We start from the raw sequence: 56,739 nt of genomic DNA, 5'->3' as shown, positions 1-56,739 counted from the left end.
CCAACCGCGCCTGAGAGGCCCGAACAGTGTCCACCGAGCACCGCGATCCGTCCGTACGGGTGCGGTTCTGCCCCTCGCCCACCGGCAACCCGCACGTCGGGCTGATCCGGACCTGCCTGTTCAACTGGGCCTACGCCCGGCACCACGGCGGGACGTTCGTCTTCCGGATCGAAGACACCGACGCCGCTCGCGACTCGCAGGAGTCCTACCAGCAGCTGCTGGACTCGCTGCGCTGGCTCGGCCTGGACTGGGACGAGGGCCCGGAGGCCGGCGGCGACTACGGTCCGTACCGCCAGTCCGAACGTCGCTCGATCCACCTCGACGTGGTCGCGAAGCTGCAGGCCGCCGGCTACCTCTACGAGTCGTTCTCGTCCGGCGAGGAGATCGAGGCCCGGCACCGCGCGGCCGGCCGTGATCCGAAGCTCGGTTACGACAACTACGACCGCACGATGACCGACGCGTCGAAGGACGAGTTGCGGGCGGCCGGCCGCGTGCCGGTGCTGAGGTTCCGGATGCCCGACGACTCGATCGGCTGGACCGACCTGGTCCGCGGCGACGTCGTGTTCGCGCCCGGCACCGTGCCCGACTACGTCGTCGTGCGCGGCAACGGCGACCCGCTGTACCCGCTGGTCAACCCGGTCGACGACGCGATGATGCGGATCAGCCACGTGCTCCGGGGCGAAGACCTGCTGCCGAGCACGCCGCGCCAGATCGCGCTGCACCGCGCGCTGATCGACGTCGGAGTGGCCGAGCGGGTGCCCGAGTTCGGTCACCTGCCGTACGTCATGGGGGAGGGCAACAAGAAGCTCTCCAAGCGGGATCCGCAGGCGAACCTGCTGCACTACCGGGACGCCGGATACCTGCCCGAGGGCCTGCTCAACTACCTCGCGCTGCTCGGCTGGGCGATCGCCGAAGACCGCGACATCTTCACGCTGCGCGAGATGGCCGAGGCGTTCGACGTCCGGCGGGTCAGCCCGAACCCGGCCCGTTTCGACGCGAAGAAGTGCGAGGCGATCAACGCCGCGCACCTGCGGCTGCTCGCGCCCGACGACTTCGCCGACCGTCTGGTGCCGTACCTCGCCGGTGCCGGGCTGATCGCCCCGGAGCCGACCTCCGACGAGCGTGCGCTGCTCACCGCGGCTGCGCCGCTGGTGCAGGAGCGGATGCCGGTCCTCGGCCAGGCTCCCGGCATGCTCGGGTTCCTGTTCGTGAAAGACATCACTCCGGACGCCGACGTGCAGGCGAAGGTCCTCGGGGCCGACGCCGCCCCGGTTCTGGACGCCACGATCGAGGCCCTTTCCGGGTTGGGTTCGTGGGGCGCGGCAGACATCGAGGGTGCCCTGAAAGGCGCTCTGGTTGACGGTCTGGGGCTGAAGCCGAGGAAGGCGTTCGCGCCGGTCCGGGCCGCGATCACCGGCCGCACGGTGTCGCCGCCGCTGTACGAGTCGATGGAGTTGCTCGGACAGGAGCGGTCGCTCGCCCGCCTCCGTGCCGCGCGCGAACTCGTCGTCACCTGAGAGCCGGCCCGTCCCCGGGCAGCCGCCCGGGGACGGGCCGGGCCCGATTTGGGACCGGCCCACCCTCTCGGCTAGAGTTACCGACGTTGCGAGCGGATGACAGCCAAGCAGACGTGAGCAGCGCCATTGGGGTATGGGGTAATTGGCAGCCCGACGGTTTCTGGTTCCGTTAGTCTAGGTTCGAGTCCTGGTACCCCAGCTCAGCAGCGTCCGGTTCGTCCCGGACGTTGTCCTAGGGCCCCGTCGTCTAGCGGCCTAGGACGCCGCCCTCTCAAGGCGGTAGCGCCGGTTCGAATCCGGTCGGGGCTACGTAGTGCGAAAGGGCAGGTCAGCGCCGGTTAGCCGGTAGCAGGCCTGCCCTTTGTCATTCCGTCTTGTGGAGCTGGGGTTCGTCGGGACCGTCGGGGTGCTGTGCGCGGGTGGGGCTGCCCGGTGAGGTGGTCGCCGGCCAGGTGCGAACGGTTGAGGTCCCGGCGTGCTCGGCCGTGCTCTCATCGAGGATGCGGTCCCGGCGTGCTCGGCCGTGCTCTCGCCGAGGATGCGGTCGCGCGGCTGAGGCTCCGAGCGCCGCGTGCGGGTCGTCGCGGCGCGGTCGCACTCTCGCCGCGGATGCGGTCGTGGTGGCGGTGATCCGGGCGCGGATCTTCGTCGTGCCCGTGGCGCCGCAGCGCGGTCGAGCGGCGGCGCGGCCAGCACCTATCGGCCTGGGACTCGATTGTCTGCTCGGCTCCGCGCTGCGCGGTCGCGGCACTGTCACCAACTGGGGGAGGGCGCCCGTCAGCAGCCTGCCACCACCCGTTGGCGCGCGTTGGGTGCTCCACGATCGCCTCGTCGGCGATGACCCATCGGGGTGATGGCGATCGCCCCCAGCCCCTCGCCGACCATCCGCGTTCCGCCCCGCGCGTTCCGCCGTGCAGGCCCGGTGCGCGCGGCCCGCCGTGCGGAGACCGGCGTGCGCGGGCAGTCCGGGGTGCGCGAGTTCGGCCTGCGCCAGTACAGCGACCTTGGCGGGCTGACCGTCCTCTGCTGGCTGAGCGTCCTCAGGCGGCACGGCGTTCTCGGGCCTGAGCGTCCTCGGGTGGCACCCTCGCGGGGCGAGCCGCCGTTCGCGGGGCTCCTCCGGCGGAACCGATCGATCCGCCGGCGCCTCCAATCGGCATGCGTCGATCGTCGGAGTTCCGGTTCGAGTTGGTGATCTACGCGCTCGTGCTGCTCTCGCTCCTCGGCTGCTGCGGCTGGTGCGGCTGGAACGCGACCCGACCCCCGCCGATCGTGGAATACGCCCCCCGACGGTGAAACCCCTGCGTGTCGATTCGTGACACGCCGTGCCGATAAAGGTTGGTTCGCCCCAGGTGGAGATTCCTGACCCTCGGGGCCCTCGAACATCACCCGTGTCCGATTCATCCTGTTAAATGGGCATGACAGGACCATGTGCAGGTTTGAGCAAGGCCGTCCGGCCGGCCCGATTGTGGACAGGTAGGTGTTGATATGAAGCCCAGGTTCCGACGTCTCGCATACGCAGGCGCTGCGACCGTGGGAGCGGGGGTCGTCGTTTTCGTACTGGCGGGAGGGCCTACCGCGAACGCGGACCAGTGCTCCGCCGCTGATACGGCCTCCGGTGCCAAGCCGCTCGCCGCCGAGTGCGCGGTGTCGGCGGGTAAGGCCGAGAACGCTGCGCTCGTGGGACGGCCGGGCGCCCCGCTGGCGGCCACGCCGAACGAGGCGAGCCCGCCGGCCGAGGAGTCCGGGGCCAACCCGGTGCAGCCGGGTTCGTCGACCGGCCCCGAGGTGCCGTCGACGCCGGGCGAGGAGTCCGGGGCGAACCCGGTGCAGCCGCAGGCGTCCACGCCTCCGGAGGTACCCGAGACCACACCGCCGGAGGAGACCGGAACGCAGCCGGTGACGCCGGAGAGCCCGTCGCCGACGCCGGGTGAGGAGTCCGGGTCGCAGCCGGCCGTGCCCGCGAGCACGCCGCCCGCCGGCCCCACCGGTGGCGAGAACCAGCCGCAGCTCCCGGTCACCGGCCGCAAGGACGGTGCGGCCCTGGGTGCGCTCGGCGGCGCCACCGTGCTGGCCGGCACCGGCCTGGTCGTCGCCGCCCGCCGGCGTCGCCGCACGAACTGACGCCCGCGCACACGAAGGCCCCGGGCTCGCCCGGGGCCTTCGTCGTGGGGGCAAAAGCTCCCACCGGCGTGCAGCTAGAGGCCGGAGAGGCGCTGCCCGGCTCGGATCACTTGCACGGCGTGGCGTTCGCCCGGGCGGCGCCCCAGGCGTTCTATCGGGCCCGAGATCGAGATCGCAGCGATCACGCGCCCCTGGCGGTCGCGTACCGGGGCTGAGACCGACGCGACGCCGGGCTCGCGTTCGGCGACGCTCGACGCCCAGCCGCGGCGCCGGACCTCGGCCAGCGTCCGCCCGGAAAACCGGCAGCGGGGCAGCAACGGAAGCACCGACTCCGGCGGCTCCCAGGCGAGGAGCACCTGCGCACCGGACCCGGCGGTGATCGGCAGCCCGGTGCCCACCGGCACCGTGTCGCGCAGTCCGCTGGACCGTTCCGCCGCCGCGACGCAGATCCGCTCGTCGGCCCGGCGCAGATAGAGTTGCGCACTCTCGCCGGTCGCGTCGCGCAACTGGGCCAGCACCGGCGCCGCCGCCGTCAGCAGCGCGTCGGGCGCCGCGTTCGCGAGTTCGGCCAGCCGCGGCCCGGGACGCCAGCGCCCGGCCTCGTCGCGGACGAGCAGCCGATGCGCCTCGAGTGCCTGGGCGAGCCGGTGTGCGGTAGCGCGGGGCAGGCCGGACCGCTCGACGAGCTCGGCCAGGCTGGCGCCGTCGACCGTGGCCTCGAGGATTGCCACGGCCTTGTCGAGTACCCCGACACCGCTGATAGTCTGTCCCACAAGACGAAACTACCATCCCACATCGCAGGAAGTCATGAGGTTGGGAGCCTGACATGGGCCGAACGCTTGCGGAGAAAGTCTGGGACGCACACGTAGTGCGTTCACAGCCGGGCGAACCGGATCTGCTCTACATCGACCTGCACCTCGTCCACGAGGTGACCAGCCCGCAGGCGTTCGAGGGTCTTCGCCTCGCCGGCCGGCCGGTCCGCCGTCCGGACCTCACGATCGCGACCGAGGACCACAACGTCCCGACGGTCGACATCGACAAGCCGATCGCCGACCCGGTCAGCCGCACCCAGGTCGAGACGCTGCGGAAGAACTGCGCCGAGTTCGGCGTCCGCCTGCACCCGATGGGCGACGCCGACCAGGGCATCGTGCACGTCATCGGCCCGCAGCTGGGCCTCACCCAGCCGGGCATGACCGTGGTCTGCGGCGACAGCCACACCTCGACGCACGGCGCGTTCGGTGCACTGGCGTTCGGCATCGGCACCAGCGAGGTCGAGCACGTGCTGGCGACCCAGACGCTGCCGCTGAAGCCGTTCAAGACGATGGCGATCAACGTCCGGGGCAGCCTCCGAGAGGGCGTCACGCCGAAAGACATCATCCTGGCGGTGATCGCCCAGATCGGCACCGGCGGCGGTCAGGGCTACGTCCTGGAGTACCGGGGCGAAGCCATCCGGGAGCTCTCCATGGAGGGCCGGATGACGATCTGCAACATGTCGATCGAGGCCGGCGCCCGCGCGGGCATGATCGCGCCCGACGAGACCACGTTCGCGTACCTGAAGGGCCGTCCGCATGCCCCGCAGGGCGCGGACTGGGACACCGCGGTCGAGTACTGGAAGTCGCTGCCCACCGAAGACGGTGCCACGTTCGACGTCGAGGTCGACATCGACGCGAGCGCGCTCACCCCGTTCGTCACCTGGGGCACGAACCCGGCTCAGGGACTCCCGCTGGGCGAGAGCGTTCCCGACCCGGCCGCGTTCACCGATCCGCAGGCCCGTACCGCGGCCGAGCGGGCGCTGGAGTACATGGGGCTGACGGCGGGTACTCCGCTGCGCGAGATCACGGTCGACACCGTCTTTCTCGGTTCCTGCACGAACGGCCGGATCGAAGACCTGCGGGCCGCGGCGGCGGTGCTCGACGGGCGGCGCGTCGCCAACGGCGTCCGGATGCTCGTCGTTCCGGGCTCGATGCAGGTCAAGCAGCAGGCCGAGGCCGAAGGCCTGGACAAGGTCTTCAGCGAGGCCGGCGCGGAGTGGCGGCAGGCGGGTTGCTCGATGTGCCTGGGCATGAACCCCGACACGCTCGCCCCCGGTGAGCGCTCCGCCTCGACCTCCAACCGCAACTTCGAGGGACGCCAGGGCAAGGGCGGCCGGACGCACCTGGTGTCGCCGCTGGTGGCCGCCGCGACCGCGATCACCGGGCATCTGAGCGCCCCGGCCGACCTGCCGCCCGCCGCCACGGCCACCGCCCCGAGGAGCTGAGCCCGATGGAGAAATTCACCTCGCACACCGGCACCGCGGTCCCGCTGCGCCGGTCCAACGTCGACACGGATCAGATCATCCCGGCCGTCTATCTGAAGCGGGTCACCCGCACCGGATTCGAGGACGGATTGTTCTCGGCGTGGCGGGCCGACCCCGAGTTCGTGCTCAATCAGCCCCAATACGCGGACGCGACCGTGCTGGTGGCGGGCCCGGAGTTCGGTACCGGATCATCGCGCGAACACGCGGTCTGGGCGTTGATGGACTACGGCTTCAAGGTCGTGATCTCGCCCCGGTTCGCGGATATCTTCCGCGGGAACTCGCTCAAAGCGGGGCTGTTGACGGTCGTTCTCCCGGAAGACGCCGTCGAGTGGCTCTGGAAGGCGATCGAGGCCGATCCGCGCACTCCGGTCACCGTCGATCTGCACGCCAAGCAGGTGCGAGTCGGTGACCGCGTGGAGGAATTCGAGTTCGACGACTACAGCCGTTGGCGGTTGCTCGAAGGACTCGACGACATCGGCCTCACCCTGCGGCACGCAGCCGCTGTCGACGCCTTCGAAGAGAAGCGTCCGGGCTGGTTGCCGCGCACGCTGACGTCGGCGAAGTAAGGCTTTCCGACACACTGAAGCGACCGGAATCCGTTGCTCGCAACGGATTCCGGTCGCTTCTTTTTTCGGCGGCGCAGAGGCCTTCTCACGCTCAAATCGGGCCTTCAACGCCCGAAACCGTTACGACACAAGGAAATTCGTTCCCCAATGGTCATTGTGTGTTCTCGAAAGCGGGCCTAACGTTCGCGCCGAGGCGTCCGGCCTGCGCGCATTCGTCCTAGGATGCGCACTTCGAGGGGGAACTAGTGAACAAGACCGAACTGATCGAGACGCTCGTACAGCGCCTCGGCGACCGTCGATCCGCGACCGCGGCCCTCGACGGCGTGATCGAAGAGATCCAGCGGGCCGTGGCCCGGGGGGACCGAGTGGCGATCACCGGCTTCGGCACTTTCGAGAAGCGGGTGCGGAACGCGCGGACCGCGCGCAACCCCCGCACTGGTGAGACCGTGAAGGTCAAGAAGACTTTCACCCCGGCGTTCAAGGCCGGGCAGGGCTTCAAGGACATCGTGACCGGCACCAAGAAGATGGCGAAGGCACCGTCCGCGCCGATCGCCGTCTCGGCGTCGACCTCGGCTCCGGTCGCCGCCGCGACGCGCAGCACCGGCACGACCGCCCGCGCGACCGCGACCCGCAGCACCGCCGCCCGCAACGGCGCGGCCCGTCCGGCGTCGACCCGCACGACGGCCACCCGCTCGGTCAACGGCACGCCGACCCGCGCGACCAAGGCCACCGCGACCGCCGGCAAGGCGGCTCCGGCCAAGACCACCCGGGCTACCGCGGCGAAGTCGGCCGGGACGGCCGCGGCGAAGACGACCGCCTCCAAGGCTCCGGCCCGCCCGACGGCGACGCGTGGCACGACCGCCCGCACGACGACGGCTCGCAGCACGGCCGCCAAGGCCACCCCCACGCGCGGCGCGGCGGCCAAGGCGACCGCGGCCAAGTCAACCGCGGCCAAGGCGACCGCGACGAAGGCGACGGCCAAGTCGACCGCCGCCAAGTCGACCGCGACGAAGGCCACCGCGACGAAGGCGACCGCCACGAAGGCGACCGCGGCGAAGGCGACGGCAAGCAAGACGGCTGCCGCCAAGGCCACGAAGGCCATGCCGGCCAAGAACACGGCCACCAAGGCGACCACCGCGAAGGCGACCGCCACCAAGGCCGCGAAGTCGACGACCAAGGCCGCTCCGGCCAAGGCGTCCAAGGCCAGCGCCGCCGCGGCGCCCGCGAAGACGGCGACCGCCAAGGCCGCTGCTCCGAAGGCGTCCGCCAAGAAGGCGAAGCCGGCCGGCAAGAAGAAGAAGTAATTCGCGGTATTCGACCGGGACGCCCGGCCGCAGGACCATGAGACGTCGCGGGGAAGCGACGTCTCCGGTCGTGCGAGCGGGACCGACGACGAACCGGGGTCCACGGGCCCCGGTTCGTCGTCTAGACGGGGGTCTCCGGGCGGATGCTGGCCAGGTAATCGGCCTGGATCAGGCGCTCACCGGCGAAGTGCAGGGCCCAGACGCTGCCTTTGCGGCTGCGGAGAGCACCGGCGCGACGGGCGGCCGGATTCGTGTCGACGGCGGCGTCGTCGGCTTCCGCCAGTTCGGCCACCACGCCCGGGATCAGGCCGCCCTGGCTGCACACGACGGTCACGCCGCCTTCGCGGGCGAGTTCGCGGATCCGCCCGACGACCAGCGCCGAGTCGTCCCAGAACGTCTCCTCGTCGAAGACCGGGTCGGTGACGACGTCACGCCCGAGCACGGCGGCGAGCGGCTCGACGGTCTGCCGGCACCGGACCTTGTCGGCCGAGTGCACGCGCTCGGGCCGGAACCACGGCAGCAGCTCACCCAGCCACACCGCCTGCGCCTGGCCGCTCGGCTCCAGCGGCCGGTCGGCGTCGTCGCCGGTCCAGGTCCGCTTGTCGCCGGCCTTCGCATGCCGCACCAGCAGCACGGACGCGGTGATCACGGGCAGTGCGGCGAACGCGCGCACCACGCCGGCGTCGTGCTCGTGCGTGACGCGGCCGGTCGCCTCCTCGGGAGTCATCCAGGCCAGGCCGTCGACCTCCTCGTTACGGGCGAACTCACCACCCGCGGCCCGCATGGCCCAGTAGTCGACGATCTTCGGCACCAGACCGGAATCGGCCCGGTGCTGCCCGCGCGGAGTCACCAGGTACGTCGTCGAGGGCAGCCGCGGGCCGACGACCGGCTGCAGGCCGGTCTCCTCGATCACCTCGCGGCAGGCGGCGGCCAGCACGTGCTCGTTGCCGTCGAGCTTTCCCTTCGGCAGCGACCAGTCGTCGTACCGGGGCCGGTGCACGACCACGATCTCGCGCCCCTCGGGAGTTTCCCGCCAGACGAGTCCGCCCGCGGCGCGGACGAGCTCGGAGCCGGCGGAAGAACTCATCAACGCAGCCAGGACGTCAGTTTCGGCCGATCGGTCTGCTCCCAGACCGGTGGGAAGAGAACGCGCGACTCCCGCACCGCGGCCCGCTCCCGCTCGATCAACCGCCCGCAGGTGAGCACCACGTCGGCGTCGTCCGGGTGGGCCAGCGCGATGTCTCGCCACTCGTCGGCGGCGATCGCGGCGTCCTGGTGCTCGCCCAGCACCTCCTGGACCTCGGCGCACGCCTTGGCCAGCCGGGTCGCGGGCGCGCCGACCGCCGGCGCCACGGCCTCGGAGGCGTACCGGGCCCGCTTGGCCCGGATGCGCGCGTCGTGCCAGGTCTCGTCGGGGTCGTCGATCGTCAGCTTGCCCGCCTTGGAGGCGAGCTTGTCCCACACCACCTCGACCATCGACGGCAGCACCCACACCGCTCGCTGGTCGGCGAGCTCCACGGTCTCCGGCGTGCGCACGGTGTCGATCAACAGGTCAAGCAGGGCCGGATAGCGGTCCGAACTCAAAGCGGCGTCCAGATTCTCCAGCGCCCGACGCTGCCGGCTCTCGAGGATCGCGTCGATCCGTTCGATGGCCGCGGCGTCCACGGGTGCCAGTGGGTCGGTGTCAGCGGTCGACCGTAGCCGGGCGCGCAACACTTCGGCGTCCCGGGGGCCGCCCAGGGCCGCGGCCAGCCACTTCAGTTCGGCGTCGAGCGGCGCCGCCCAGTCCGGGTTCACCAGCGGCCGGAACGTCCGGAGGTCACTGCGCATCCGCCGGCACGCGACGCGAGCCTGGTGCACCGCGTCCTTCTCGTTGCGGCGCACGCGGACGTCGTAGTCGAGCAGCCGGCGGGCGGACCGCCGCATCACGAACGCGATCGCGTCGGCGGCGGTCGAGCGGTCGGTCAGCTCACCGGCGACCGGGAGGTCGGGCGGTGCGGTGGCCCGGGTGCCCAGCGCCCGTACCAGCTTCGGCGTGGTCGCCCCGCCGGCGGCACCGGCCGCGGTCAGCACCTCGGCCGCGATGGCCAGCACGGAGTCGGCGGCTTTACGTTCGGACTTCCGCTCGACCTCCAGCTCACGGAACGTCGTCCGGACGCCGGAGGAGTCGGCGAGCAGGCCGCGGCCATCGGACACGTCGACGGTGTCGTCGACGAGTTCGGCCAGCGTGCCCTTCTTGTCGGTGATCAGGTACCGGTCGCGATCGGTGCGCAGCGTGGCCACCGCGACCAGCGGCTCGGTGCGGATCCAGGCGGTGACCAGGCCGGTCAGCGCGAGCGGCGGGGTCTCGGCAGGTCCGTCGACCGCGATCTCCTCGCGCACGGTCGCACCGGCCGCCGTCGCTCCCTTGGGCAGCTTGAGATGCCACGGCGGCCCGCCTTCGCCGGTGCGGTGCCGGAGCGTGATTCCGAGTCGCGCCAGGCGGAGGTCGGCGGTGTCGTAGTACACGGCGGTCAGGATCTGGCGGCCCTGGGGCTCCACCCGGTGTCCGGTGCCGAAGGCCGCCGTCAGGTCCGGAAGGACGAAACGACCGTGGACTCCGAACTTCAGCTCTTCTTCGCGCAAGGAGAGTCCGTCCTTCAGTCCTAGTTCGGTTGAGTCGGCACCGTGGCTGAGCGCGCCCGTGCTCCGGGCGTGCGGCTAGCCGATGATGCGGGTCAGCAGTGTCTCTTGAACGTCACGGAGGGGGCGGTCGGGTGTGCCCTGGCGCCGCGTCCACGCGCCGTCGGGGCCGAGCTCGAAGCCCGCGGCCGAGGCGGCCAGCGAGGTGTCGAGCGACGCCCGGAGCGTGCGGCGGGCCTGGTCGTCGGAGACCCGCACCATCGCCTCGACGCGCCGGTCGAGGTTGCGGTGCATCATGTCGGCCGAGCCGATCCAGAACTCCTCGGACTCCGTGCCCGGGGCCCCGTTGCCGAACCGGATGACCCGCGAGTGCTCGAGGAACCGCCCGAGGATCGACCGGACCCGGATGTTCTCGCTCAGGCCCGGCACCCCCGGACGCAGCGCGCAGATGCCCCGGATGACCAGGTCGACCCGGACTCCGGCCCGCGACGCCCGGTACAGGGCATCGATGATGCCCTCGTCGACGATCGAGTTCGCCTTCAGCTGCACCAGGCCGGGCCGGCCGGCCGCCACGTGCTCGATCTCCCGATCGAGGCGCTCGACGATGCCCCGGCGGACGCCGTACGGCGCGACCATCAGCGTCCGGTAGTCGGTCTGCCGCGAGTAGCCGGTGAGGACGTTGAACAGGTCGGTGAGGTCACGGCCGACCTCCGGGTCGGCGGTGAACAGACCGAGGTCTTCGTACAGGCGGGCGGTCTTCGGGTTGTAGTTGCCGGTACCGATGTGCGCGTACCGGCGGATGCGCCCGTTCTCGTTGCGGACCACCAGCGACGTCTTGCAGTGCGTCTTCAGCCCGACCAGGCCGTAGACGACGTGGCAGCCGGCCCGCTCCAGCGCCTTGGCCCAGGAGATGTTGGCCTGCTCGTCGAACCGGGCCTTGATCTCGACCAGGACGACGACCTGCTTGCCCGCGCTGGCCGCGTCGATCAGCGCGTCGACGATGGGGGAGTCGCCGGACGTCCGGTAGAGCGTCTGCTTGATCGCCAGCACGTTCGGGTCGGCGGCGGCCTGCTCGATGAAGCGCTGCACGCTGGTCGCGAACGAGTGGTACGGGTGGTGCACCAGGACGTCGCCCTCGCGCAGCGTCGCGAACACGCTGCGCGGCGTCTCGCCCTCGGCGAAGCGCGGGTGGGTGGCGGGGACGAACGGCTCGTACTTGAGATCCGGCCGGTCGACACCGGCCAGCGCGAACAGGCCGGACAGGTCGAGCAGGCCGGGTACCCGCAGCACGTCCTGCTCGGCGACGTCGAGCTCGCGGACGAGTAGCTCGAGCACGTGCTCGCTGACGTTCGCGGCGACCTCGAGCCGCACGACCGGGCCGAACCGGCGCCGGGCCAGCTCGCGCTCCAGCGCCTGGAGCAGGTCTTCGTCCCGGTCTTCCTCCACCTCGAGGTCGGCGTTGCGGGTGACGCGGAACAGGTGGTGCTCGACGACCTGCATGCCCGGGAACAGCTGCGAGAGGTGGACCGCGATCAGATCCTCGACCGGGAGGAACCCGCCCTGCACCGCGACGAACCGGGGGACGTTGTCGGGCACCTTCACCCGGGCGAAGCGCTCGGAGGTCTGGCCGCCCTCGGGGTCGCGGACGACCACGGCGAGGTTCAGCGAGAGCCCGCTGATGTACGGGAACGGGTGGGCCGGGTCGACCGCCAGCGGCGTGAGCACCGGGAAGATCAGCTCGCGGAAGAATCGGTGCAGGCGGTGCTGCTCGTCGTCGGACAGGTCGGACCAGTGCAGGATCTTGACCCCGGTCGCCTCCAGCGCGGGCTGCACCTCGTCGGAGAAGCAGCGGGCGTGCCGCTCGACGAGCTCGGCACCGCGCTGGGCGATGAGCGCGAGCTGGTCGCCGGCGGAGAGGCCGTCGATCGAGCGGACCGAGAGTCCGGTGGACTGGCGGCGCTTCAGGCCGGCCACCCGGACCATGTAGAACTCGTCGAGGTTCGAGGCGAAGATCGCGAGGAACTTCGCCCGCTCGAGGAGCGGAACCGTCGAATCCTCGGCCAGCGCCAGCACCCGGGCGTTGAAGTCGAGCCAGGACAGCTCGCGGTTCAGGAACCGGCCCTCGGGCAGCGGCTGGTCGGCGTGGCCGATGTCGCGGTCTTCCTCGGCGAGCAGCTCGATCTCCTCGGTGAGGGCCCGGGCCGAGGGCACCGGGAACATTTCGGCGGGGACGTCCCACTTCTGGGCGGGATCGCTGTCGGCCACCGACTCGACCCCGGACGCGCTCGCGTCGCCCGCTACCGCGGCAGCGGTGGAGACGTTCGCCGCGCTGACCGTCGTCGGCCCTCCGGCCAGCACCGGCTCGTCGGCCGTGCTGCCGTTCGCGGAGGAGTCGGCCGTGCTGCCGTTGGCAGCGGAGTCGGCGGAGTCGGCGGCGCTGCCGTTCGGGGAAGAGGGGTTCCCGCGGCGGATGAAGCGGCCGTTGGCGTCTCGCTGCCGGGTCGTCTCAGAGCTGTCGGTCGGAGCGCTCACGGTCCCATCCTTCCCGCTGTGGGGTGCTTCCTGCCCAGAATTCCCAATTCGTCTCAGCTGGGGAACGTCACGATCGTTACGGCGACGACGTCACCGGTAGCGTTCCGTTCCAGCCTGACCCGCTGGCCCGGCCGAAGCAGTCGAAGGCCTCCGGCGTCGAACGCCGCCGCGTCGAATCCGACGTCGCTGCCGTCGTCGAGCAGGACGCTTCCGTCCCGGCTGTCCGGGGCGAAGTGGCGCACGGTGCCCTGGAGACTCGTCACGGTGTTCACTCTAAATGTGGATCGGTGCAGTCCGCGCCGGGGATGGTGCCTTCTGTCCGACTGATGAGACCCCGATTTCCAGCACCGCCGCGGTCCGCGAGCCCAGGCCGAGGGTCCGAACCGCGCTGAGGTCGGCCGCGGTGTCCACGTCCTGCCGCAGCGACGGCCACCCGGGGTATCCGGGCGCCGTCGTCAGATCGACGGCCCCGTCCCGTGCGTGTACCAGCGCCGACCCCGGCCCGTAGGCGGGCTCGAGCGCGTGACCCCGGGGAGCGGCCAGCAGAGTCGTTCCGGTTCCGGCGGCGTCCGGGACGAACGACCGGACGCCCAGCTGCTCGGCCGCGCGCAGGGCGGCGTCCAGATCTGAGCTTTTCAGGGCGGGAAGGTCAGCACCGACGGACGCGATCCCGGCGCGCCCGCGGCCGTCGGTCGCGGCCAGCAGGCCCGCCACCGAGGCGCCCTGCCGCAGCGCGGAGTTGAGCCCGGCGGTGCCGCCGCCCGGCGACGGCGGGTCCGGGACGCAGACCGCGCCGAGCTCGCCGAGCGCGGAGGCCACCACCGGATCCTCGGTCACCACGACGACACGGTCGACGCGGGCCGAGCCGAGCAGAGCGGCGACCGTGTCGAGCGCCATCGCGAGCGCCATCGCCGCGTGCCAGTCACCGTCGCCGTCGCCGGGCAGGCCGAGCTCACCATCCAGCGCGCCGAAGGGATCGGGGCCGCTGAGGTAGTACGCGGACAGCGCGGCGGCGGCCGGGAGCGTCGCGCGCAACCGGCTCTTCGCCAGACCCAACGGCTTGACCGGCGTCACGATCGACCATCCCGTCACGCCTCCATCCTCACACCAACCCGGAATAACGCCTTCCTGCGGCGTAGGGTGAGAATTCCTGCAGGGTGCGGCAGAAGGCGAGGAGGCGGCACTGCGGTGCGCCGGGGATTTTGGCTGCGATTCGCGGAGGTCGTCCTTCGACCCCTGTTGATCGTCTTCACCAAACGGACCTGGCGCGGCTACGAGAACGTCCCGGTGACCGGACCGGCGATCTTCGTGGCGAACCACACCTCGCTGGCCGACCCGCTGGTCATCGCCCACTTCCTCTACGACCGCCCGCGCGAGATGCGGGTGCTGGTGAAGTCGAGCCTGTTCACGATTCCGCTGGTCGGGACCGTGTTGCGCTCGTCCGGCCAGATTCCCGTGTACCGCAGCACCCGCAACGCCGGCGAAGCGCTCGAGACCGCCGCCGCTCGCATCCGAGCCGGGGAAGCCCCGCTGATCTACCCGGAGGGCACCGTCACCCGCGATCCTGATCTCTGGCCGATGCAGGGCAAGACCGGCGCGGCCCGGTTGTTCCTCGACACCGGGGCTCCGGTGATCCCGATCGCGCAGTGGGGTGCGCACGCACTGCACGATTACCGGACCGGAAAGGTCCGGCTCCGGCCGCGCACCCCGGTCACCGTCTCGGCGGGCCCGCCGGTCGATCTGTCCGCGTTCGTGGGGGCGCCGCCGACCGGCGCGGTACTGAAGGAGATCACCGACGTGATCATGCGGCGGTTGCGGGACGACCTGGCCGAGCTGCGCGGAGTACCGGCACCGACCGGGCCGCTGTACGTGCCCGAGGCCAACACGGGCTCGGCCCAGTGAGCACCGGAGCGGTGCGCGCCGCCGTACTCGGTGCCGGATCCTGGGGCACCGCCTTCGCCAAGGTGCTGGCCGACGCCGGGTGCGAGGTGACGCTCTGGGCCCGGCGCGCGGAGCTGGCCGACGGACTCAACGCGCGGCGGGAGAACGGCGACTACCTGCCGGGCGTCCGGCTGCCCGACCGGCTCACCGCCACCGCCGACCACGAGGAGGCGCTGGCCGGTGCCGACCTGGTCGTGCTCGCGGTGCCCTCGCAGACGATGCGGGCGAACCTGGAGCACTGGTCCGGCGCGCTGGGTGACGACGCCCTGCTGGTCAGCCTCGCGAAGGGCGTCGAGCTCGGCACCCACAAGCGGATGACCGAGGTGATCATGGAGGTCACCGGCGTACCCGCGGGCCGGGTCGCGGTGGTGTCCGGGCCGAACCTGGCCAAGGAGATCGCGTCCGAGCAGCCCGCCGCCACCGTCGTCGCGTGCGGCGACGCGCCCCGGGCCGAGTTGCTGCAGCGGGCGTCGACGACCTGGTACCTGCGCCCGTACACGAACACCGACGTCGTCGGCGTCGAGCTCGGCGGCGCGGTGAAGAACGTCATCGCGCTGGCCTGCGGCATGGCCGAGGGGATGGGGTTCGGCGACAACACGAAGGCGTCGCTGATCACTCGCGGCCTGGCCGAGACCGCGCGGCTCGGCGTCGCGCTGGGGGCCGACCCGTTGACGTTCGCCGGGCTCGCCGGGCTCGGTGACCTGGTCGCGACCTGCACCTCCCCGCTGTCGCGCAACCGGACGCTCGGCGAGCGGCTCGGGCGCGGCGAGACGCTGGAGCAGGCGTCCACGCACAACCGGCAGACCGCCGAGGGCGTGAAGTCCTGCCTGTCGATCCTCGAACTGGCCGGTGGGGTCGGCGTCGAGATGCCGATCACCGAACAGGTCGTGCAGGTGTGCCACAAGGGCATCGCTCCCGCGGTCGCGATGAAGTACCTGATGGGCCGCGAGCCGAAGCCGGAGCGCCGATCGTGAGCCTGGGCGACGGCACGACCGCGTCGCACGCGGGGGAGCGGGAGGCGGTCCTCGGCGAGCCGCACCGGCCCGGGCCGGTGCTCTCGTCGGTGTTCCACCTCGGACCCGAACCCGGGGCCGACAGCTACGGGCGCAACGACAACCCCACGTACCGCGATCTGGAGCGCGCGCTCGGTGAGCTGGAGGGTGGCGGGGTCTACGTCACCGCGTTCGCCACCGGGATGGCCGCGATCTCGGCGATCCTGTTCGGACTGCTGAAGTCGGGCGACACGGTCGTCGTCCCGTCGGACGGGTACTACGCCACCCGGCCGCTGGCCGCGTCCCGGCTGGAGGCGTTCGGGGTGCACGTGCGGCAGGCTCCGACGCCCGGCCCGTACGACCTCACCGGCGCCGCCCTGGTGCTGCTGGAAACCCCCAGCAACCCCGGCATGGAGGTCTGTGACCTGCGTGAGGTCGCCGCGGCCGCCCACGCGGCCGGCGCGCTCGTCGCGGTCGACAACACCACCGCGACGCCGCTCGGCCAGCGTCCGCTCGACCTCGGCGCCGACCTGGTCGTGGCCAGCGACACCAAGGCGCTCTCCGGCCACGGAGACATCCTGATGGGGCACGTCAGCACCCGTGACGAGGCGCTCGCGACGCGGGTCCGCCAGTGGCGCACCTGGACCGGCGCGATCCCCGGCCCGTTCGAGGCCTGGCTGGCGCTGCGTTCGCTCGCGACGCTCGACGTGCGGCTGTCCCGGCAGGCCGAGAACGCGCTCGCGGTGGCGCGGATCCTGACCCACCGCGCGGAAGTGACGAGCGTCCGGTACCCGGGGCTGCCCGACGACCCGGCCTATCCGATCGCGTCCCGGCAGATGCGCCGGTTCGGCGGTGTGCTCTCCGCGGTACTGCCCGATGGGGCGTTCGTCGAGCGGATGCTGGCCGCGTCCCGGCTGGCGTCGGCGGTGACGAGTTTCGGGGACGTCCGGACCGGCATCGACCGCCGGGCCCAGTGGGGTGGCGACGTCGTTCCGGAGGGATTCGTCCGGATCTCTTGTGGAATCGAAGACACCGACGACCTGGTGGCCGACCTCACCGCCGCTCTCGACCGCGCCGTTGTCGGGTAATACGGCTGGCTTCCTACCGGTAGGGTCTGCCGGGTGACGAGCAAGCTCCGCGTCGCCGTGGTCTTCGGCGGACGCAGTACCGAGCACGCCATCTCCTGCATCAGCGGTGGTGCCGTGCTGGCCGGCCTCGACCGGGACCAGTTCGACGTGATCCCGGTCGGCATCACCCCGGAAGGCCGCTGGGTGCTGGCGCCCGACGATCCCGCCGCGCTGCGTGCCTCCGGCCGCGAGCTGCCGGGGGTCAAGGACGGCACCGAGGTGATCCTGCCCGGCGACCCGACCCGCGGCGGCCTGATCGTCGCGGAACCGGCGCGCGGTGGCGAGATGCTGGCCGGCGTCGACGTGGTGTTCCCGGTGCTGCACGGCCCCTACGGCGAAGACGGCACGATCCAGGGCCTGCTCGAGATGGCCGGCCTGCCCTACGTCGGGTCCGGGGTCTTCGCCAGTGCGGCCGCGATGGACAAGGAGTTCACGAAGAAGCTGCTCGCCGCCGAGGGGCTGGCGGTCGGCGACTACGTGGTGCTCCACGACGGCGGCACGCTGTCCGATGCGCAGAAAGACCACCTCGGGCTGCCGGTGTTCGTGAAGCCGGCCCGCGGCGGGTCCAGCATCGGCATCACCCGCGTCACCGACTGGTCGCAACTCGGCGCCGCGCTCGTGATGGCCCGGGCCGTCGACCCGAAGGTGCTGGTCGAGGCCGCGGTGGTCGGCCGCGAGGTGGAGTGCGGCGTGCTCGAGGGCGAGCACGGTGGCCCGCCGGAGGCGAGCCTCCCGGCCGAGATCCGGATCGTGAGCCCCGACCACGACTGGTACGACTTCGAGGCCAAGTACCTCGACGACGCCTGCGAGTTCGACATCCCGGCCGGTCTGCCGCCGGAGGTCACGGTCGCGCTGCGCGAGGCCGCCGGCCGGGCGTTTTCGGCCCTCGGCTGTGCCGGTCTGGCTCGGGTCGACTTCTTCGTGACGCCCGACGGCGGGCTGGTCGTCAACGAGGTCAACACGATGCCGGGCTTCACCCCGATCTCGATGTTTCCCCGGATGTGGGCCGAGACCGGGCTGCCGTTCGACCAGCTGGTCGGGCGCCTGGTGCGGACCGCGGTCGCCCGCGGCTCCGGTCTGCGCTGACTACTTCGCCGCGGGTACTGATTCCGTGATCGGAGCGCTGAGCGGGCCGACCAGCGACTGGGGCTGCCCGACGTTGTACGGGGCGGGCAGCCGGACGTCGATCGCCACGCTGAGATCGAGCGCGCGCAGGAACGTCACCTTGTTGCCCTCGGTGACGAGCCAGGACACGCCGTTGATCGCGAGCACCTGGCCGGCACTGCCTACCGTCGTCGCGGGCTCGCCGACGCCGCAGCGCAGCACGATCGCCGGGTCGCCCCAGGCCGCCGCGCGCTCGGACGCCGTTTTCGGGCTCACCGGGCGGCTGGCGTGGTTGCCCAGCGTGGTCGGCAGGTTCGCGAGCAGCGCGCGGCAGACGGTCTCGGTCCGGGGCGTAGCCGTCGGCGGCTCCGACCCGGCGCGCAGATCGACCGTGACCGGCCCGGTCGCCGTGGGCTCGTCGGCGAATCCGCCGGACCACCAGAACCAGCCCAGACCGGTCAGCACGGCCAGTGGCAGCGCGATGAGCGTCGCCGTGATCGCGGCGCGGGAACGCTCGGACGTTGCGGTGGCCATGCTCAAAGATGCACGACCGAGCAGGTCAGCGTGCGCGTGATACCGGCGACGCTCTGCACTTTGCTGACGACCAGCGAACCGAGCTCGTCGACGGTCTCGGCCTGCGTCAGCACGATCACGTCGTACGGACCGGTCACCGCGTCCACCTGGACGACGCCGGGCAGGTCGCTGACCGTAGCGGCAACATCCCGGGCCTTGCCGACCTCGGTCTGGATGAGGATGTATGCCTGGACCACGGACACGCTCCCTGTAAGGCCTCTGGACACCGTCCGTACCGGAACGACGGATGGTAGGACGGGTGCACGCTACCGCAGCCCGCGGCAGCTCACGGCGGGGGCAGGGGAGGAGTGAGCGGCGTGACCGTGTCGGACATCGGGGAGGCCGGCCTCCTGGAACGGGTGTTTCCCCGGCTGCCGGAGGGCCGGGTGACGCTGGTCGGTCCCGGCGACGACGCGGCGCTGGTCGCGGTCCGCGGCGGACGGGTCGTGGCGACCACCGACGTCCTGGTCGAGGGCCGGCATTTCCGGCAGGACTGGTCCGGTCCCCGCGACATCGGGCGTAAGGCGGCGGCGCAGAACCTCGCCGACGTCGCGGCGATGGGCGGGATCGGTACCGCGCTGCTCGTCGGCCTGGTCCTGCCCGGCGAGACGTCCACCGACTGGGTGGACGCGTTCTACGACGGGCTGCGCGAGGAGTGCGACCTGGTCGGCGCCGGGGTCGTCGGCGGGGATCTGGCGCGGTCGGACCACGGCATCACGATCGCGGTGACCGCGCTCGGCTCGATGCGCGGCCGTGAGCCGGTCACCCGGGGCGGGGCGAAGCCCGGGGACGTCGTCGCGATCGCCGGCCGGGTCGGCTGGTCGGCGGCCGGGCTCGCGGTGCTCTCGCGGGGCTTCCGCACCCCGAGGGCGCTCGTCGACGCGCACCGGTTCCCCCAGGTGCCCTACGCGGCCGGCCCGGCCGCCGCCGATCTCGGCGCCACCGCGATGTGCGACGTCAGCGACGGGCTCGTCGCCGACCTGCGGGCGATCGCGGTCGCCAGCGGGGTCTCGATCGAGATCACCACCGACGTGCTCGAGGTGACGCCGCAGATGCGTGACGCGGCGACCGCGCTCGGTATCGACCCGGTGCGCTGGCTACTGGATGGGGGCGAGGATCACGCGTTGATCGCGTCGTTCCCGTCCGGAATCGAATTGCCCGAGTCGTGGCTCACGATCGGCCGGGTCGTGCGCGGCCGTGGAGTTTATGTCGACGGCCAACCCAGCTCTGACCAGGGCTTCGACCATTTCCGCTGAGTCCCGACCACCCCTGGCGTGACCTTCGTCTCAAGCGACCGCTATGGTCGCCGATGGGTCATCTGGGCGTTTTAGTCACGGGGTGGCGGCCATGGCGTGCGTCGAATTCGGCGTTTCGTCCGGTCGTCCCTGGGCTAACCCGCCCGAGGGGCGGACCGTGGCGATGGACGAGGGGCTGGGTGGACTGTGACGGCGACCGAGACCTCCTTGTCCGCTCCAGCCCTTGTTCTCGACGGCCGTTACGAGATCGAAGATCGCCTCGGTGGCGGCGGTGCCTCGGAGGTCTTCAGAGCCCGTGACCTGAGACTGGGGCGCTGCGTCGCGGTGAAGCAGTTCCGCCATCGCGCCGGCGCCCACTCCGACCGGCGGTGCGGTGACGAAGCCCGCCTGCTGGCCACGCTGAGTCATCCCGGACTGGTCGCGCTGTACGACGCCGGGTGGCACGACGACCGCGAATATCTGGTGCTCCAGCTCGTCGAGGGCCGGACCCTGAGCCGCCGGATCGCGGCCGGCGCACTTCCGGCGCGGGACGTCGTCCGCGTAGGTGGTGTTCTGGCGGACGTTCTGCACCACGTGCACGCACGCGGGATCGTGCATCGGGACGTGAAACCGTCGAACGTCCTGTGCGGGGACGACGGAGGGGTGTTCCTGGCCGACTTCGGGATCTCCCATCCCACCGGAGCGGAAGAGAGCGACGGGTCGGGCGTCGTGGTGGGTACCGCGCCGTACCTGGCGCCGGAGCAGATTCAGGGCGGCCCGGTCGGGCCGCCCTGCGACGTTTACGCGCTCGGACTGGTGCTGCTGGAGTGCCTCACCGGCAAGCGCGAGTACCCCGGCGGTCAGCTGGAGGCCGCGATGGCGCGGCTGCACCGCGAGCCGGTGGTTCCCGACCACACGCCCGTGCCGCTGGGACGGTTGATCCGCGCGATGACCGCGCTCGACCCCGCCGCGCGGCCGACCGCGCTGCAGTGCCGCAAGCAGCTCGCCGTCCACGACATGCCCGTGGCACCCGCCGTTCCGGCGGCGCCGGCCACGGCCGACGACCGCCGCGACAGCGCCGACCTGCCCACGGCCGAGGTCGTGCTGGCCGCGGACAACGCTGTGGTGGACGCTCGGGAAGAAGCGCCTTCCGGTGCGCCGGAATCGGCCGAGGCGCCGGTGGAAGTGCCGGTGGATCAGCCGGCAGACGTGCCGGTGGAGGCGCCGGTGGAGCCGGCTGCGCGTCGGCGGAGCAGCGGAGCGCATCGGCGGAGGCGGGGGGCGAGCATCGGTTCCGCGCTCTGGTCGCCGCGGCGGGCCGGTGCGTCCGAGGCCCGGGCGAGCTAGAAATTCGCGCTCGAGTGGCAGCACCCGATCCGTGTGGCACCGTGGAAACGTGACCTCCGCCGCCATTTCCGTCAGCCTCCGGCCGGCGAGCTACGACTCGCCCGAGGCGTCGCTACTGATCGCGTCCGTGCAGCAGGAGTACCTGACCCGGTACGGCGGCCACGACGAGACACCGGTCGACCCACTGGAGTTCGCGCCGCCGCGCGGGCGGTTCGTGATCGCCTGGCTCGACGACTCGCCGGTCGGCTGCGGCGGCTGGCGCGACCACCCGGGTCCGGACGGGATGCCGCGCGTCGCCGAGATCAAGCGCATGTTCGTGAGCGCCGCCGCCCGGCGCCGGGGCATCGCCCGGCTGGTCCTGGCCGACCTGGAGCGCACCGCGGCCGAGGACGGCTACCAGCGGGTGATCCTGGAGACCGGCGACCAGCAGCCCGAGTCGGTGGCGCTGTACACCGCGGCCGGGTACGCGTCGACGGCGCCGTTCGGGCACTACGCGGCGCACGAGGGCTCGAGGTATTTCGCCAAGACGCTCTGAGCACAGCAAAACGCGGACGCTCTGAGCACAGCAAAAACGCGTAGCCGCTGGGGCTACGCGTTTTTGGGCTGTTCGGTTGTCAGAGGCGATCTCAGCCGCGAACGACCTTGCCGGCCTTGATGCAGGAGGTGCAGACCTGCTTGCGCACGGTCGTGCCGCCACCCGCCGGGACCCGGACGGTCTGGATGTTCGGGTTCCACCGGCGGTGGGTGCGCCGGTGGGAGTGGGAGACCGACATGCCGAAGCCCGGCCCCTTGCCACAGACGTCGCACACGCTCGCCACGGAAACTCTCCTGCAGTAGTTGGTCTGTTCAGCCCACGCAGAATCGGGGCACTGAGACAGCCTACCTAGTCCACCCAGCGGCGCCAAACCGGGCGTCGTGCGCGACCATACGTGCTGACGGAGGGGGTGGCGTGCTCGAGAGTCTCGACCCCGGGGCGATTCGGCGCTGGTGCACGGGAACGCTGTCGGCTCTGCGCCGGAGCCAGCGCGAGATCGACGCGCTGAACGTCTTCCCGGTCGCCGACTCGGACACCGGGACGAACCTGGTGCTGACGCTGCAGGCCGCGGCGGACGCCGTTCCGGCCGAGGGAAGCTCCCGCGAGGTTTGGACCGCGATGGCGCGGGGGGCTCTGCTCGGGGCGCGGGGCAACTCCGGGATGATCCTGTCCCAGCTGCTGGCGGGCGCGGCCGCGGTGCTGCCGGCCGACCGGCCGGTGCGTGGACGCGCGCTGGCGACGGCGCTGGCGGCGGCCGTCGACGCCGGGTACTCGGCGGTGGCGCAGCCGGTGGAGGGCACGGTGCTGTCGGTCGCGGGTGCGGCCGCCAGAGCCGCGGCCGAGGCCGACACCGACGCGCTGGCGACCGTGAGCGCGGCGGCGCTCGGCGCGGCCCGGCTGGCGCTGGAGAGCACGCCCGCGCAGCTCGCGGCGATGGGCCTGCCCGGGGTCGTGGACGCCGGGGGCCGCGGCCTGGTCGTGATGCTGGACGTGCTGGACACGGTCGTGCGGGGCGAGGCCGTGGACCTGACGTCGCCGGAGCCGGTGTCGTTGCCGGCGGTGGTCGCCGGTGTTCAGCGGGGCTGGGAGATCCAGTACCTGCTCGCGTCGCGCGAATCGGACGTCCCCGGTCTGAGCAAACGCCTCGGCGAGATCGGCGACTCGGTGGTGGTGGCGTCCGTCGACTCCTCGCTCTGGTCGGTGCACGTCCACGCCGACGACATCGGGGCCGCGCTGGAGGCGGGGCTCGAGCTGGGGCGTCCGTACCGGGTGGTGGTCTCGCCGCTGATGACGGTCCCGGGTGCGCCGTCGCCGTCCGCACGGGCGATCGTGGCGGTGGTGCCGGGCGCGGGCCTGGCCGCGGTGTTCGCGGCCGCGGGCGCGGTGCCGGTGGAGGTCGTGCCCGGGAGCGTGCCGACCGCCCGTCCCCTGCTCGACGCGATCGAGCGGATGGGCGCGGACGAGGTGGTCCTGCTGCCGAACTCGGGGGCGTACGCGGCGGTGGCGGAAGAGGCGTCGGTGGGCGCCGACGCCACGGTTTCGGTACTGCACACGCGCTCGGTCGTGCAGGGCATCGCCGCGCTGGCGGTGGCCGACCGGGCCCGGTCGTTCCGGGACGACGTCGTCGCGATGGCCGAGGCGGCGGCCGCGACCCGCTGGGCCGAGATCGTGGTCGCGGACGAGGCCGGGCTGACGATGGCGGGGGCGTGCCGGGTCGGTGACGTGCTCGGCCTGGTCGACGGCGACGTCGCGACGATCGGGGCGTCCGTGCCCGACGTGCTGGCCAACGTCCTCGACCGCCTGCTCAACGCCGGTGGGGAGCTGGTCACGGTGGTGCTCGGTGCGGCCGCGGCCCCGGGGCTGGAGGACGGGATGCGGGCCCATCTCCGGGCGCACTGGCCGTTCTGCGAGGTGCACGTACTCGACGGCGGCCAACCCCGGTCCGTCGTCGTGGTCGGCGTGGAATGAGGTTGCCGGGGTCAGGTTTGTCGGGGGCACCTGATAGGAGTGGACCCGCCGGAACTGTCGGGAGGAGACATCGGTGCAGCGCCCCACGCTCACGTCGCCGTTGCGTGACGCGGTCGGAGTCAAGACCGCGGACGCCTTGGCCAAAGGGCTCGACCTGGAGACGGTCGGCGACCTGCTGCACCACTACCCGCGGCGGTACGCCGAACGCGGCGAGGTGTCCGATCTGGGCGCGCTCGAGATCGGTGAGCACGTCACGGTCGCGGCGAAGATCGAGAAGATCACGGTCCGTCCGATGCGCCAGAAGCCCCGCAGCAAGATGCTCGAGGTCACGGTCACCGACGGGCGGCGCAGTCTGCAGCTCACGTTCTTCAACCAGGCCTGGCGCGAGCGCCAGCTCACGATCGGCCGCTGGGGGCTGTTCTCCGGCAAGGTCGGGCAGTTCCGCGACAAGCTGCAGCTCAACCAGCCCGACTACCAGCTGCTCGCCGAGCCGGGTGAGCTCACCGACGGCGAGGGCAGCAACGCGCTGGCCGAGTTCGCGAACGCGCTGATCCCGGTCTACCCGGCCGCGGCCAAGATGCCGACCTGGGTGATCGCCCGGGCGGTCCGGGCGACGCTCGACATTCTCGCCGACGTCGACGACCCGATGCCGGAGGGCATCCGCCGGCGCAAGAACCTGATCGGCCTGTCCGACGCGCTGCGCGCGATCCACCAGCCCGCCACGCGCGGTGAGCTGCACCAGGCCAAGCACCGCCTGAAGTGGGACGAGGCGTTCGGCCTGCAGGCGACGCTGGCCATGCGGCGGCTGGCCGCGGCCGCGCGTCCGGCGACGGCGCGGCCGTTGCGGTCAGGGGGGCTGCTCGAGGCGTTCGACGCGAACCTGCCGTTCGCGCTGACCGAGGGGCAGGAACGGATCGGCGACGAGATCGCCGACGAGATTTCCGGTGAGCATCCGATGCACCGGCTGCTCCAGGGCGAGGTCGGTTCGGGCAAGACGGTCGTCGCGGTGCGGGCGATGCTCCAGGTCGTCGACGCCGGTGGCCAGGCCGCGCTGCTGGCCCCCACCGAGGTGCTGGCGTCCCAGCACGCCCGCTCGATCCGGTCGTTGCTGGGGCCGATGGGCCAGGCCGGCGAGCTCGGTGCGGCCGAGGTCGCCACGAAGGTCACGCTGCTCACCGGCTCGCTGGGCGCCGCCGGCCGCCGGGCCGCGCTCGCCGAGGCCGCCGACGGCAGTGCGGGCATCGTCGTCGGCACCCACGCGCTGCTCTCCGAGGGCGTCGAGTTCGCCGATCTGGGCCTGGTCGTCGTCGACGAGCAGCACCGGTTCGGCGTCGAGCAGCGGGACGCGTTGCGGGCCAAGGGCGGCGAGGTGCCGCCGCACGTCCTGGTCATGACCGCGACGCCGATCCCGCGCACGGTCGCGATGACCGTGTTCGGCGACCTCGAAACGTCGGCGCTCACCCAGCTGCCGAGCGGCCGGTCGCCGATCGCCACGTCGGTGGTGCCGGTCGCCGAGAAGCCGGCCTGGCTCGCCCGGGCCTGGCAGCGGGTCAGCGAGGAGGTCGCGGCCGGGCACCAGGCCTACGTCGTCTGCCCGCGCATCGGCGAGTCGATCGTCGACGAGGAAGCCGAGGAAGACCTGGAGGACGAGCCACCACCCGAGGACGACGAGAAGGCCAAGCGTCCGCCGCTGGCCGTCCTCGACGTAGCCCCGAAGCTGGCCGAAGGCCCCCTGTCCGACCTCCGAATCGGCATCCTGCACGGCAAACTTCCGTCGGACGAGAAAGACGCGGTGATGGCCGACTTCGCCGCCCGCCGCCTCGACGTCCTGGTCGCCACCACGGTCATCGAGGTAGGCGTCGACGTCCCGAACTCCACCGCGATGGTGATCCTCGACGCCGACCGCTTCGGAGTGAGCCAGCTGCACCAGCTGCGCGGGCGCGTCGGCCGGGGTAGCGCGGCCGGCGTCTGCCTGCTGGTCACCGACGCCCCGGCCGGCACCAAGGCTCGAGAACGCCTGGACGCGGTGGCGAGCACCACCGACGGCTTCGAGCTCGCCCAGCTGGACCTGGAGCAGCGCCGAGAGGGCGACGTTTTGGGGGTGGCCCAGTCCGGCCGCCGGTCGCGCCTCAAGCTGCTCTCGCTGCTGCACGACCTCGACGTGATCACCGACGCCCGCACCGAAGCGACGACCCTGGTCGCGGAAGACCCGGAACTGCGGGCGTATCCGGGCTTGGCCGCAGCGGTGGACGCGCTGGTCGACCCGGACGCGGCTGACTACCTGGAGAAGACGTAAATCGGAGCTAGGCCCAGAAGCGGGTGCGGCGGCGAGCGATCCGCGTGTTCTCCTCCTGCGGCCAGAACTGTTCGAGGCTGACGCCGGCCGGGCCGGTCAACCCGAGTTCCTCGAGGTTGGGCACGTGGAATCCCAGCTCCGTCGCGCGGGCGTGGGCCGCAGGCAAGGTCATCGAGTTGCGCGCGGCTATCCGCACGAGTTCTACCAGGCCCAGGCTCAGACGGACGTCGTCGAGACCGTAGACGACGTCTTCGCCGTAGATCAGATCGGCATCCAACGGACTCACGTCGCGGTTCGCTCGAGCGAGGTCATCCCAGACGTCGTCCGCGACGAGCGGAACGACGAGACCGAGGTTCGCGGCCCGCACGGCGACCGTACGGGGTACGACGGCGAAGGCTTTGGCGGTGTCGAGAACCATCCGCAGGTCGATCGACACCACTGGCGGAGCGTCGTCCGAGTCTTCCCCGCCGCCTGCTCGCGTCGAGTGCTGCTGGTCGTAGAACGCGGCGAGTTCCTGGTCGATCAGTCGCTCGGCCGTGTCGGCGTGCCTGATCGACTCCCACCGGTCGGGATCGATCGGCGGTATCGGCACACCGAGGTAATCCGCTCGCTGTGTGAGGACGTCGAATTCGACACCACGATCCCTCAATAGCTCGACGGTTGCCGCCAGCGGCGACGGCTCGCCGACGTACGAATAGTGAGCCTCCGCGATCGCCAGGAGCGCCGAGTCGAGGAGACGTTGCGCCTCGTCTCGCGTATCGAGCGCCGCCCACTCCGAGGACTCGGCCTCGGTCAGCTCGACACCCAGCTGGCCTGCTCGGTGGACGATGGCGCTCGGGGGTACTGCCGAGGCGGCTGACAACGCGAGGACCGCACGGAGGACTTGCCGGCGCCGGGACGCGGCGCTCGGCGGTTCGTCCACTGGGCTTGACAGCCCCCTGACGGCGTCGATCACGTGCTCATCGAACGCGATCTGGTCGGGCGACCGGTCGTTGAGCGCACGCCTCTGATTCTGGAGGCCGGCCGGGAGCTGGAAGCCCAATTCATGGGCGCTTTCGATGATGTCGGTCAATCGCAGTTCGAACGCAGTGGCGCGATAGAGGAGGGAGGGAAGCGGCATGTCCGCCGGCTGAGGGCGTTCGCCGTCACCCAGGTTGATGGCGTCGATGACTCGAAGGTAGTGAGCGCGGAGCTCCTCGTCGGCGGAGCCGAGCAACCGCCAGACCTCTGGGGGAAGAGTAATCCCGAACGTGAGACCCAGCTTTTCGGCGGTTTTGAGGATCGTGCTGGTGTCCGAGCCGGTTTCACCGGCGAGCTCAAAAAGATCGGTCAAGGATAGGTGGTGGCTAATTCCGTACTCGTCGATCTGGTGATCGAAGATTTTCGCAGCGAGTGTGCTCGTGCGCCGTTCGACCGCATCGTCGAACGCCGCCCAGCCTTCCGGGGTGAGCTCCGGGCACTCGAGGCCTGACTCCTGGGCGCGATCCCGAACTGTGCTCGGCGGTACGAGGTAGTGGGCGGCGAGGCGGCGGATTTCGTGGAGAGTCACTTCCGAGAGGCCATGGATCGCGAGATCGAGCGGTGCGGAAATGGGGAGTAGGCCCGTCGGCTGCTGCTCGAGCCGCCACCCGGGATGGGAGAAGTAGGCGGCGAGCGCGACGATTTCCTCCTGCGTCGGACGATCGGTGAACACCTCGGCGATCATTGCGTCCAGGGTCTTCCACGCCGCTTCGGTCAGCGGCGGTACGCTCAATCCGAGCGACGTGGCGCGACGCGCGACGGTCCCGGTCTTCCGGTTCAGGTACATCGCGGCCGCGATGATCTTGAGTAGTGAGAGCTCGTCACCCGGCCCGGCCCATCCGAGATCCGCCTCCAGCGAGTGAAATTCGGTCTCCCGCCAGATCCGTTTCTTTATCTCGCGCTGATCGAAGAAATTGGTCAGCAGAACGACGTCCGACGGGAGGGCCGGCCCGAATTCGGTGTCCGCCGTGAACGCGTGAAGTCGCCAGGCGGCGAGACTGTCCGGTACGTCATCCGACCGATACGTGACTCCGAGGGTGTCCTTGGGCGACCACCTGCGGCCGCCCTCCCAGTTCTGCACGAGCAACCTGTCGATGGAGAAGCACCCGGCGGCCTTCGCGCTCACCAGAAGGTTCTCGACGCGCCATCCAGGCGGGTCGAGACGGGTCACGACAGCGGTGACGTAATCGGCGAGGCTCAGGTCCTCCTCGGCCAGGTCCGTGATCCAGTCGTGGTCAGGGAGGAACGGATCGCTCCGGACCAGCGACGGCACCGCCCGCACCAGGGCGGCACGGACCTCCGACTCCCGGTAGGCGCGGATCGTCCGGCGGTCGACCGACAACGTCGGGGCCAGTGCGCCGCGCAGGTTGACGACGGATCCGAAGCGCGACGTGCCGGCCCACAAGCCGTCGGCGAGAAGCCCACCCGCGACGGAGCACCACCAGATGTCCGGCGAACTGCTCTCGACCGCATGTGGGGTGCGTTCTCCACCTACTGACGCAGGGCTCGGTTGATCGGACAGCGGATCGGCCTGCCCCAGTGGCGCGGCCGGAGAGAGCTTTCCGGCTGCCCAGTGGTGCACCTCCGCTCCGTCGGTGGCCGAGGTCTCGAACTCGGCCACCCAGAGCAGGCGTCTGAGCAGGTCCACGCAGGAGCGGGCCGCGCGGCCGGCGTAGAGGTGCAGGGTGACGCTGGTCCCGGCCTCGGTGCCGGGTCCGAGTGGCTCGATGCGGAAGAGGCTTCCCGGGCCGGCGATCGTCACTCGGAGGCGTTCGCCCGGGCGGCCGTCCCGGCTCAGGCGGCAGGTCTCCACCGTGATCGCGTCCGCCAGCATGAAGTAGCTGAGCACGCCGATCCCGAACCGGCTGTTCGGGAAGAACTCGACCGGATTCTCCAGCCGGTTCCAGGCGTCCTGCTCCTCGAGGAACTCGGGAAGATCCGCGAAGCAGGTGCCGGCCTGGGCGAACGCGGCCGTGAGCTCCCGGATCCCCATGCCGATCCCGTTGTCTTGGCAGGTCAGGTATTCACGACCGCCGGCATCGATGCCCTGGGTGAACTCGATTCGGCCGGTCCAGTCGCCGATCTCCTGCTTGGTTCGCTCCAGGTAGGTCAACCTCGCCCGGCGGTACCGGCAGGCGTCGAGCGCGTTCTGGTACAGCTCGCGGATCGCCAGCGCCGGGTCGCCGTAAAGCTGCTGGCCCATCAGCAACTCCTGGACGCGGCTCTCGTCCAGATGAAAGCGCAGACCGGCCGAGTGATAGGCCGCCGGAGCACCATCCGCGCGGGGACCCACGCGGTCCGCCGTGACGTGCGGGGGGAGGTCCAGCAGCGGGCTGAGCGCCGAATCGCGACCGGCCTGGGCCTGGCACTCCTGCAGCAGGCCGTCCACGCGATCGACGTGCTCCCGCAGCGCGACCTCCGCGGCCGGGTGCGTACAACGCGCGGAGAGCACCCGATTCACCCCGCGCTGCTCCCAGACGGCACCACCGATCGTGGTCTGCACCTCCGGCAGCGAAACGCTGTCGGCGATCCCGATGTGGTTGACCAGCACCTCCGACAGCTGCGCCGGATCGATCGCCATGCCGAGCGCGATCGCGCCGAGATACCCGACGAGCCGCTCCCGGATCGGCTGGTCGTCGGCGGTGTTGGGGAGGATCGTCACCTCGCTCGCCAGCGCGGTGCGCCGGTCCGTCCGGGCGAGATAGCCCGGGTCGGACACCATCGCTCGCAGCACCTCGCGGAGGCGCCGCCCGGTGAACGTCTCCGCGGCGGTCGCGGAGTGGATCCGGGGGAGGAGCTCCTCGACGCGCGACTCGTCGAACGTCGGCACCCGCTCGGCCAGCCAGCGGCGCATGATCCACCAGCCGATCGCCGCCGCTGCGGGCTCGTCCGAATCGGCGATCTCGCGCGCGCGCCGGACCAGCCGCGGATGCCCGCGCCGGAAGCGTTCGAAGTCGGCCCGGTCGGCAGAGGGGTTCGTCGTGTCCTCGAAGTCGGTCGGCCCGAGGGCCGCGCCGAACGAAAGGGCCTGCGCCCAGAACGCCTGGTGGAAGAAGGGCAGCACGCTCAGCAGAGCCGCCTCGGCCGGGGAGAGTGTCAGTTTCTCCAGGACGCTCTTGAGCAGGAATCCCACCCGGTCCCGGGTGCGTCGGCCCAGCTGGGAATCCCACCACGGGTTGCCGGCGAGTTCCCGCTCGGCCAGGCCACCCAGGTGACGGGCGATGTCGGCGGTCGCCGCCCGCAGCGCGTCGACGGCGGGGCCGTCACCGGCCCGCTGCCAGGCGAGGTGCTCCTCGACGAGCGCGGCCCAGTTCCCGTGTCGGCCGGTGTCGGCGCCCCCGCTGATCGGCGGAAAGACGACGATGTCGTCGAGCGGCGCGTTGACCTCGACCCGGACGTGCTGCCGGGCCGCGCCGTGGCGGTCGGTGAGCTGGTCGAGCTCGGTGCCGACCAGGTCGACCAGCTCCTTCAGCGAGTGCGGCCGCGCCGAGTTCAGCACGTTCCGTAGCGCCCGGGAGAAGAAGCTGAACGGCACGCCGTTCTCGTCGGTGTCCCAGCGCGCGTACTCGCCGGCCTTGCAGCCGAACACGTAGGCGATCCGCCGGTCGCCGACGAGTTCTCGCCGGCCCTGCGACCAGCGCTGTAGTGCCTTGGACTGATCGAAGCCCTCGCGGCAGGCGTCCACCAGGACGATCACCGTGCCGGCCTTCGAGTCGTCGATGTCCTCGCGCCAGTCGATCGGGACGCAGGTCCGGGTGAACGTCCGCACGTTCGGCCGCGCGTCCGACGGCACGAAGTAGTCGACGCCGTCGATGTGCACCCCGTGGCCGCTCACGTAGATCAGGAGCGTGTCGCCGTGGGCCGCCTCGGCCAGGAAGCGCTCGACCTCGTTGATGGCGCCGGTCACTCCGATGGTCCCGAGCGCCTCGGTCGGCACCACCCGGTACTCGTTCTGCTCGAACGTCGTCGTGAGATCGGTGAGGTCGGTCAGCACGCACGGCAGCGACGGGATGGCCGGATCGGTGTACTCGCTCGCGCCCAGGAGTAAAGCCTTGAATCCCCCCACGCCGGATGCCGCCTTCCCGCGAATCGGTGGTCCCACATGGTAGGGGCGTCCTCACTGCGTGGTGGGATGGAACCGTGACTCGGATCGTGGCGGGAACGGCCGGTGGCCGCCGCATCGACGTGCCGCCCGGGAAGGGCACCCGCCCGACGTCCGATCGGGCTCGGGAAGCGTTGTTCAGCGCCGTCACCGCCGCCATCGGCCTCGAGGGCGCCAACGTGCTCGATCTCTACGCCGGGTCGGGGGCCGTCGGCTTCGAGGCCCTCTCCCGGGGGGCCGCGCACGCGCTGCTGGTCGACTCCGACCCGAAAGCGATCCGCACGCTCCGGGCGAACGCGGCGGCCCTGAAACTTGCGGGCGCGGAAATCAGGCCGATCCCCGTCGAGCGCCTGGCGGGTGAGCCCGCTCCGAATACGTACGACCTGATATTCGCCGATCCGCCCTATGTGCTGGGATCCGACGCTCTCGCGGGCGTCCTGACCGACCTCGATTCCTCTGGTTGGCTCGGTTCAGATGCCCTCGTCGTCGTGGAGCGCCGCACCCGCGACGAACCCTGGGTGTGGCCGAAACCACTGGTAGGAGTACGTGAGCGCCGGTACGGCGAGGGCACGCTTTGGTACGGTCGCCGTTCGTGAGACGAGCGGTGTGTCCTGGCTCTTTCGACCCTGTGACGAACGGTCATCTCGACATCATTGGTCGAGCTAGCCGCCTCTACGACGAGGTGGTGGCCGCGGTATTGATCAATCCGCGCAAAGCCGGCCTGTTCTCGGTGGACGAGCGGATCGACCTGCTGTCGGAGGTGACCGCGTCGTACGGCAACGTGCGCGTGGACACGTTCAGCGGGCTGTTGGTCGACTACTGCAAGGCCAACGACATTCCGGTCGTCGTGAAGGGCCTGCGTGCGGTCAGCGACTTCGACTACGAACTCCAGCAGGCGCAGATGAACCACGGGCTGGCGGGGGTCGAGACGCTGTTCATGGCGACGAACCCGCTGTTCTCGTTCCTGTCGTCGAGCCTGATCAAGGAGGTCGCCAAGTACGGCGGTGACGTCTCCGCCCACGTGCCGGAGGCAGTACGACGTCGGCTGGTGGAACGGTTGTCGACTCAGACGTAAGTCCTGCAAACGACTCCCAGGTCGCCCTACCGGGACCACAGGCGGCAGGATGTTGCTGCGGGTAACCGCAACCGCCACACAGACCGGAGCAGTGCTGTGGACCCTCTCGACCGGATCGATGAGATCAGCGCGTTCGTCGAGGCCGCGCGTTCGATGCCGATGTCGTCGAACGCGATCGTGAATCGCAACGAGCTGCTCGCCATGCTCGACGAGCTGCGCGCCGACCTCCCGACCGAGATCCGCCGGGCGCAGGCGCTGCTGGACGAGCGCGACAAGGTGATCGGGGCCGGCCAGCGCGAGGCCGACCGGATCATCGGCGAGGGCGAGGTCGAGCACCGGCGGCTGGTGTCGGTGGCGGAGGTCACGGTGTCGGCCGAGCACGAGGCCGCGCGGATCGTCGGCGAGGCCCGGTCGGAGGCGCAGCGGCTGCGTGACGAGGTCGAGGAGTACGTCGACACGACGCTGGCGAACTTCGAACAGATGCTCAACCGCACGCTGGCCACGGTCGAGCGCGGCCGCGACAAGATGCGGGCCCTGTCGGAGATCGGCGGCTTCGACGCCAGCTCCGAAGAGCGCCCCCTGCCATTCTGAACTGCGTTCTGGTAGTGACATGGAGCCCGCCCAGGACGGCGCTGCCTCTCGGGCGCGGCCGCGTCGAGTACTGGTAGTACTCAAGTGGTCGCGCCCGCGAGGCAGCGCCGTCCTGGGCGGGCCGCCCACAAAAGCAGTACGCTTGTTCGTTGGGTCTCAGCAGAGGCCCGATTCGATTTCGGCCGTTGCGCTCAGGTAGAGTTCGCCAACGGCCTTACCAGTGCCGAGAGATCATCATGCCCGAGAACAGGAAGACGCAGGAGCGCCTCGACCCCCGGAAACCCCTCGTGTTCGATACTCGCGAGGTCGGTCGCCGGCCAGGGTCGATGAAGCGCCTACGCCGCCCCGTCCCCGTGCCGGAAGGCCTCGCGCTGGATCTGGTCCGGGTCCCGGCAGGGACCACGCTCGAACTCGACGTGATGCTCGAGTCGGTGCTGGAAGGCGTACTCGTCTCCACCACCGTCACGGTGCCGCTCGAGGGCGAGTGCGGCCGCTGCCTCGATCCGTTCCAGGACTCCGTCGAAGTGGACATCCAGGAGCTGTACGCCTACCCGGACAGCGAAACGGACGACACGACCGACGAAGACGAGGTCAGCCGGTTGCAGGGAGATTTCCTCGACCTGGAGCCGGCGCTGCGGGACGCGGTGGTGCTCGCACTGCCGACCAACCCGCTGTGCCGCGACGACTGTCCCGGGTTGTGCCCCGACTGCGGGGTGCACTGGGACGATCTGCCGCCCGAGCACTCGCACGACGTGGCCGACCCGCGCTGGGCCGCGCTGCAGAACCTGCGGGAGCCGGACGTCAAAGGCACCCAGCCGAACTGAACGAACGACCGAGAAAGCAGGAGCACAGCCGTGGCCGTACCGAAGCGGAAGATGTCGCGCAGCAACACCCGCTCGCGCCGGGCCCAGTGGAAGACCACCGTGGTGAACACGCAGCCGTGTGACCGTTGCCGGTCGCCGAAGCTGCCGCACGCGGCGTGCTCGAACTGCGGCTACTACAACGGCCGCCAGGTCGTCGCGGTCTGAGCAGAGCAGTGACCAGCGCTGCCGCGGCGTCTTCGGACGTCGCGGCAGTAGGCGTTGAAGGCTGCTGATGATGGTGCGCCCGGTTCGCATCGCCGTGGATCTGCTCGGCGGCGACCGAGCACCCGACGCCGTGGTCGACGGCGCTCTGGCCGCTCTCGCGGCCGACCCCGACCTCCACCTGGCCCTGGCCGGTCCGTCACGCCTGCGTCCGCGGTGGGACGCGGTCGCCGATCGGGTGACCCTGCTCCCCACGGACGAGGGTGTCGGCATGTCCGACTCACCCGTCCGTGCGGTCCGCACCCGCCGTACGTCGGTCCGGCTCGCCGTCGAAGCGGTCCGGTCCGGGGCCGCGGACGCGGTGGTGAGCGTCGGTCCTACCGGCGCGGCCGTGGCCGCGGCGGTCACCGAACTCGGGAAGCTTCCCGGCTACCGCCGGCCCGCGCTGGCCGCCGTGCTGCCCGCGGTGGCCCATCCGGTCGTTCTGGTGGACGTCGGGGCGCACGCCGGCGCGTCCGACAGCGACCTCGTCCGTCATGGACGGTTGGGATCGGCGTTCGCCCGGGTGACACTCGGCCTCGGCGCTCCCCGGGTGGGCCTGCTCTCGGTGGGCACCGAGCCCGGGAAGGGCGACCCACTGCGCAAGAAGGCCGATCGCGCGCTCAGCGGTACCGACCTGCACTACATCGGCCTCGTGGAGGGGTACGACGTTCCGCTCGGTGGCCGGGCCGACGTGGTCGTCACCGATGGCTTCACCGGCAACGTGGTGCTCAAGACGCTGGAGGGTTCGCTGGTGCTCGCGGGAACGTCAGTCGCGAGGTCCCGGTACCCCCGGGCGGCCACGCTCCTCGGCGTCGCGGGCACCGTCGTGCTGGGCCACGGCGCCGCCGGACCGACCGATGTCGCAGACTGTGTCGCGCTGGCCGCGACCGCTGTCCGCGCCCACGACCACGCTCACCTGCGCGCGGCACTCGAGAAGCCGGCTCCCCGCGACGACTCGAGCGAGAACGCACCCATGGCGGCCGCTCTGGCGGCTCCCGGAGAGAAGGCACGGCAATGAGGGAGCGACCCCCTGCAGCGCTGCTGGAGGAAGCGATCGGCGTCACGCTGGGCGCCGAGTTGCTCGAGCGGGCGCTCACGCACCGGTCGTTCGCCTACGAGAACGGCGGGCTGCCGACCAACGAGCGCCTCGAGTTCCTCGGCGACGCGGTGCTCGGCCTCGTCATCACGTCGTCGTTGTATCTGAGCTACCCCGACCTGCCCGAGGGCCAGCTGGCCAAGCTCCGGGCGTCGGTGGTCAACATGCGTGCGCTGGCCGGCGTCGCGGCCAACCTCGGGCCGGGTGGCCTCGGTTCGCACCTGCTGCTCGGCAAGGGCGAGGAAGCGACCGGCGGCCGGAACAAGGCGAGCATCCTCGCCGATACGCTCGAGGCCCTGCTCGGCTCGGTCTACCTCGAGCACGGCCTGGAGATCGCGTCCAAGGTCATCCACCGCCTGTTCGACGACCTGATGCTGGACGTCGCCCAGCGCGGAGCCGGTCTCGACTGGAAGACCAGCCTGCAGGAGCTCACCGCGAGCAACGCGCTCGGCGTCCCGGAGTACCGGGTCACCGAGGCCGGCCCCGACCACGCCAAGACGTTCACCGCGACCGCGGTCGTCGGCGGCGAGGAACTCGGCACCGGCGAGGGCCGCAGCAAGAAGGAAGCCGAGCAGAAGGCCGCCGAGCTGGCCTGGCGCACGCTGCGCAACCGCATCGACGCGGGGGTGCCCGGTGCGGCGCCCGCGGCGAGCGCGGTCTTCCCGCAGATCGCCGATCCCGACGCCGAGGACACCAAACACACCGATGCCTGAACTTCCCGAAGTCGAGGTCGTCCGCCGCGGCCTCGACCGCTGGGTGCTCGGCCGCCCGATCGAGTCGGTCGAGGTCTACAACCCGCGGGCGATCCGTCGGCACACGGCCGGTCCGTTGCACTTCGCGGAAGTCCTCACCGGGCGGACGCTGCTCACCGCGCACCGCCGCGGAAAGTACCTCTGGCTGCCGACGGACGGCGGTGACGCGCTCGTCGGCCACCTCGGTATGAGCGGCCAGTTGCTCGTCCAGCCCGCGGACGCCCCGGACGAGACCCACCTGCGCGTCCGGCTCCGTTTCGCCGACCACGAACGCGAGCTTCGTTTCGTCGACCAGAGAACGTTCGGAGGACTGTCGGTCGAGCCGCTGCCCGACCCGGACGACGTGCCACCGAGCCTCGCGCACATCGCGCGCGATCCGCTCGACCCGGGTTTCGACCCGGCGGCGTTCGCGGCCGCGCTGCGGCGGAAGAAGACCGGCGTCAAGCGTGCGCTGCTGGACCAGACGCTGATCTCCGGCGTCGGGAACATCTATGCGGACGAGGCGCTCTGGCGGGCGAAGCTGCACTACGCGCGCCCGACCGAGACGTTGACCGGGCCGGCGATCACGACGCTGCTCGACGCCGTGCGCACGGTGATGACCGAGGCGCTGGACCAGGGCGGGACGTCGTTCGACGCGCTGTACGTCAACGTGAACGGCGAGAGCGGGTACTTCGACCGCTCGCTGGCCGCCTACGGTCAGGAGAACGAGCCCTGCCCCCGGTGCGGGACGCCGATCCGGCGCGACGCGTTCATGAACCGCTCGTCGTACTCCTGCCCGGTGTGCCAGCCGAAGCCGCGCCGCGCGCGTTGGTAAACGCAGTTTGTGTGTTTTTATCGGGTATGAGCACCATCCTGGTAGCGGACGACGACCGAGACATCCTCGACCTGGTGGCGTTCAAGCTGGGCTCGTCCGGGCACGAGATGATCACCGCTACCGACGGCGCCGCCGCGCTCACCGAGGCGCGCCGGGCGGTCCCCGACATCATCGTGCTGGACGTCGCCATGCCGGGTATGTCGGGCCTGGACGTGTGTCGTGAGCTGCGCGCCGACGCCGTGACCCAGGCGATCCCGGTCATCCTGCTCACCGCCCGGGGTCAGGAGTCCGACATCGAGGTCGGGTTCGACGTCGGTGCCGACGACTACATCGTCAAGCCGTTCAGCCCCCGAGAACTCCAGAGCCGAGTCACCGCACTACTCAGCCGACCCAAGGCCTGAGGCTGTCCCCGAGTTCTGAGCTGGAGCCCGCCCAGGGCGGGCCGCCCACTACGAGGCGCCGAACATTTGGGTCCAGTAGGCCGTTCCGGAGCCGTCCAGCGCGAGCCCGACCCCGATGGCCTTCGACTGGCAGTTGAGGATGTTGGCCTTGTGGCCCTCGCTGTTCATCCAGGCGTCCATCACGGCCTCAGCGGTCTTCTGCCCGAGCGCGATGTTCTCCCCGGTGGGCACCGAGTACCCGGCGGCTTTCGCGCGGTCCCAGGGCGACAGGTTCTCCGGCGTGTTGTGGGAGAAGTAGTCGCGGGCGATCATGTCCTCGCTGTGCTCCAGCGCCGCCGTGGTGAGCCGCGGATCGCTGTGCACCGGGTCGCACCCGGCCTCGGCGCGGGCGGTGTTCACCAGATCGACGACCGCGTCGGCCTCGGTGATCGCGCCCGGCTTGGCCAGCGCCTGGGGGGTCCCGTCGTCGCTCGGGTCGGTGTCCGCGTCGTCCGCGGACTCCTCGCCGCTGGGCGCGGCGGCCTCCGACGACGTGCTCGACGGTGCCGGTGCCGCAGGGCTGGCCCCTGGCGCCTTCACGGCCGGACGCTTGGCCCGGCTCGCGGTGTCGTTGCCGGACGATCCGGTGTCCGCGCTGGTCGCGGCGTCCACCGACTCGCGGGCCAGCGCATCGGACCGGATCGGTGCACCGCTCGCGGTCTCCAACGTGTCAGCTCCGGCGCGCCCGAGGTACACGGGAATCAGCGCCCCGATCGCGACGGCGGCGAGCACGACGAGGCCGATCACGCTCTTCGTGCTGAATCCGGCCCGCTCGCGGGTGCGTCCGCGCCCACCGGCGGCTCGCCACGGCGTCGGGCCAACTTTGTCGGCCTTCCGGTGGCGCGGTCGGTAACTGCTCCGTTGGTGCTCCATCGGCCGCGAGCCTAAGAACGGCACACGGCACCGCACCAGGCCCACGGAGCAACCACAAGCTCGGTTTAATGCGCGGTTAGAGTTGGCCCCCGTGACCACTCCCGCGAACCCGGGTCAGACGTCCGATCGTGGCGTACCGCGTCAACCCGAGAACGCATCGTCGACCGAACCGGTTCGACTGACCGCCTGGATTCGTGGACGAGTTCAGGGAGTGGGCTTCCGGTGGTGGACGCGCAGCCGCGCGCTGGAACTCGGCCTGGCCGGCTGGGCCCGGAACGCGTCCGACGGACGGGTCGAGGTCGTCGCCGAGGGCTCGCGGGCGGACTGCGACGCGCTGCTGGGGCTGCTGCGCGGTGGCGGGACCCCGGGCATGGTCGATCAGGTTATCGACCGATTTAGCACCGCGAAGGGAGGCCTGTCAGGATTCGCCGAGCGCTGAGCCTGACGTTTCCGGCACGAAACCTGGGGTATCTCTAAATGTGGCGGACTCCATCCCCACGCCCGGCGTGACCTATGGCGTGTGAGCCCGTAAGCTTCTTTGCGGACCATTTAAGTGGACTGCGTGATCACGGGTTAACCGCCGCCCGTCACGTACCGGCCCTGCGATGACCAGCCCGTTAGTCGGGGCCGGTCTCGCGCCGAGGGTCGGTGTTTCGCGCGTCCACGGGTCACCATAAACACGGCGTTCGAACGCCCATACGAGGAGACACCAATGGCTAAGGCCCTTTTCGGCCACATCGGCAATGTTGCCGACGGTCGACTTCGCGACGAGGTTGTGCGGCTGCGCGGGTCGGTACGGACGCTGGAGTTCGAGGTAGCTCGACTCCGCGCCGAGAACGACCGGCTCGCGGCCGAACTCTCCGACCGCGATTCGGAGCTGAGCCGGGTGGCTGAGCTGGAGCACCAGCCCGTCTGACCCGGCCACCTAGCTGGGAATTCACGGACGGCCGCCGCACCGGCCCGTCCCGACACGAACCCATCCGCGCGGGTAGTCGCTGGTGGGGAAGGTATGGTCACGGAAAACCTTCCCCCACCCGCGCCGCCGGAGAATCGTGCACCTCAAGAGCCTCACGCTGAGGGGCTTCAAGTCCTTCGCTTCGTCGACGACCCTGCGTTTCGAGCCGGGCATCACGTGCGTCGTCGGGCCGAACGGCTCGGGTAAGTCGAACGTCGTCGACGGCATCTCGTGGGTGCTCGGTGAGCAGGGTGCGAAGGCGCTGCGTGGCGGCAAGATGGAAGACGTCATCTTCGCCGGCACCGCGGGCCGCGCGCCGCTCGGCCGGGCCGAGGTCACGCTGACGATCGACAACCACGACGGTGCTCTGCCGATCGAGTACACCGAGGTCTCGATCACCCGGCGCCTGTTCCGGACCGGCGACTCCGAGTACGAGATCAACGGCGACGCGTGCCGCCTGCTCGACATCCAGGAGTTGCTCTCCGACTCCGGTATCGGCCGCGAGATGCACGTCATCGTCGGCCAGGGGCAGCTCGACAGCGTGCTGCAGTCGCGTCCGGAAGACCGCCGCGGGTTCATCGAGGAAGCCGCCGGCGTCCTGAAGCACCGCAAGCGCAAGGAAAAAGCGCTCCGGAAGCTCGACGCCATGCAGGCCAACCTCACCCGCCTCACGGACCTCACCGCTGAGCTGCGACGTCAGCTCAAACCGCTGGGCCGTCAGGCCGAGGTTGCCCGCCGCGCGGCCGGCGTGCAGTCGGCGCTCCGCGATTCCCGGCTCCGCCTGCTCGCCGACGACCTGGTGACGCTGCGCACGTCGCTCGAGCAGGACGTCGCCGACGAGGCCGCGGTCCGCGCCCGCCGCACCCAGGTCGACGCCGGTCTCGAGGCCGACCGGGCCCGCGAGGCCCAGCTCGACGCCGAGATGGCCGCCGCCGCACCGGTGCTGGCCCGCGCCCAAGACACCTGGTACCGGCTGTCGGCATTGCAGGAGCGTTTCCGCGGCCTGGCCCAGCTGGCCGACGAGCGGTTGCGCTACCTCTCGGCCGAGCCGGAGGAGAGCCGCCCGACCCGCGATCCCGACGCGCTGGAGCGCGAGGCCGCGGTCGTCCGCGAGCAGCACGAGGCGCTCACCGAGACCCTGGAGGCCGACCAGGACCGGTTGGCCGAGGCCAGCGAGGCCCGCACGGAGTACGAGCGCCGCGCCTACGACGCCGAGCGGGCTCACGTCGCCGCGATGAAGGCGGTCGCCGACCGGCGCGAGGGCCTCGCCCGTCTCACCGGCCAGGTCAACGCGCTGCGGACGCGCGCGACCGCCGCCGAAGACGAGATCTCCCGCCTGTCGGCCTCCCTCGGTGAGGCCCGCGGGCGCGCCGACGAGGCCCAGAGCGAGTTGGACGTCGCCCAGGAGGCCGCCGACGGGCTCGACGAGGGCGACACCGACCTGTTCGCCCGGCACGCCGCTGCCCGCGAGGAGCTGGAAGCGGCCGAGGCCAGGGTCCGCGAGCTCACCCAGTCCGAGCGCGTCGCCGAGCGCGAGGCGTCCGAATGGAAGGCCAGGCAGGAAGCGCTCGCGCTCGGTCTGGCGCGTAAGGACGGCGCCGGTGCGCTGCTCGCCGCAGGTGAGCACGTACCCGGGCTGCTCGGCAGCGTGGCCGGGCTGCTGAGCGTCGAAACCGGCTACGAGGCCGCGCTCGCCGCCGCGCTCGGCGCGCTCGCCGACGCGGTCGCGGTCGCCTCGGTCCACAGCGCCGCGGACGCGATCGAGTGGTTGCGCTCGGCCGACGCCGGACGGGCGACGCTGCTGGTCGCCTCCGGCCCGGACGACACCGACGGTCCCTGGCCGATGCTGCCGGACGGCTCCCGCTGGGCGGTCGACCTGGTCAAGGTCGCCGACGACCTGCGACCCACGCTCCGGCGGGTGCTCCACCAGGTCGCGTTCGTTCCTTCTCTGGACGTCGCCCGCGCGCTGATTTCCCGCGAACCGGCCGTCCGGGCGATCACGCCGGAGGGCGACGTCGTCGGTGCGGTCGAAGCGGCCGGAGGCGCCGCCAGGGCGCAGAGCGCGCTGGAGATCCAGGCCGCCGTCGACGACGCCCGGGACCACCGGGCCGAGGCCGAGCGCCGGGGCGAGCGGCTCCGCGCCCAGCTCGACGCCGCCCGGGCCGAGTCCGAGTCCCGCAAGGAGACCGTGCGGGTCGTGGCGGCCGCCCAGAAAGAGGCGGAGGGAGCCCGGCACCAGGCCGCGCGCCGGATCGCCGAGCTGGCGGCGGCGGCCCGGTCGGCCCGCGGCGAGGCCGACCGGCTGGCCCAGGGACGCCAGCGGGCCGAGGAGGCGCGAGACAAGGACCTGGAGGGTCTGGCCGCGCTGGAGGATCGGCTGGTGGCCGCCGAGGAGACTCCGCTGGACGACGAGCCGTCGACCGACGAGCGGGACGAGTTCAACGCGCTGGCGAGCCAGGCCAGGCAGAACGAGATGGAAGTGCGGCTCGCGGTCCGCACCGCCGAGGAACGGGTACGGTCGCTGGCCGGCCGGGCCGAGTCGCTGGAGCGGGCTGCGGCGTCGGAACGGGCCGCGCAGGCGCGAGCCGCGGCGGCCCGGGCTTCCCGGGCCCGGGGTGCGTCCGTAGCGCGGGCCGTGTCGGGTGGCGCACGAGTTGCCCTGACCCGCATCGAGACGTCGCTGGTTGCCGCGGCGGACGAGCGCGACGCGGTCGCCGAGGCCCGGGTGGCCCGGGAGGCCGAACTGACCGGCGTCCGGGCCCGGGTGCGCGAGCTGGCCGCCGAGATGGACCGGCTCACCGACGCGATGCACCGCGACGAAGTGGCCCGCGCCGAGCAGCGGATGCGGATCGAGCAGCTCGAATCGAAGGCCGCCGACGACTTCGCGATCGACGTCGAGACGCTGGCGAACGAGTACGGGCCGCAGATGCCGGTGCCGCCGACCCAGGCCGAGATCGCGGAGGCGGAGAAGAACGGGGAGCCGCCTCCGGCCGCGCTGCCGTACCACCGGCCGACGCAGGAGAAGAGGGCTGCGAAGGCCGAACGCGATCTGCAGTTGCTGGGCAAGGTCAACCCGCTCGCACTGGAGGAGTTCGCGGCTCTGGAGGAGCGGTTCAAGTTCCTGTCGACGCAGCTCGAGGACCTGAAAGACACCCGGCGCGACCTGCTGCTGGTCGTCAAGGAGGTCGACGACCGGATCCTCGAGGTGTTCAAGTCGGCGTTCGAAGACACCCAGCGCGAGTTCGAGATCGTGTTCCGGACGCTGTTCCCGGGCGGGGAGGGGCGGATCTTCCTCACCGATCCGGAGGACCTGCTCACGACCGGTATCGAGGTGGAGGCGCGGCCGCCGGGCAAGAAGGTCAAGCGGCTGTCGCTGCTCTCGGGCGGCGAGCGGTCGCTGACCGCGGTGGCGCTGCTGGTGGCGATCTTCCGGGCCCGGCCTTCGCCGTTCTACGTGATGGACGAGGTCGAGGCGGCGCTCGACGACACGAACCTGGGGCGGTTGATCACGCTACTGGAGCAACTCCAGGAGTCCAGCCAGCTCATCATCATCACGCACCAGAAGCGGACGATGGAGATCGCGGACGCGCTGTACGGGGTGTCGATGCGGGGCGACGGGATCACGCAGGTGATCAGCCAGCGCCTGAAGGATGCGGTTACCGCTTGACGCGTTAGTAGCAGCCGTTCTCGTAGCAGTAGTAGTCGTTCCCGGCCGACCCGGACTCCTCGTAGGTCTCGGTTCCGTAGCTCATGACTGCCTCCTCCGTCTGCGTCGGGGCTCTCGTGCCCGCCGGTAGGACAAGAATGACCCCGCCGGGCGGCGGGGTCATTCGGCCGCCCGACGGCGGAATTGTTCGGCTGCGAACGTGCTGGACGTCAGCTGAGCTGGGCCCTGGCGGGGAACGGCGCGAGCGGCTCGGCGGTGGTGCTGTCGCGCCAGGCCAGCGGTGTCTGGTTCACCGTGGCCAGGCGCGGCGCGCTGCCGGGCGTCCGCAGTGCGCGTTCGAGACTGAACCTCGCCACCCGGCCGTCGATCACCAGGGTGCCGAGCTCGTTGCCGTAGAACGGACCGGCGAGCCGGTCCCACCGCACCGCGGATTTCTTGACCTTGGCCCAGCGGGCCAGCGGCCGTGCGATCGCGGCCGCCGTCCGGCTCCAGCCGATCGTGAAGCCGATCTTGATCGCCTGGGGCACGGTCTGGTGCACCGGCGAGACGACGAGCTGGTACACCGGCACCGATCCCGGTGGGTCGAACGACGCCTTCGCCACGTACGCGTGGTGCACGTCGCCGGAGAGCACGCTGATGCTCGCCGGCTTCGGCCCGCGCTCACCCCGCGACACCTCGGCCAGCAACGTTCCGAGCCGTTCGAACGACTCCGCGAACGCGCCCCAGTGCTCCAGGTCGGCCGCGCGGCGCACGAGTTCACCGAGCTTGGCCATCCGCGGCCCGCGGGTGCCCGCGCAGATCGCTTCGTTCCAGTTCTCGACGTGGTGGATCGCCCACGGCAGCAGCCAGGGCAGCGAGGACGCGATCAGCAGGTGGTCGTAGTCGCCGTCGACCTGCTCGGCCAGCCACGCGAACTCGGCGTCGCTGATCATCGTCCGCTCGGTCTCGGTCAGCACCCGGCCGCAGCGGGTGTCGACGACGACGAGCCGGGTGCGCCCGTAGTCGATCGTGTAGCTCCAGCGCATGCCTGCGGCGTCCTGGTCTCCGTCGACCTCGGCGTCCGCGGTCGCGGCGAGCCTCTCCAGCAGCGGGGCGGCGTCGACACCGGCGTCACCGGCGGCCCGGACCGCGAGCCACATCGAGTCGGTCTCGAGGTCGGCGGGGGAGAGATTCCCTAAATGCTGGTAGACCCAGTAGCTGGTGAGCCCGCCGATGATGCGGTCGCGCCACCAGGACGTGGCCTCGATGTCACGCCGCCACTCGTACGAGGTGTTCCAGTCGTCCCGGACGTCGTGGTCGTCGAAGATCATCGCGCTGGGCACGTTCGCGAGCAGCCAGCGGATGTCGGGGTCGCTCCAGGATTCGGAGTAGAGCGCCGTGTACTCCTCGTAGTCGGAGACCTCGAGGAACGGCGGAACGTCGACCGGCCGGCGCGACTTGATGTACTCCTGCGTCTTCGGTGAGGTGTTGTCGGCGTACACCTGGTCGCCGAGCAGCAGGACGGCGTCCGGCCAGCGGTCGGGCTCCTGGGTGGCCATCCGCTGCGAGTACGTGTCGAGCGCGTCCGGCTCGTAGCCGAGCTGCTCCAGCGCGTCCGGGGTGGCGTGCCGGCAGGAGCCGAAGATCAGCCGCTGCGGCCGGTCGGGGGCCAGCGTCCGCAGTATCGACGGCGGGTAGTCGGCGCCCGGCAACGGCCACACGACCACCTCGTCGAGCTTCACCTCGTACTGCTTCTGAGTGCCCGGCTCCAGGCCGTCGACCACCACCAACGCGTAGTGGTGACCGTGCACCTGGAACGTGCGGGCCGTGCGGCCGAGCACGTCGACCTCACAGGCTGCGTCGGTTTCCACCCAGACGGTGACGCTGGTCTCGGTGACGTGCCGTAGCACCGGACCCAGTTCGAGCTCAGCCATTTGTCCATCATCCTGCATGCCCGCATCCGACGGATGACCGACGGGTGAGCGCCAGGCGCGCCGTACGCGGGTTTGCTGTGGAGCCACGACGACGAAGGAAGCACGGGTCTGACAGGATTCGTGTCATGGAGTACCTGATCCTCGGAGCAGTCCTGCTCGTCGTCCTGATCGGCGCGGGCATCGGGCTGCTGGTTCCGCGTCGCCGCGGACGCATCGACCTGCCGCCGGTGACCCCGGGCGAGGTGGCCGACGAGGTGTCAGGCGGCACCGGCACGCTGACCCCGCCCGCTCCGGCTCCGGTCGAGGAAGCCCCCGTCGTCGAGCCTTCGGCTCCGCCGGCCCTCGATGTCCCGGAGCCGACCGCCGGCCGGCTGGTCAGACTGCGATCCCGCCTCTCCCGGTCCCAGAACGCACTCGGCCGCGGCCTGCTGACCCTGCTCTCCCGCGATCATCTCGACGAGGACGACTGGGAAGAGGTCGAGGACGCCCTGCTCACGGCCGACGTCGGGGTGGCCGCGACGACCGAGATCGTCGAGCGGCTGCGCGAACGCACCCGGGTACTGGGCACCCGTACCCCCGACGACCTGCGCCGGCTCCTGACCGAAGAGCTGGTCACCGCGATCGACCCGTCGATGGACCGGACGCTGCACACGGCGCCGCACGACGAGCGTCCCGCGGTGCTGCTGATGGTCGGCGTCAACGGGGTCGGTAAGACCACGACCTGCGGAAAGGTCGCACGGGTACTGGTCGCCGACGGACGCACGGTGCTGCTCGGCGCGGCCGACACGTTCCGGGCCGCGGCGGCCGATCAGCTGCAGACCTGGGGCGAGCGGGTGGGTGCCGAGACCGTGCGCGGTCCCGAGGGCGCCGACCCCGCTTCGGTGGCGTTCGATGCGGTTCGGCAGGGAATTGCGGCGAAGGTGGATACCGTGCTCGTAGACACCGCTGGCCGGTTGCAGAACAAGGTGGGTCTCATGGATGAGCTCGGCAAAGTCAAGCGGGTGATCGAGAAGCAGGGTCCGGTTGACGAGACCCTGCTCGTGCTCGACGCCACCACCGGTCAGAACGGGCTGCTCCAGGCCCGGGTGTTCACGTCCGTCGTCGACGTGACCGGCGTCGTGCTGACCAAGCTCGACGGCACCGCGAAGGGCGGCATCGTCATCGCCGTCCAGCGCGAGCTGGGTATTCCGGTGAAGCTGATCGGGCTGGGCGAGGGGCCGGACGACCTGGCCCCGTTCGAGCCGGCCGCGTTCGTCGACGCGCTTCTCGGCGAGGCAGCGTGACCCAACAGGAGGTCCCGCTCGAGGGCGGCAGCGTCAGCACGGTCGTTCGGGTCGGAGACACGGTCCGCCGGACATCCGGGCCGTGGACCCCTGCGGTCCACGCGTTGCTGCGTCACCTCGAGGCCGTGGGGTTCACCGGTGCACCCCGCGCTTTCGGCATCGACGAGAAAGGCCGCGAGGTTCTCTCCTACCTCGACGGCGAGACCGGTGAGTACCCGCTCAAGCCGCACTGGACGACGGACGAGGCGCTGGTCACCGTCGCGACGATGCTGCGCCTCTTCCACGACGCCCAGGCCGGGTTCGTCCCGCCGCCCGGCACGCGCTGGCGCTCGTTCGGGCCGCCGCCGCCCGACACCGAGGTGATCTGCCACCACGACGCGGCGCCGCACAACGTCGTCTGGCGGCCGGACGGCACGCTGGCGATGATCGACTTCGATCTCTCGTCGCCGGGGGCGCGGATCTACGACGTCGCGTACTCGGCGTGGACGTGGGTGCCGTTGTTCTCCGACCGCGACTCGCGGACGCTCGGCTGGCGGCACCCCGACCGGCCCCGGCGGCTCCGGCTGTTCGCGGACGCGTACGGGCTGACGCCGCGAGACCGGGCGCGGCTGGTGCGCACGATAAGGACGCGGATCGTCGACCACATCGAGGGCATCCGCCGCATGGCCGAGGCCGGCGAACCGGCGTTCGTGCGGATCGTGCAGAAGGGCCACCTCAAGCGCCCGGTGCGAGACCTGAGGCTGATCGACCACGAACGCCACCTGCTAGAGCACGCTCTTCGCTGAGTGGGCGGCCCGCCCAGGACGATGCTGACAGCTGCGCCACACGACTTGAGTACGAAGGTGTACGCGGCGTCGAGTGGCGCGGATGTCAGCGCCGCCCTGGGCGGGCTCCAGGTTTAGAGCCACTGCGGCGGTGCTGAGGGCCGTTGGGTGGGCTCTCGTTTTGGACCATGACGGCGGCGGCAACGACGGCGACGGCGACGGCGGCAGCGGTGGCGGTGCCGGCAGCGACGGTGGCGGCGGTGGCGACGGCGGCAGCGACGGTGGCAGCGGTGGCGACGACGGTGGTGGCGGCGGTGGCGGAGGCGACGGTGGCAGCGGCGGCAGCGGTGGCGACGGCGACGACGGCGGTGGCGACGACGGCGGTGGCGACGGCTACAGGGCGGGGGCTACGGCGGGGGCGGGGCGGCGGCTACGGCGGCGGGGGCTACGGCGGGGGCGGGGCGGCGGCTACGGCGGCGGGGGCTGACGGCGTCGGAACCAGCGGCGGGCGGGCTTTCGGGACTCGCGGGCCGAGAGTTCTTCGGCGGCGATCGGCGGTAGATCGCCTGCGTCGCGCACGGCCTGGGCGAACGCGAGCCCGTCGGCGTGGGAGCCCGCCGGGGGGCGTCCGCCGGCCCACTGGGTGAAGCGCGGCAGGTAGTCGGGGCCCAGGCCGCCCGCCAGGAGTGGCCAGGCTTTGGCGACCTCGCCTGCTCGCTTGCGCAGCAGCGCCCGGCGGGCAGCGTCCACGCGCCGCGAGTCGAATCCGGCCGGTAGTGGGCCGCCCGCCACGAGTGCCGCCACCAGCGCCGCCTGAGCCGCCGCCAACTCCGCCACCGCCCCACCGCCCGCCGCCGCTCCACCGCCCGCCGCCGCTCCACCGCCCGGCGCGGCTCCGCCGCCCGGCGCAGGCTCGCTGTGTGGCCCGGCCCCAGGCCCCGGCGCAGCGTCGCCGCTCGGCGGCTGCGCCAGGCTCGGGTTGGGGTGCGCGCCCGGCCCCGGTGCGGTCATCGGGCGCCGGCCGCGCCGACGCCCGCCGTGCCCGCGCCTGCGGCGCCCGTGCCTGCCGTGCCCGCGCCTGCCGTGCCCGCGCCTGCGGCGCCCGCGCCTGCCGTGCCCACGCCTGCGGCGCCCGCGGCGCCCGCGCCTGCGGCGCCCGTGCCCGCGGCGGTGCCGGCGGCTACGGCGGACGTGATTGCGGCGAGTTCGCCTCGCAGCACGTCGGCTGGCGGGTAGTCGCCGTCGCGTTCCAGCAGCCAACCGGCCGGCGACACCCGCTCCGCGAGCGCGGTCACCAGGTCGAGCACCTCCGCGGGCACCGCGTCCGTGTGGGTGTCGTGGTACAGCCCCTCGTGCTCACGCCCACCGGCGACGTGCACGTACGCGACCCGGTCGAGCGGCAACCGGTCGAGCAACGCCACCGGGTCCTGCTCCCGGTTCCGCGCGTTCGCGTAGACGTTCGCGATGTCGAGCAGCAGGAGCGCGCCGGTCTCGTCGAGCACCGCGTTCAGGAAATCGGCCTCGTCGTACTCGTCGTCCGGCCAGTCGAACAGCGCCGCGATCGGCTCCAGCGCCAGCGGCACGTCACCGAGCGCCCCCCGGGTCAAAACGTAGTTCGCGGCCAGCGCGTGCACCGCGGCGCGGGTACGGGGCACCGGCAGCAGGTGCCCGGCCTCCACCTCACCGGCCCGCACGAACGCGAGGTGTTCGCTCACCAGCGGAGCGTCCAGAAGCCGGGCGCATTCGGCCAGGTGCTGAACACGCTCGGCCGAAACGGGCTCGGCCCCACCGAGGGAGAGCCGGACGCCGTGCGGCACCACCGTGACCCCGCGCTCGCGCAGACCGGCCAGCGGGCCGGAGAGCGGCCCGTGGGTATGGATCCCCTCCGCGACGACCTCGCAGAACCGCAACCCCGGCAACTCGGCGACGATCCCGGCGATCTCCGGACGCCATCCGACGCCGACCCCGAGGTCGGGAAGCTCACGTGTCACAGCCCACCACACCCTCCACCACAGCCGTGCCCGCCACCGCAGCTCGAACACGAATGGCTCGGGCCGCCGTCGGCGCGCATGTCGGACCATTCCGACCCGCGCGGGACCCCGGCCGGCACCTCGCCGACCTTGGCCGCGGCGGCGAACGACGGGTCGGCCGCGTAGAACGCGGCTGCTCCGAACAGTGCCAGACCGAGGCTGGCCCCGCTCGCGCCATACGCCGACCAGGCCGGTTCCAGCCGCGGATCCAGGTGCTCGTTGCGGCTGACGGCCTCACGCAGCAGCGCCGAGCCCGCCTTCGTGCGGACGGGCGCCGACCGGGCGAAGAACCAGACCATCAGCGCGATCACCGCGAGTTCGAGAACGACCCACGGGAGCCACCCACCGTCGGCCGACCAGCCGAGCAGACCCACCACGAACACCGGCATCAGGAGCAGCGCGGTCGCCCGGTACCAGTTCCTCCCGAGGTCGGTCACCAGTAGTCCGGACGACACCAGCGAGCGCCGGATCGCGGCGATCTCCGGCTTCACACCCGAGTCCGCGACCAGCGGCCCGACGTAGCGCGCGCCGTCGGAGACGGCCCGGTGGACCGCGTTCTCCAGCGGACCCAGCGCCGCGGACGCCCGTCGCAACTTACCGCGGACGACCATGCCGCCGTTCCCGGCCGCACCGAGCAGCTTCCGGGCCCGCAGGCCGGCGACCGCGGCCTGCACCGCCCGGCCGGGGCCACCCGCGAGGTAGGCCAGCTCGAACGGGTCACCCAGCGGTTCGGCGCGGACGCCCGGACCACGGACGAGGGAATGCCGGATCAGCAGCGCAGCCACGACGGCGACGCCGAACAGGACCAGACAGCCGATCAGCCACCACATCCGCCGCCGCCCCCGCAGCCCGATCCTCCACCGCAGCCGGAGCCGCCCGAACACGACGCCGTGCCGCTGTCTCCGCCGGTGTTGCTGCCGGACCAGCCCGTACCGGCCGCAACTTTGTTCAGCTCGGCCTCGGCCGCGAACGCCGGGTCGGCGGCCATCAGCGACGCGGTACCCCAGAGCGCGACGCCCATCGCGGCCCCGCCCGCGCCGTACGCGGCCCAGGACGGCGAGAGCTTCGGGTCGAGGTGCTCGTGCTGCCTGGTCGCCTCGCGCACGGCCGTGCCACCGGCGCCGGTGCGCACCGGGGGACGGCGAAGGACGAACCAGGCCCCGGCGATCACCACGCCGAGGAGCATCAGCCCGAGGTAGAAGACCGGCTTACCCCGATCGAGGCCGACCCAGTAGCGGGCCAGACCGAGCAGGAACACCGGAAGCAGGACCAGCCCGGCGGCGCGGTACCTCGTCTGCTGGGAGCCGGTCAGGACCAGGCCCGCGCCGGCCAGCTCGCGGTGGACCTTATCGATCGCGGACCGCACCCGGCGGTCTTCGGTCAGCCGGCCGACGTGCCGATTGCCCGCGCTGACCGCACGGCGGACCGCGCTCTCGATCGGATGCAGATCCTTGGTGTCCCGGCCGGTGGCCGCGACACCGCCACGCTTGGCCGCGTCGACCAGTTTGCGGGCGCGGAGCCCGGAGACCGCGGCCTGCACCACGCGGGCCGGCCCACCGGCCAGGTAGGCCAGCGCGAACGGATCGGCCACCGGCGCCGCCGACCCGGAACCCCGCACGATCGCGTGGCGGATCGCGACCGTCAGCACGATCGCCGCGACCGCCAGGGTCCCGTACCCGAGCAGGAACGTCGGGCCCGAGATCCCCCAGGTGTCACCCGGGGCGGCCACCAGGCCGGACGCGGACGGAAAGCTCAGCCCCCGCATCCGCCGCCACCCCCGCAGCTCGACCCTCCACCACAGCTGGAACTGCTCGAACACGACGACGAACTGCTGCACGACGTGTCGGCGGTGGTCATGTCTCCGGACCCGGTGGCGCCCGCGGCCTGCCGGCGGATCTCGGCCTCGGCGGCGAAGGCCGGGTCGGCGGCGAGCAGCGACGCGGTGCCGAACAGTGCGACGCCCATCGCGGCGCCGCCCGCCCCGTACGCACCCCAGGACGGGTGGTACGAGGGCTGCAGGTGCGAGTGCCGGGACGACTCCGCGCGCATGGTCTCGCGCACCGCCCGTACGCTCGCCGGCACCGGCTTACGCAACAGGAACAGCTGGGCGAAACCGAGGAAGACCAGCAGGAACACGAGGTTGCTGATCGGCTTGCCGTTGGCGGTGCCGGCGATCGCCCGCAGCACCCCGAGCGCGATCACCGGAGCCGGGATCAGCCCGGCGAGGCGGAACAGGCTCCGCTGCGAGGCGGACAGCAACAGACCGTCCAACTCCAGGCGGGTACGTAACGGAGCGAGCGCCGTGGTCACATCGGAGTCTTTGGCGATCGTCCACACCCGGCTGCCGCCGCGGGCGATCGCGCGGTGGACGGCGACCTCGATCGGGTGCAGGCCACCGGTCAACGTATTGCTGACCACGACGCCCACGCCCGGGGCCGCGGCGACGAGCCCGCGAGCGCGCAGACCGGCGATCGCCGCCTCGACGACCCGGTTCACGCCGCCGGCGAGGAACGCCAGCGCGAACGGGTCGGACTGCGGGCGGACCCCGGCGCCGGCCGGCCCCCGCGTGATCGTGCGGCGTACCAGGAACACCATCGCGATCGCCGCGATGCCGAGGACGGCCAAACCGAACAGGAACGTGGGGCCGGGGATGCCCCACGTGTCACCGGGCGCCGCGAGGTCGTTCATCGGGGGCCTCCGCTGCGTCGCCGGCCCGGCGATCATCGTTCCGGGCCTCCTGACGACCGAGGATCGCACGCACCACCGACAACTGGCTCCAACGTGTCGCCGTACTGACACGCCCGGACCGCCATCGACCGGCCAGCCGGCCCGGCACCGGACCGAACCGGCGTCCGGCCGGAGCGCCGTTCCTCGGTTCCCGTCCCACCGGCTCCGGTTCCTCCGGCTCCCGCACCGGGGACTGCGTCACCGCGCCGGTCCGCAGGAGCACCTCGGCCAGCCCCGAACGGGTCGCCACCAGGAGCACGGTGTCGCCGGCGCCGATCTCCGTGTCGGGCTGCGGGCTCCAGGTCAGTACCCGGGTCCTCCCGCTGCTGTTCCTCCCCGGCCGCGACCGCCCGACGTCCCGCTCGTGCGCGAACACCCGGACCCGTCCGCCCACCTCCAGCTCGCTCAGCGGCTCGCCGTCGGCCCGGCTGCCCGCGCCGACCGGGACCTCGGCGACGAGCAGCACCCGCCGTCCGTGCCCGATCGCGGCTTTCACCTCGCGGCCGAGCATCGCGGCCAGGAACACCGGCGCCGCCGCCGCGGAGACCGAGAGCGAGACCGCCTGCGGTAGCGCACCGGTGATCCGGTCGGACAGGTCCTGATCGAACAGCCGGATCACGATCCGCAGGTCCTGGTCGAGCGCCCAGACGGCCAGCGCCACCGCGACGTTGGCCGTGTCGTCGTCGGTGGCCGCGATGACGCTGCGGGCCCTGCCGACCCGCGCCGCGAGCAGCGTGTGCTCGTCGCTGGCGTCACCCCGCACGATCGGCACGCCCAGCCGGCGGGCGACCCCGGCGACCGAGGCGTCCGGTGAGGTGTCGATGCCGACGACCGGCACGCCCGACGTCCGGAGCTGCTCGACCATCTGCAGCCCGATCGTGCCCAGCCCGCACACGACGACGTGGCCGGACATCGTGCCGACCGACGGCCCGAGCGCGCCGGACAGCCGGCTACCCAGCAGGTCGTCCACGGCGAACGCGGTGATCAGCGCGATCAGCACGACCCCGGCGAGCATCGAACCGGCCGTGAACAGCGTCACCGCGGTACCGGCCTCCTCGGCGCCGTCCGGTGCGCCGGTCGTCAGCGTCGAGACCATGCTGTAGAACGCGTCGAGCCAGCCCAGCCCCAGGCCGCGGTGCAGCACCACGGTGCCGGCCACCAGCAGGGCCGACAGCCCGGCGAGCGCCCACCGCAGACGGCCGCTGGCCCACTGGGTGACGCCGTCGGGCCAGCGCATCGACAGGCGCCGGCGGTTCGGCGGGACCACCTCCACGGCCGGGGCGCCGAGCACCAGCTCGGCGTCGGGTACGTCGCGGCCGGGCAGCAGCTCGGTGCCCTCCGGCTCGGACCGGTCGGGCCGGGCCAGGACGACCAGCGGCGGCCCGGCGACCGTGTCGGGCGGGCCCGCGTTGAGCGTCCGGCCGCCGACGTCGATCAACTGCTGCCCGTCGCCGAGAGCGGCGTCCACGAACGACGGCGCGGCGATCAGCGACGAGGACAGCACCGAGCAGTTCGGCCGGAACAGTGCCTCGACGCGAGCCGCCAGCTTCTCGTCGGACATCCGGATGACCAGCCGGATCGTGCCGCTGAGCTCGCGTCCGGAGAGCGCGGCGTGCAGATTGGCGGCGTCCTCGTCGTAGAGCAGGACCAGCGCGGCGGCGGACCCGACCCCGGCCGCCTCCAGCACGGCCTTGTCGCGGCCGGATCCGACGAGGATCCGCGCACCGGCGCGGCGCATGTGAGCGACGAACGGGCCGTCGTCGTCCTCGACGACGACCGTCACCCAGCCCGTCGAAAGTGCGTCCGGACCACTACTGCGGGTGGTGCGCGAACTCCGCCCGGTGGCGACGTCCTCGAGCCGGCCGAGGTCTTCGACGAGTCGGGCCGCGAGGCCGTCGGACCCGACGAGGACGATCGGCGGCTGGGTTCCACTTAACTCCGGCAAGGCGGCTCCAGTTCCCGGCTTCTGGGCGTCATGCCCGGGATAGTACGGATTTCTGCAGGTCAGCGCGTCGCGACGGGAAATGCACGCCGGGAAGAGTTAACTGCCGAGAAACACAGCGTCACGAGCCGGAAACTCGACTGAACGGCCGTCGAAACGTCATCGCAGCACGCTGGCCCCGACGCAGACGAGAGGGCTACCGGCCCTCCACCCCCTGCAGTGACCCCCACATCAGTTTCCTCGGAAGGAGGGGCATGGAAGAGCTCCAGAAGGCGGTCGAAGCCGCTGCCGCCAGTGCGAACGCTGCGTGGCTGCTCGCGGCCAGCGCTCTCGTGCTGTTCATGACGCCCGGCCTCGCGTTCTTCTACGGCGGCATGACCCGAGCCAAGTCCGTGCTCAACATGATCATGATGAGCTTCGGCTCGATCGCCGTGGTCACGATCCTCTGGGTCGCCTACGGTTACTCCCTCGCCTTCGACGACGACGCGTTCGGCGGTCTCGTCGGTGGCCTGGGCAAGATCGGCCTGAAGGGCGTCATCACCGACGTTCCCGGCGCCCTCCCCGAATCGATCTTCTCGGCCTTCCAGCTGATGTTCGCGATCATCACGGTCGCGCTGATCTCCGGTGCGATCGCCGACCGGGCCAAGTTCGGCGCGTGGATGGTCTTCGCCGGTGTCTGGGCGACGCTCGTCTACTTCCCGGTCGCTCACTGGGTGTTCGCCTTCGACAGCGACACCGCCAAGGGCGGCTGGATCGCCAACCAGCTCGGCGCGCTCGACTTCGCCGGTGGAACCGCCGTCCACATCAACGCCGGAGCCGCGGGTTTGGCCCTGGCGCTGGTGCTCGGCAAGCGTAAGGGCTGGCCGAAGGAGTCGTTCAAGCCGCACAACCTGCCGCTGGTGCTGCTCGGTGCGGGCATCCTGTGGTTCGGCTGGTTCGGCTTCAACGCCGGTTCGGCCGTGGCGGCGAACAACCTCGCCGGCGTCGCGTTCATGAACACCCAGGTCGCGACCGCTTCCGCGCTCGCCGGCTGGCTGATCGTCGAGAAGATCCGCGACAAGCACGCGACGACGCTGGGTGCGGCGTCCGGTGCGGTGGCCGGTCTGGTCGCGATCACTCCGGCCGCCGGTGCGGTCAACCCGGTCGGTGCGCTCATCCTCGGTGTCCTCGCCGGTGGGATCTGTGCCCTTGCCGTGGGCCTGAAGTACCGCCTCGGCTTCGACGACTCGCTCGACGTGGTCGGCGTCCACCTGGTCGGTGGCCTGTTCGGTTCGCTGATCATCGGTCTGCTCGCCACCGAGACCGTAACCGGCGGCGCCAACGGCCTGTTCTACGGCGGCGGCTTCACCCAGCTCGGCAAGCAGGCGGTCGCGGCGTTCTCGGTCCTCGCCTACTCGTTCGTCCTCACGTACATCATCGGCTTCATCATCGACAAGACGATGGGCTTCCGAGTGGACGAGGAGACCGAGGTCGAAGGCATCGACACCGGCGTCCACGCCGAGTCGGCCTACGACTTCGTGTCGGGCAGCAGTGTCCGGTCGGCGCTCTCGTCGTCGTCGCCCGCCCAGACCAGCGTCCGCGAAGCGGCGCCGGCCGGTAAGGAGTAGAGCCTGATGGCCAAGCTGGTCACCGCAGTCATCAAGCCGTTCAAGCTGGAGGACGTCAAGGGCGCCCTCACCGCGCTGGGCATCGCCGGCCTCACGGTCTCCGAGGTCCAGGGCTACGGACGGCAGAAGGGCCACACCGAGGTCTACCGGGGTGCCGAGTACCAGGTCGACTTCGTCCCGAAGGTCCGGGTCGAGATCCTGGTCGACGACATCGAGGCGGCCAAGGTCGTGGACTCGCTGGTCGCGGCCGCACGCACCGGAAAGATCGGTGACGGCAAGGTGTGGGTCACGTCGGTCGACGAGGTGGTCCGGGTCCGTACCGGCGAGCGCGGACTCGATGCCCTCTGACAGGCAGAACGGAAGCCTGAACGGGCCGGCCGGGTCGAACAACGACCCGGCCGGCCGTCAGGCTCCGTGGGGGCCCGCCGGTCCGCCGCCCCGGGCACAGATCTCCGACGAACTCGACCGCTGGCTCGGCGGTCTGCTGCCGCCGGTCGCCGGGGTTGCCCTGGTCGCCGTGGGCAGCCTGGGGCGCCGGGAGGTCGTCGCCCACAGCGACGTCGACCTGGTGCTCCTCCACACCGGACATCCCCGGATCTCCGAGATCGCCGAGTCGGTCTGGTATCCGGTCTGGGACTCCACGGTCGGTCTCGACCATGCCGTCCGCACCGTCGACGAGGCGGTGACGGTGGCCCGGAGCGACGTGAAGGCGGCGCTCGGCCTGCTCGATGCCAGGTACGTGGCGGGGGACCGTGCACTGGCCGACGAGCTGGCCGCGACCGTCCGCGCCGCCTGGCGGGCCAGCCCGGCCGGGTGGCTGGGCGAGCTGCGGGAGCTGACCGAAGCGCGCTGGCGCACCGCCGGTGAACTCGCGTTCCTGCTGGAGCCCGATGTGAAGGAGGCCCGCGGCGGGATCCGCGACGCGGTGACCCTCCGTGCACTGGCCTACGCGCAGCTGGTGGATGCTCCCCGCGGCAGCGTGCGGGACGCGTACCGGTTGCTGCTGGACACCCGCGACGCACTGCACCGGTCCGCCGACCGGGCCCTCGACCGCCTGCTGCTGGCCGAGCAGGACGCGGTCGCGTCCGCTTTGAACTATGCGGACGCCGACGAGCTGCTGCACGACGTCGCGGACGCGGCCCGGACCATCGCGTACGCGACCGATACCGCGTGGAGGCAGGTCGACGGGCTGCTGAGCAAGCGACGGCGCTGGCCGATCCGGCGCCGGAACACGGTGGCCCGGCGTCCGCTGGCCGACGGAGTCGTGGAGCAGAACGACGAGGTAGTGCTCGCACGCGGCGTCGACCCGGCACTGGATCCGGCGCTGCCGCTGCGGTTCGCGGCGGCCGCGGCGGTGGCCGGCCTGCCACCGGCCCGGTCGGCGCTGGAACGGCTGGCGGCCTCGGTGCCGCCGCTGCCGGACGTCTGGCCGGAAAACGCGCTGCACTCGCTCGTCGCGCTGCTCGGCGCCGGCGAACAGGCGATCGGCGTGTGGGAGGCCTGCGACCGGCACGGGCTGGTCGAGAAGTGGCTGCCGGAGTGGGGCCGGGTGCGCTCGCTGCCGCAGCGCAACGCGCTGCACCGGTACACGGTCGACCGGCACCTGGTGGCGGCCGCGGTCGCCGCGGCACCGATGGCCCGCCGGGTCGCGCGTCCCGACCTGCTGTTGATCGGGGCGTTGCTGCACGACATCGGCAAGGGCCTGCCGGGAGACCACTCCGAGGTCGGCGCCGGGATCGCCGGTGGGATCGCGGTCCGCCTCGGGCTGTCCGCGGACGACGCCGAGGCGCTGGTCCGCCTGGTCCGCTATCACCTGCTGCTGCCCGACACCGCGACGCGGCGCGACCTGGACGACCCGGCCACGCTCGAGGTGGTGGCTTCGGCCGTCCGCAACGACGGCGTGCTGCTCGACGTCCTGCACGCGCTGACCGAGGCGGACGCG

General features: G+C 71.6%; 52 protein-coding genes, 2 tRNA genes and 1 pseudogene (2 of these 55 running past the window's edge). 36 read left to right on the top strand and 19 right to left on the bottom strand.

Features of this window, described 5'->3' with window-relative positions; translation table 11 throughout:
* The 6 genes from ACIBZJ_RS26425 to ACIBZJ_RS26400 all read left to right on the top strand — a co-directional run.
* Positions 1-14 carry the end of a fumarylacetoacetate hydrolase family protein gene (locus ACIBZJ_RS26425; RefSeq protein WP_395934025.1) on the top strand. Its footprint begins 778 nt before the window's first position, so 14 of the gene's 792 nt are visible here — the last part of the coding sequence; the start codon falls outside the window, past its left edge; the stop codon is at positions 12-14.
* 12 nt (positions 15-26) lie between these two features.
* On the top strand, positions 27-1,517 hold the full coding sequence (gene gltX / locus ACIBZJ_RS26420; RefSeq protein ID WP_395934023.1) for a glutamate--tRNA ligase: 1,491 nt from the start codon (positions 27-29) through the stop codon (positions 1,515-1,517).
* 127 nt (positions 1,518-1,644) lie between these two features.
* Positions 1,645-1,716 (top strand) — tRNA-Gln (locus tag ACIBZJ_RS26415).
* Between the two features lie 37 nt (positions 1,717-1,753).
* Positions 1,754-1,826: transfer RNA gene (locus ACIBZJ_RS26410), tRNA-Glu, on the top strand.
* Between the two features lie 849 nt (positions 1,827-2,675).
* Positions 2,676-2,813 carry a hypothetical protein gene (locus ACIBZJ_RS26405; RefSeq protein WP_395934021.1) on the top strand — a complete coding sequence of 46 codons (138 nt, stop codon included), beginning with the start codon at positions 2,676-2,678 and terminating at the stop codon, positions 2,811-2,813.
* A 237-nt stretch (positions 2,814-3,050) separates the two neighbouring features.
* Positions 3,051-3,641 (top strand): LPXTG cell wall anchor domain-containing protein, encoded by a 591-nt coding sequence (locus tag ACIBZJ_RS26400; RefSeq protein WP_395934019.1) that lies wholly within the window; start codon positions 3,051-3,053, stop codon positions 3,639-3,641.
* Positions 3,642-3,715: 74 nt separating this feature from the next.
* Here ACIBZJ_RS26400 and ACIBZJ_RS26395 read toward each other — a convergent pair whose 3' ends face one another.
* Positions 3,716-4,402, bottom strand: a complete 687-nt coding sequence (locus tag ACIBZJ_RS26395) for an IclR family transcriptional regulator (RefSeq protein ID WP_395934118.1) — start codon at positions 4,400-4,402, stop codon at positions 3,716-3,718.
* A gap of 65 nt (positions 4,403-4,467) precedes the next feature.
* Between ACIBZJ_RS26395 and leuC the strand changes: the two genes are divergently transcribed.
* From leuC to ACIBZJ_RS26380, 3 genes are all read left to right on the top strand, one after another.
* A complete protein-coding gene (leuC, locus tag ACIBZJ_RS26390; protein WP_395934017.1) occupies positions 4,468-5,898 on the top strand; it encodes a 3-isopropylmalate dehydratase large subunit in 1,431 nt (476 codons plus the stop codon).
* A 5-nt stretch (positions 5,899-5,903) separates the two neighbouring features.
* Positions 5,904-6,503, top strand: coding sequence for a 3-isopropylmalate dehydratase small subunit (gene leuD, locus ACIBZJ_RS26385; RefSeq protein ID WP_395934015.1), 600 nt, complete (start codon positions 5,904-5,906; stop codon positions 6,501-6,503).
* 245 nt (positions 6,504-6,748) lie between these two features.
* Complete coding sequence (locus ACIBZJ_RS26380) at positions 6,749-7,807, top strand: HU family DNA-binding protein (protein ID WP_395934013.1); 1,059 nt, start codon at positions 6,749-6,751, stop codon at positions 7,805-7,807.
* A 121-nt stretch (positions 7,808-7,928) separates the two neighbouring features.
* Here ACIBZJ_RS26380 and ACIBZJ_RS26375 read toward each other — a convergent pair whose 3' ends face one another.
* From ACIBZJ_RS26375 to cofC, 5 genes are all read right to left on the bottom strand, one after another.
* Complete coding sequence (locus ACIBZJ_RS26375) at positions 7,929-8,894, bottom strand: NUDIX domain-containing protein (RefSeq protein WP_395934011.1); 966 nt, start codon at positions 8,892-8,894, stop codon at positions 7,929-7,931.
* Positions 8,894-10,432, bottom strand: coding sequence for a CHAD domain-containing protein (locus tag ACIBZJ_RS26370; RefSeq protein ID WP_395934009.1), 1,539 nt, complete (start codon positions 10,430-10,432; stop codon positions 8,894-8,896). Before ACIBZJ_RS26370 ends, ACIBZJ_RS26375 begins: the two co-directional genes overlap by 1 nt.
* Before the next feature lie 75 nt (positions 10,433-10,507).
* On the bottom strand, positions 10,508-12,649 hold the full coding sequence (locus ACIBZJ_RS26365) for an RNA degradosome polyphosphate kinase (RefSeq protein WP_395934116.1): 2,142 nt from the start codon (positions 12,647-12,649) through the stop codon (positions 10,508-10,510).
* A gap of 365 nt (positions 12,650-13,014) precedes the next feature.
* Positions 13,015-13,224 carry a cold-shock protein gene (locus ACIBZJ_RS26360; protein ID WP_395934007.1) on the bottom strand — a complete coding sequence of 70 codons (210 nt, stop codon included), beginning with the start codon at positions 13,222-13,224 and terminating at the stop codon, positions 13,015-13,017.
* A 10-nt stretch (positions 13,225-13,234) separates the two neighbouring features.
* On the bottom strand, positions 13,235-14,053 hold the full coding sequence (cofC, locus tag ACIBZJ_RS26355; protein ID WP_395934005.1) for a 2-phospho-L-lactate guanylyltransferase: 819 nt from the start codon (positions 14,051-14,053) through the stop codon (positions 13,235-13,237).
* 96 nt (positions 14,054-14,149) lie between these two features.
* Here cofC and ACIBZJ_RS26350 point away from each other — a divergent pair, with 96 nt between their 5' ends.
* Genes ACIBZJ_RS26350 through ACIBZJ_RS26335 form a run of 4 tightly spaced genes read left to right on the top strand, consistent with a single transcriptional unit; the run spans position 14,150 to position 18,107 of the window.
* On the top strand, positions 14,150-14,863 hold the full coding sequence (locus tag ACIBZJ_RS26350) for a lysophospholipid acyltransferase family protein (protein ID WP_395934003.1): 714 nt from the start codon (positions 14,150-14,152) through the stop codon (positions 14,861-14,863).
* Complete coding sequence (locus ACIBZJ_RS26345; RefSeq protein WP_395934001.1) at positions 14,860-15,876, top strand: NAD(P)H-dependent glycerol-3-phosphate dehydrogenase; 1,017 nt, start codon at positions 14,860-14,862, stop codon at positions 15,874-15,876. Before ACIBZJ_RS26350 ends, ACIBZJ_RS26345 begins: the two co-directional genes overlap by 4 nt.
* Positions 15,873-16,982, top strand: coding sequence for a cystathionine gamma-lyase (locus ACIBZJ_RS26340; protein ID WP_395933999.1), 1,110 nt, complete (start codon positions 15,873-15,875; stop codon positions 16,980-16,982). Before ACIBZJ_RS26345 ends, ACIBZJ_RS26340 begins: the two co-directional genes overlap by 4 nt.
* A gap of 33 nt (positions 16,983-17,015) precedes the next feature.
* Positions 17,016-18,107, top strand: a complete 1,092-nt coding sequence (locus tag ACIBZJ_RS26335; protein ID WP_395933997.1) for a D-alanine--D-alanine ligase family protein — start codon at positions 17,016-17,018, stop codon at positions 18,105-18,107.
* Here the strand turns inward: ACIBZJ_RS26335 and ACIBZJ_RS26330 are convergent, their stop codons facing one another.
* Complete coding sequence (locus tag ACIBZJ_RS26330) at positions 18,108-18,659, bottom strand: DUF3515 family protein (RefSeq protein WP_395933995.1); 552 nt, start codon at positions 18,657-18,659, stop codon at positions 18,108-18,110.
* Between the two features lie 2 nt (positions 18,660-18,661).
* On the bottom strand, positions 18,662-18,895 hold the full coding sequence (locus ACIBZJ_RS26325; RefSeq protein ID WP_395933993.1) for an Lrp/AsnC family transcriptional regulator: 234 nt from the start codon (positions 18,893-18,895) through the stop codon (positions 18,662-18,664).
* Positions 18,896-19,015: 120 nt separating this feature from the next.
* Here ACIBZJ_RS26325 and ACIBZJ_RS26320 point away from each other — a divergent pair, with 120 nt between their 5' ends.
* The 3 genes from ACIBZJ_RS26320 to ACIBZJ_RS26310 all read left to right on the top strand — a co-directional run bounded on the left by ACIBZJ_RS26320 (position 19,016) and on the right by ACIBZJ_RS26310 (position 21,815).
* Positions 19,016-19,954, top strand: coding sequence for a thiamine-phosphate kinase (locus ACIBZJ_RS26320; RefSeq protein ID WP_395933991.1), 939 nt, complete (start codon positions 19,016-19,018; stop codon positions 19,952-19,954).
* 186 nt (positions 19,955-20,140) lie between these two features.
* The gene (locus ACIBZJ_RS26315; RefSeq protein WP_395933989.1) at positions 20,141-21,280 is read left to right on the top strand and encodes a serine/threonine-protein kinase; all 1,140 of its coding nucleotides are present in this window, start codon (positions 20,141-20,143) and stop codon (positions 21,278-21,280) included.
* Positions 21,281-21,329: 49 nt separating this feature from the next.
* A complete protein-coding gene (locus tag ACIBZJ_RS26310) occupies positions 21,330-21,815 on the top strand; it encodes a GNAT family N-acetyltransferase (RefSeq protein ID WP_395933987.1) in 486 nt (161 codons plus the stop codon).
* Between the two features lie 91 nt (positions 21,816-21,906).
* Here the strand turns inward: ACIBZJ_RS26310 and rpmB are convergent, their stop codons facing one another.
* On the bottom strand, positions 21,907-22,098 hold the full coding sequence (gene rpmB, locus ACIBZJ_RS26305; RefSeq protein WP_035857150.1) for a 50S ribosomal protein L28: 192 nt from the start codon (positions 22,096-22,098) through the stop codon (positions 21,907-21,909).
* 131 nt (positions 22,099-22,229) lie between these two features.
* On the opposite strand from rpmB, the gene ACIBZJ_RS26300 reads away from it, so the two are divergent.
* Both ACIBZJ_RS26300 and recG read left to right on the top strand, forming a co-directional pair.
* Positions 22,230-23,783, top strand: a complete 1,554-nt coding sequence (locus ACIBZJ_RS26300; RefSeq protein WP_395933984.1) for a DAK2 domain-containing protein — start codon at positions 22,230-22,232, stop codon at positions 23,781-23,783.
* A gap of 73 nt (positions 23,784-23,856) precedes the next feature.
* Positions 23,857-26,079, top strand: coding sequence for an ATP-dependent DNA helicase RecG (recG, locus tag ACIBZJ_RS26295; RefSeq protein WP_395933982.1), 2,223 nt, complete (start codon positions 23,857-23,859; stop codon positions 26,077-26,079).
* A 7-nt stretch (positions 26,080-26,086) separates the two neighbouring features.
* On the opposite strand, the gene ACIBZJ_RS26290 is transcribed toward recG, so the two are convergent.
* A complete protein-coding gene (locus tag ACIBZJ_RS26290; protein WP_395933980.1) occupies positions 26,087-31,165 on the bottom strand; it encodes a caspase family protein in 5,079 nt (1,692 codons plus the stop codon).
* Between the two features lie 74 nt (positions 31,166-31,239).
* Here ACIBZJ_RS26290 and rsmD point away from each other — a divergent pair, with 74 nt between their 5' ends.
* The 9 genes from rsmD (at position 31,240) to ACIBZJ_RS26245 (ending at position 36,997) form a co-directional block, all read left to right on the top strand.
* A complete protein-coding gene (gene rsmD / locus ACIBZJ_RS26285) occupies positions 31,240-31,797 on the top strand; it encodes a 16S rRNA (guanine(966)-N(2))-methyltransferase RsmD (RefSeq protein ID WP_395933978.1) in 558 nt (185 codons plus the stop codon).
* Positions 31,794-32,276, top strand: a complete 483-nt coding sequence (gene coaD / locus ACIBZJ_RS26280) for a pantetheine-phosphate adenylyltransferase (protein ID WP_395933976.1) — start codon at positions 31,794-31,796, stop codon at positions 32,274-32,276. Before rsmD ends, coaD begins: the two co-directional genes overlap by 4 nt.
* Before the next feature lie 96 nt (positions 32,277-32,372).
* Positions 32,373-32,867 (top strand): hypothetical protein, encoded by a 495-nt coding sequence (locus ACIBZJ_RS26275; RefSeq protein WP_395933974.1) that lies wholly within the window; start codon positions 32,373-32,375, stop codon positions 32,865-32,867.
* Between the two features lie 236 nt (positions 32,868-33,103).
* Entirely contained in the window at positions 33,104-33,691 is a 588-nt protein-coding gene (locus ACIBZJ_RS26270; protein ID WP_395933972.1) for a YceD family protein, read from the top strand.
* A 30-nt stretch (positions 33,692-33,721) separates the two neighbouring features.
* On the top strand, positions 33,722-33,895 hold the full coding sequence (gene rpmF / locus ACIBZJ_RS26265; protein WP_035857142.1) for a 50S ribosomal protein L32: 174 nt from the start codon (positions 33,722-33,724) through the stop codon (positions 33,893-33,895).
* 67 nt (positions 33,896-33,962) lie between these two features.
* A complete protein-coding gene (locus ACIBZJ_RS26260) occupies positions 33,963-34,952 on the top strand; it encodes a phosphate acyltransferase PlsX (RefSeq protein WP_395933969.1) in 990 nt (329 codons plus the stop codon).
* Positions 34,949-35,743, top strand: a complete 795-nt coding sequence (gene rnc / locus ACIBZJ_RS26255) for a ribonuclease III (RefSeq protein WP_395933967.1) — start codon at positions 34,949-34,951, stop codon at positions 35,741-35,743. Before ACIBZJ_RS26260 ends, rnc begins: the two co-directional genes overlap by 4 nt.
* On the top strand, positions 35,736-36,596 hold the full coding sequence (gene mutM / locus ACIBZJ_RS26250) for a bifunctional DNA-formamidopyrimidine glycosylase/DNA-(apurinic or apyrimidinic site) lyase (protein WP_395933965.1): 861 nt from the start codon (positions 35,736-35,738) through the stop codon (positions 36,594-36,596). The genes rnc and mutM overlap by 8 nt, the downstream gene beginning before the upstream one ends.
* 26 nt (positions 36,597-36,622) lie before the next feature.
* Positions 36,623-36,997 (top strand): response regulator transcription factor, encoded by a 375-nt coding sequence (locus ACIBZJ_RS26245; protein WP_395933963.1) that lies wholly within the window; start codon positions 36,623-36,625, stop codon positions 36,995-36,997.
* Positions 36,998-37,045: 48 nt separating this feature from the next.
* On the opposite strand, the gene ACIBZJ_RS26240 is transcribed toward ACIBZJ_RS26245, so the two are convergent.
* On the bottom strand, positions 37,046-37,909 hold the full coding sequence (locus ACIBZJ_RS26240; RefSeq protein WP_395933961.1) for a CAP domain-containing protein: 864 nt from the start codon (positions 37,907-37,909) through the stop codon (positions 37,046-37,048).
* A 91-nt stretch (positions 37,910-38,000) separates the two neighbouring features.
* On the opposite strand from ACIBZJ_RS26240, the gene ACIBZJ_RS26235 reads away from it, so the two are divergent.
* The 3 genes from ACIBZJ_RS26235 to smc all read left to right on the top strand — a co-directional run bounded on the left by ACIBZJ_RS26235 (position 38,001) and on the right by smc (position 42,531).
* Positions 38,001-38,348 (top strand): acylphosphatase, encoded by a 348-nt coding sequence (locus tag ACIBZJ_RS26235; protein WP_395933959.1) that lies wholly within the window; start codon positions 38,001-38,003, stop codon positions 38,346-38,348.
* Positions 38,349-38,621: 273 nt separating this feature from the next.
* Positions 38,622-38,825, top strand: a complete 204-nt coding sequence (locus tag ACIBZJ_RS26230; protein ID WP_395933957.1) for a hypothetical protein — start codon at positions 38,622-38,624, stop codon at positions 38,823-38,825.
* Between the two features lie 136 nt (positions 38,826-38,961).
* The gene (gene smc, locus ACIBZJ_RS26225) at positions 38,962-42,531 is read left to right on the top strand and encodes a chromosome segregation protein SMC (RefSeq protein WP_395933955.1); all 3,570 of its coding nucleotides are present in this window, start codon (positions 38,962-38,964) and stop codon (positions 42,529-42,531) included.
* A gap of 4 nt (positions 42,532-42,535) precedes the next feature.
* Here the strand turns inward: smc and ACIBZJ_RS26220 are convergent, their stop codons facing one another.
* Entirely contained in the window at positions 42,536-42,694 is a 159-nt protein-coding gene (locus ACIBZJ_RS26220; protein ID WP_395933953.1) for a hypothetical protein, read from the bottom strand.
* Positions 42,695-42,740: 46 nt separating this feature from the next.
* Positions 42,741-44,444, bottom strand: a complete 1,704-nt coding sequence (locus tag ACIBZJ_RS26215; protein ID WP_395933951.1) for an alkaline phosphatase D family protein — start codon at positions 44,442-44,444, stop codon at positions 42,741-42,743.
* 125 nt (positions 44,445-44,569) lie between these two features.
* Here ACIBZJ_RS26215 and ftsY point away from each other — a divergent pair, with 125 nt between their 5' ends.
* The 3 genes from ftsY to ACIBZJ_RS26200 all read left to right on the top strand — a co-directional run bounded on the left by ftsY (position 44,570) and on the right by ACIBZJ_RS26200 (position 46,978).
* The gene (gene ftsY / locus ACIBZJ_RS26210) at positions 44,570-45,727 is read left to right on the top strand and encodes a signal recognition particle-docking protein FtsY (RefSeq protein WP_395933949.1); all 1,158 of its coding nucleotides are present in this window, start codon (positions 44,570-44,572) and stop codon (positions 45,725-45,727) included.
* Positions 45,724-46,512, top strand: coding sequence for a phosphotransferase (locus tag ACIBZJ_RS26205; RefSeq protein ID WP_395933947.1), 789 nt, complete (start codon positions 45,724-45,726; stop codon positions 46,510-46,512). The genes ftsY and ACIBZJ_RS26205 overlap by 4 nt, the downstream gene beginning before the upstream one ends.
* Before the next feature lie 160 nt (positions 46,513-46,672).
* Positions 46,673-46,978 (top strand): hypothetical protein, encoded by a 306-nt coding sequence (locus ACIBZJ_RS26200; RefSeq protein WP_395933945.1) that lies wholly within the window; start codon positions 46,673-46,675, stop codon positions 46,976-46,978.
* Here the strand turns inward: ACIBZJ_RS26200 and ACIBZJ_RS26195 are convergent.
* The 6 genes and pseudogenes from ACIBZJ_RS26195 to ACIBZJ_RS26170 form a co-directional block, all read right to left on the bottom strand.
* A complete protein-coding gene (locus ACIBZJ_RS26195; RefSeq protein WP_395933943.1) occupies positions 46,960-47,328 on the bottom strand; it encodes a hypothetical protein in 369 nt (122 codons plus the stop codon). The two genes, ACIBZJ_RS26200 and ACIBZJ_RS26195, sit on opposite strands and share 19 nt — an antisense overlap.
* Before the next feature lie 350 nt (positions 47,329-47,678).
* Positions 47,679-48,482 (bottom strand): annotated as a pseudogene (locus ACIBZJ_RS26190) (DUF692 domain-containing protein); the annotation flags it as partial.
* Positions 48,479-49,351 carry a TIGR04222 domain-containing membrane protein gene (locus tag ACIBZJ_RS26185; protein ID WP_395933941.1) on the bottom strand — a complete coding sequence of 291 codons (873 nt, stop codon included), beginning with the start codon at positions 49,349-49,351 and terminating at the stop codon, positions 48,479-48,481. The pseudogene ACIBZJ_RS26190 and the gene ACIBZJ_RS26185, both read right to left, overlap by 4 nt.
* Entirely contained in the window at positions 49,339-50,358 is a 1,020-nt protein-coding gene (locus ACIBZJ_RS26180) for a TIGR04222 domain-containing membrane protein (RefSeq protein ID WP_395933939.1), read from the bottom strand. Before ACIBZJ_RS26180 ends, ACIBZJ_RS26185 begins: the two co-directional genes overlap by 13 nt.
* Positions 50,274-51,209 carry a TIGR04222 domain-containing membrane protein gene (locus ACIBZJ_RS26175; RefSeq protein WP_395933937.1) on the bottom strand — a complete coding sequence of 312 codons (936 nt, stop codon included), beginning with the start codon at positions 51,207-51,209 and terminating at the stop codon, positions 50,274-50,276. Before ACIBZJ_RS26175 ends, ACIBZJ_RS26180 begins: the two co-directional genes overlap by 85 nt.
* Complete coding sequence (locus ACIBZJ_RS26170) at positions 51,184-53,193, bottom strand: NAD-binding protein (protein ID WP_395933935.1); 2,010 nt, start codon at positions 53,191-53,193, stop codon at positions 51,184-51,186. The genes ACIBZJ_RS26175 and ACIBZJ_RS26170 overlap by 26 nt, the downstream gene beginning before the upstream one ends.
* A 251-nt stretch (positions 53,194-53,444) precedes the next feature.
* On the opposite strand from ACIBZJ_RS26170, the gene ACIBZJ_RS26165 reads away from it, so the two are divergent.
* The 3 genes in view from ACIBZJ_RS26165 to ACIBZJ_RS26155 are tightly spaced (at most 6 nt apart) and all read left to right on the top strand, a layout consistent with a single transcriptional unit that may run on beyond the window.
* A complete protein-coding gene (locus ACIBZJ_RS26165; RefSeq protein ID WP_395933933.1) occupies positions 53,445-54,797 on the top strand; it encodes an ammonium transporter in 1,353 nt (450 codons plus the stop codon).
* A 6-nt stretch (positions 54,798-54,803) separates the two neighbouring features.
* Complete coding sequence (locus tag ACIBZJ_RS26160) at positions 54,804-55,145, top strand: P-II family nitrogen regulator (RefSeq protein ID WP_395933931.1); 342 nt, start codon at positions 54,804-54,806, stop codon at positions 55,143-55,145.
* Positions 55,135-56,739: the 5' portion of a [protein-PII] uridylyltransferase gene (locus tag ACIBZJ_RS26155; protein ID WP_395933929.1), read on the top strand. The gene runs 705 nt beyond the window's last position; only the first 1,605 of its 2,310 coding nucleotides appear in the window; it begins with the start codon at positions 55,135-55,137; its stop codon lies off the right edge, out of view. The genes ACIBZJ_RS26160 and ACIBZJ_RS26155 overlap by 11 nt, the downstream gene beginning before the upstream one ends.

This window comes from Cryptosporangium sp. NPDC051539 (assembly GCF_044454545.1).
In the GTDB taxonomy this organism is placed as follows: domain Bacteria; phylum Actinomycetota; class Actinomycetes; order Mycobacteriales; family Cryptosporangiaceae; genus Cryptosporangium.
This window is presented reverse-complemented; position numbering and strand designations above follow the sequence as displayed.

What these genes read in the sequence shown, in the direction of transcription:
- ACIBZJ_RS26240 (WP_395933961.1), bottom strand. Translation starts at nt 37,909, where the DNA reads ATGGAGCACCAACGGAGCAGTTACCGACCGCGCCACCGGAAGGCCGAC.
- ACIBZJ_RS26215 (WP_395933951.1), bottom strand. Translation starts at nt 44,444, where the DNA reads ATGGCTGAGCTCGAACTGGGTCCGGTGCTACGGCACGTCACCGAGACC.
- ACIBZJ_RS26160 (WP_395933931.1), top strand. Translation starts at nt 54,804, where the DNA reads ATGGCCAAGCTGGTCACCGCAGTCATCAAGCCGTTCAAGCTGGAGGAC.
- ACIBZJ_RS26405 (WP_395934021.1), top strand. Translation starts at nt 2,676, where the DNA reads ATGCGTCGATCGTCGGAGTTCCGGTTCGAGTTGGTGATCTACGCGCTC.
- ACIBZJ_RS26245 (WP_395933963.1), top strand. Translation starts at nt 36,623, where the DNA reads ATGAGCACCATCCTGGTAGCGGACGACGACCGAGACATCCTCGACCTG.
- ACIBZJ_RS26175 (WP_395933937.1), bottom strand. Translation starts at nt 51,209, where the DNA reads ATGAACGACCTCGCGGCGCCCGGTGACACGTGGGGCATCCCCGGCCCC.
- ACIBZJ_RS26165 (WP_395933933.1), top strand. Translation starts at nt 53,445, where the DNA reads ATGGAAGAGCTCCAGAAGGCGGTCGAAGCCGCTGCCGCCAGTGCGAAC.
- ACIBZJ_RS26375 (WP_395934011.1), bottom strand. Translation starts at nt 8,894, where the DNA reads ATGAGTTCTTCCGCCGGCTCCGAGCTCGTCCGCGCCGCGGGCGGACTC.
- ACIBZJ_RS26185 (WP_395933941.1), bottom strand. Translation starts at nt 49,351, where the DNA reads ATGTGGTGGCTGATCGGCTGTCTGGTCCTGTTCGGCGTCGCCGTCGTG.
- rnc (WP_395933967.1), top strand. Translation starts at nt 34,949, where the DNA reads ATGAGGGAGCGACCCCCTGCAGCGCTGCTGGAGGAAGCGATCGGCGTC.
- ACIBZJ_RS26330 (WP_395933995.1), bottom strand. Translation starts at nt 18,659, where the DNA reads ATGGCCACCGCAACGTCCGAGCGTTCCCGCGCCGCGATCACGGCGACG.
- ACIBZJ_RS26270 (WP_395933972.1), top strand. Translation starts at nt 33,104, where the DNA reads ATGCCCGAGAACAGGAAGACGCAGGAGCGCCTCGACCCCCGGAAACCC.
- leuC (WP_395934017.1), top strand. Translation starts at nt 4,468, where the DNA reads ATGGGCCGAACGCTTGCGGAGAAAGTCTGGGACGCACACGTAGTGCGT.
- ACIBZJ_RS26365 (WP_395934116.1), bottom strand. Translation starts at nt 12,649, where the DNA reads ATGTTCCCGGTGCCCTCGGCCCGGGCCCTCACCGAGGAGATCGAGCTG.
- leuD (WP_395934015.1), top strand. Translation starts at nt 5,904, where the DNA reads ATGGAGAAATTCACCTCGCACACCGGCACCGCGGTCCCGCTGCGCCGG.
- ACIBZJ_RS26230 (WP_395933957.1), top strand. Translation starts at nt 38,622, where the DNA reads ATGGCTAAGGCCCTTTTCGGCCACATCGGCAATGTTGCCGACGGTCGA.
- ACIBZJ_RS26220 (WP_395933953.1), bottom strand. Translation starts at nt 42,694, where the DNA reads ATGACCCCGCCGCCCGGCGGGGTCATTCTTGTCCTACCGGCGGGCACG.
- ftsY (WP_395933949.1), top strand. Translation starts at nt 44,570, where the DNA reads ATGGAGTACCTGATCCTCGGAGCAGTCCTGCTCGTCGTCCTGATCGGC.
- mutM (WP_395933965.1), top strand. Translation starts at nt 35,736, where the DNA reads ATGCCTGAACTTCCCGAAGTCGAGGTCGTCCGCCGCGGCCTCGACCGC.
- ACIBZJ_RS26260 (WP_395933969.1), top strand. Translation starts at nt 33,963, where the DNA reads ATGATGGTGCGCCCGGTTCGCATCGCCGTGGATCTGCTCGGCGGCGAC.